Raw genomic sequence first — 57,671 nt, forward strand, 5'->3', positions numbered from 1 at the left:
AACAAATCGGTGAGTCACGCTACTCTATATGTTTTCGAAGAGACTTTCTCTTCTTCTTTAATCCCTAACATCCTAATTTAGTTTATAATCTGAGATGATTCTCAATGTGAGTCACATTGTTGGAGTTCCTACAGGGGAGTTGAGATCGCCCCCACCCAGATTCGGGTGGAGGAGGCGGGCTTGTGGGAGAAGTCATTCCCCCTATATACTAAAATCCTTAAAACTGCAATCCCAATTTTCACCCAACACTCATGTTGGAATTCCAACAAATGACTCCAAAGTCTAAATGTGTTTTTCATAAGAAATAACTTAAACTTAACATAATCCTAAATGAATTTCCTTAAATTCTTAAGATCTTTTGCAGGAAATTTTTTGAATAAAAAGTATGTTATTCGTCTTTAGTAATATTAGAAGGTATTTACATACTTTTTGTTGGATGCAAACGGATACCTGGAAACTTGCAATAGGCGGACTAACGGTAATATTTCCGTTAATCTATTTTCTACCTAGCTCATCTTCTGGAATGATGGAAGCGGACAGAAGCCTTCCGGAATTTTGGTTAAATGAAGGAGATGGTAAAACTACAGATTTACGCAAGACTCTAAGCGGGAAAGAAAATCTGGTCTATTTCGGATATCTAAGTTGCAAGACTGTTTGTCATGGCAGTTTGAAAAAATTGAAAAATCTCATTTCGGCAAAAAGTAATCTAAGACTAGTATTCGTAAGTTTAGATCCAGAATTTGATACTGAAGAACGTTTTGAAAAATATTTTTCCGATCTAAAAGCAGAGACTAAATTTATTCGATTAGAATCAAGGGGTAGGGCTTTCTTACTTGCCAGGCTTTTCGGGAGCATGGTGTTTTCTTCAGATACAAATGGAGATATAGAACATCCTGATTCCGTCTTTTGGGTCAATTCTCAAGGAAGGATCAAAGGATTAATTTCCGAATTTGATAAACATTGGGATCAGAATCCAAATGAACTTATAAAATTCATAAGCAACGAAAAAGAACAAAAGTCCCAAATTAATTAAGCGATTCATAATAAACGAAAATACAAACCGGGGATCGTTTGAAAGATCTAATCCCCAAAAACCCGAAAATTGAACCTATAAATAAAATCCCTCCGGGAAAAAATATGAATCAGCTCCATTACAAACAAAATATACAAGATTTAGCCAGGCTGAAATTCAAGGAAGAGACGACAAAAGTAGATCGTTTCTTCTACATCCTTCTCTTAGCCCATATTCCTTTTGCATTCTTATTATCTTTAGAATATGGAACCTGGAAGTTCGTGCTAAAGTCTTCCATGGTAATCGTAATACTTTCCACCATCGGTTTTTCCTTCTTAAGGGGGTCATATTTATTAAGGATCTTAAACGCCGTACTCATTATGGCTTGGTCTGGGATACTGATCCAGTCCCAGTTTGGAAGGATAGAGATGCATTTTCATGTCTTCGTTGCGTTGGCTTTTCTTCTCTATTATAGAGACTGGAAAACACTTCTACCCGGAGCATTATATATCGCGGTCCACCATGGCTTATTGTCCTTATGCCAGAGCATAGGATACAAAATTTCCGAAACTCCTATAATAATATTCAACTATGGTAATGGCTGGGATATCGTGCTATTACATGCAATTTTCGTAATTTTCGAGACAGGAATACTAATATACTTTTCTATAACCTTCAGAGAGGAATTTTTAAACCAGGCAATGAACCTGGCGGAATTGGAAGAAGTCCGAAAATTTAATGTTTCCATCCAGGGAGAAGTCAGAGAAAAATCCGAATCTGTAAACAGTATTTTAGAAAGTTTAGTCCAGAGCTCATCAACAGTAGCGGATAAAACGACTGACCAAGCAAATAATCTAGAAGAAATCAATGTCAGTATGAATCAGATCTCTGATGCAGTCTCCGATGTATCTGATTCTGCCAAAAAACAGCTAGAAGCAACAAGCACTCTGGAAAATTCTTTCCAAAATTTAGAGGTCAGTTTCCAGGAAATGGAAGCCGGGCTTGTTTCCACAAAGGCTTTATTCGAGACAGCATGGAAACACGCGAGAGAATCGGAAGAAAGTCTAATGGCGATCGAAAAATCCATCAAAAGAATTGAATCTAGCTCTTCCAGTACTACTGCGAAATTAGGGACGATTACTGATATTGCTGATAAAGTAAATCTTCTCGCCTTAAACGCATCCATAGAGGCAGCAAGAGCAGGAGAACATGGAAGAGGTTTTGCGGTGGTCGCAGATGAGATCTCAAAATTAGCGGACCAAACGGCTAGCACTATTAAAGAAATCTCCAGACTGATCCGCGATGGTAAAGACGAGATGACCAAAAACACGGATATAGTTCAGACAGGTACAAAAACCATCTCCTTGATCTTGGACGATGTGGATTCTATCAAAGAAAGCCTAGATTCTTTCTTTTTACTTTTGGGAAAACAAACGAATATCAGGGTTACAGTGGCCGGTGCTCTGTTCAATGCGGGAAAAATTTCCCAAAACGTTCACCAAGCTACGGAAGCGGAAAAGAAAAGTCTGGAAGAGATTCGAAACTTTCTTGATCGGATTCAAAATTCGAACGCGGTCATTGCAACGAAAGCTGTTGAGGCTGCGGACCAGGCAAGAAAATGCGAAGAATTAAGCGGTTCTTTACAAAAACAGGTCCACGAATTTAAGGCATAATAAACTTCAATACCTAAACTGGAAATTTATCCAAAAGTACGGAAAGAATTTTCCAATCCGCAAAATTTTTCGTTTGAAATATTTTCTTTCCAAAAGGAAAGTTCCTATTTGTTTTCGGACCTTACCATGAAAAAGTTTCTGTTTATCTCCGCTTCCGCATTAGCCGTTGCGGTATTTTTAGCAATTCCAGGCACAATTAGCTCCCAAAGCGGCGATATCGAAGCAGCAATCCAAGCTGCTTGCAACCGTTTGGTCGAAGGCGGACTGTACAAAAGCTGCAAACCGGCGCCAGGATTCTCACTCGGACAAGGTTACTACAGCCAATCCGCTCAAATCAAATGCCAATGTGAGAACAAATCAGACAACGGAAAAACGATCGTTACCATTTCGCTCTGGCAAGGATATTGATCCTTCCAAATTGGATCCCGGCTTGGTTTTCCAGAGTTTGAAATTTTGATTCTGGAAAAGTCAGGCTTATGTCCAATAGCTCTAAAGAAAGAGTTACTTATTTCGGACATTTTTTCTGCTCCTTTCTTTTTGCGACGATATTCGAAATCACATCTTTGATCACATCCTTATAGTAGTATTGTCCTTCATTTTGGTCTTCTCCCGCCCAAAAAAAGAAAACCAAAGGCAGCCAAAGCCAAGATTTGACCTCATGTAGATACGTTTTCTTTAATAACAATTTCTGGTCTTCAAAAACGGAAACATCGAAACTTTCAAACGCAGTCAGTCTACTAGGTAAAATGCTCAATGTCATTGTAGAAAGAAGTCTTCCTGCATATCCAATCCCTGAATAACTGATCTTATTATTGATCTGAATAAATATTCCTTTTTGAACCTCCGTCCCTTGTTTATCGTTTGAGGCAAGAATCCCTGATTCATTAAAAACCTCCTTTGCCATTACGTCCAGAACTGGGTGAGATTGGCCGTTGTATTTATCTTCCGTAACCTTGATATTCGTCCGTTTACCGTCAGGAGATTGTTCGGTATTGATATCAGGAGGAAGCCCGTTAATCAGAGTTTTAAAGGAAACAACGCTAAGACAGGAAGAAGGTTCCAAACTATTTCTGGAGAGAGCCGGATCTAGCGTATGATAATAAAGACAATTGAAACTTATACTTGTTAGTAACCCAGTAAGGAAAATAGAAATGATAGGAGTTTTCATAATCTGCCATTGTGAATAGACTTAAGTCGACTTGGTCAAGAATAGTAAATAAATTATAATCAAAATTTGTTTGCCTGAGAGTGCAGAATCTAAGGATCCCTGTTTTTTTAGTTACTGATACCCGATCTAATGCGACATAATACCTATTATCGGAAGTTGGAGATTGTGGGCCAGAAAAGAAATGCTGCAATATTTACGAACTTTCGCCCATGCACGGCATGCAACCAATCCTCTTAACAATCCCCCAAATCCGTCGAAGTGCCTACAAAATCTCAAAAATCACTCAGATCATCATGCAAGATCAGGTCGTCCAGATACACATTTGCATAATCAGTTCGAATCCCAGAAGTTCCCCAACTGAAAGTTCCATCTGTGATAGACAATTGCAGAACATTATCCACGTAAAAATCGATATGGTTTCCGATCGCAACTAGGGTTAGTTTGTACCATTGTTTTGTTTGGAAAGACTTTGGATTTCCTGCCAGATCCTTTAAAGTTCCCGTTGCCAAGGTTGTATAAGTCCCACAGAGTTTTTTCTTAAAATATACAGTTCCGTCGCTTCGGAGAGATGCCACATAGAGATCATTTTCGGTTCTGTATCTTGTAAATAGATGAATTCCTTGCCAACTGTCAGTAGCATCCTGCCAGGAATCTATATAAAACCTAGCCTCTAATGCTTGGTCCGTCCACTTCACCCGAGAGCCATTATTCAAACCCTGGATCAGCATCCTGAAATTATAATCTTCCGTTTTTGCCCTCTTATAAACCCCGCCGGAAAGATGTTTGGATACCAAGGTCCCGGAAGTAACTTCAATATGAGATTGCAACGCTTTGTTAGAACTTGCTTCTATTATGGCCCCGTCTGCATAAGTTTCGAAACCTTCGAACGAGACTCCTGCTGGCGTTTGCCAAGGATAGACTTCGCTGGATCCGCTGGGATAATAACCTGTTCCGGGAAAAAATTCGTAAGTTCCAGGAGGATTACAGGAACTCGCCTCCAGTTGGTTGATTGTATGGAAAGAAGGATCTAAAACTTGTTCCAGAATGAGATTCGTTCCAAAGTCAAAAACGCCTAAATACAGGAAACTAACAAAGCCTAACATTCTAAAGGTGGAAGTCATCTTGTCACCCATCCATTTATTTTCGATCCGAGATCAAATCCCTTCTACTTTCAAAAGTCAAGCCGTTAATTAGTATTACCGCGAATTGCTATCTTCGCTTAATCCTTCCATTAAATATTCTCTGATTTAAAATGGAATCCAGAGAAAAGCGGCCTGCTCCGGATAAATATAGAAATAAACATCCGAGTGCCTGTGAATACTCGGATCGGATCTCATGCAGAACTGCCCAGATTCCGAGAACCGGTGGCGCTTGAGGCGGCGGTAACGGAGAAGTTCCGAATAAAAGAGGCAATTTAGTAAGATACATCGCAACTATCATCTCAGTAATAAATACAATACTTAAAGGTTTTGTTAAAATTCCCAGTATCAGCATTGTTCCTCCGATAATTTCTAAACCACCTATAAATGATGCAGTCAGGTCTGGATACGAAAATCCTAACTTCGTAAATCTCCCGATTCCTTGATTTAAATAGAGGAATTTAATGACCCCTTCCCAGATAAAAACACCTCCTACAAGAATCCGGATAATAATATGATTCCTATCATCCTTATCTTCCATGCGAAAGAAATGATTCATTAAATTGCTCAGATACATAGTTTTTCCTTTGGTTTTTGCATTGGTTGAATTACATACCTTTGCTCTATAAACTGTTTTACACTTAGATGATGAAAAGATATGAAAAGTAGAAAGAATACAATAAAGCCTGAATGAACGATAAAATTAGGAGTTTAAACTCCTCTGTGAAAACCTAACACAAAATTTTCTTTCCCCTTTTCATTCAAGTTACCCCTCTTTTCCTCCACTTTAGTCTAATAGATTGTTATACTCACATTTTCTTGCTTATTGAATGAACCATAACCGATTACAAGAGGTAATATATTCATTAGACCGTATTACAAATTGTGAATAGACCGGTTTCTATTTCCAAAATCCTGCTGAGACTTCAGTCGGTCTTACATTTTTTATTTAGTATGTAATCAATTAATTACTTAAAATATTGAATTCAAAACTTCCAGATAGAAATTTGGTCCTATGCGACCCTCCGTTTCTATTATACTTCCTACATACAACGAAAGCAAAAACCTACCTATTGCTGCGGATAGGATTACCAGATCTTTATCCGATTACCGTCATGAGATCATTGTGGTTGATGACGATAGCCCGGACCATACCTGGGAAGTCGCTGAACATCTTCAGGAAAAGATCCCACAACTTAAAGTGATCCGGAGATTGAGCGGAAAAGGATTATCTTCCGCAGTTCTTACGGGCATGGGCGCAGCAGAAGGAGAAGTTTTCGTGGTAATGGATTCGGACCTGCAACACGACGAGAAAATTCTTCCAGAGATGATCCGTTCATTTTATGAAAGAGATGTCGATCTATGTCTAGGGACAAGATATGCCAAAGGTGGATCTACCGGAAAATGGTCCTTGGCAAGAATTGGGATCAGCAGATTTGCGAATTTTTTAGCAAAAGGTCTTTTGGGTCTACCTGTCTCAGATCCTATGAGCGGATATTTCGGGATCAAACGTTCCGTGTATTCGGATACTAAAAATTCTATCAACCCGAGAGGCTTTAAGATCCTTTTGGAATTTTTAGGCAGAAGTAAAGAAAATCTAAAAATAGAAGAGATCCCTTATACATTCCAGACCAGAATGTATGGAGAAACAAAACTCAATAATTCAGTGATCAAAAGTTTCTTTTTGGCCATCCTGGACATTCGTTTCGGAAAATGGGTCTCACCAACCTTCCTACTCTATTCTCTCGTAGGAGCAAGCGGAGTTCTTGTGAATCTAGTAGGATTTCTGATCGCAGAATTATGCAAATTCCCGGATGTGCAAACCGGCATCTCATTCTTGGATCCTTTTTCACTTTCTGTATTTTTCGGGATAGAACTTTCAATCCTATCGAACTTCTTCTTGAATAACTACTTTACATTTTATGAAAGAAGGTATTCTGGGAAAAATTTGGGATTTGGATTTTTTCTATTCCATTCCGTGAGTCTGATAGGCATTTTGGTTCAGATGTCCGCATTCCACTTTATCTACTATTCCATTTTCAAACAATGGAACGGAACATCTGAACTTACTTTAAAATTCGGTGCGGATATTCTTTCCATACTGACTGCGATGGTCTCGAATTATTTCCTGAATTCCAATCTGACCTGGTCCAAAAAGCCGGAACTAAAGATCTAAAGTTTTAATTGATTTCTTCTCATAGAATTCTTAAATACTAAAGAAGAAGGCTCGGCCTTCTCAATCTTAAGTGATCGGAGAAGAATATGCCCAAGGTGCTCGTTCCTTTTGCAGACGGAATGGAAGAGATGGAAGCAGTCATCGTAGTAGACGTGCTTCGAAGGGCCGGGATAGAAGTAGTTTCTGCCGGAATCTCCACAAATACGATCATCGCTTCCAGAGGAGTAAAATTGGTCTCCGATTCTCTTTTGTCGGAAATAGATCCATCTAGTTTCGATATGATCGTTTTGCCTGGAGGAAACCAAGGCACAAAAAATCTGAACGCGAGTCCCTTGGTCTCGGAAATATTAAAGAATTTCAAAAAGGAAGATCGATGGATCGGCGCAATCTGTGCGGCACCGAACGTTCTACTGACTCATTCCATTCTTCAAAACCAAAAATTCACTGCATTTCCGGGAAGTGTACCCGTAGACGAAAAATACACAGGAAGCAGATTGGAACTCTCAGATAAAATTTTGACTAGCATCGGTCCCGGTTCCGCATTCGAATTCTCATTGAAAATTGTAGAACTTCTCTCCGGAATTGAAAAACGAAAAGAAGTAGAAAAGAACTTACATCTTCCTTCTTAAAATGCAAATATCTCCTGAGATAAAAGATAGGTTCAAGAACTCTAAAAATATCCTCGCACTCACTGGTGCTGGAATTTCCGCAGAAAGTGGAGTTCCTACATTTAGGGGAAAAGAAGGTCTTTGGAAACAATACAGAGCCGAGGAACTCGCAACTCCGCAGGCATTCTCCAGAGATCCTAAACTAGTTTGGGAATGGTATCTCTGGAGAATGGAATTGATCTCCACTAAATCTCCGAATCCCGCTCATTTCGCACTAGCAGAACTGGAAAGGAAAAGATCCGATTTTCATCTCATCACACAGAACGTGGACGGTCTTCATAAAAGATCCGGTTCCGAAAAGATCATTGAGATCCACGGAAATATTTTTAGGAATAGATGTACCAATTGTAATCGAAAGTACGACTCAGATGTTTCTAAACTCAAAAATTCTACTGGATGTCCGAACTGTAAAAGTATAGTTAGACCAGATGTTTTATGGTTTGGGGAAAGTTACGATACGGATCTATTAAATCGTGCCGTATCACTCGCAGAAAGATCGGAACTTCTTTTTGTAATCGGATCTTCCGGCGCTGTGGGAATTCCAGTCGAACTTGCCAGGATAGCCAAAGAAAATGGAGCATTCGTGATAGAGATCAATATTGATCCAAGCGGTTATAGCAAATATGCGGATCTATTCTTACAAGAAAAAGCTGGAGAAATTATCCCTGAACTTATTTCTTACTTTGTTTGATCTTTTGGAAATGTCTCTTCTAACTTTTTAAAGATATAGTCTCCAAAGACCGGAAAACAATTCGGGGACATATGACCAGGATCCGCAAATTCTTCGCAATTATAATCAGGATCCTCGTTCATATTCCAGAACGCAGTCCCTGTTTCTTCGTTAAACCGCTCCACAATAGGTTTCCAAACTTCCATTGGTGTTTTGAGGCCTTCTGAGGTTTCAACCTTTCTTGTCATATAGAGATTAAAATAAGGACGAGCCACTTTTACCCAAATTGTGGCATAAGGAACTTTATATTCTTTCAATATATGGATAGAATCCTTTTGCATTTCGAACATACTACTATGAAATGTATAAGGCTTCAAATAAGAGGAAAAATCCGTCTCGGAAGCCTGGATAAGTTGCTCATCCGTATGTTTCTGTTTAACAAGTTCTCTCGGAGTGCTTCCCCGGTCTTCCTTTAGCATAGTTAGTACTTTTTGGACTGCTGCCTCATATACCTTTGCTAAAGCGGAAGAATTTTGCATTCTTTCCGAAATCCTCCAGAACTTAGGCCTGTCTCTGTAGGTATGAAAGAGATGTTTGGAGATAAACACAGATAATTCTTCTCTGGAATACCTAGTCCAATGCCTGAATATAAACTCGGGAGAAAGCCCATAAATCAAAACCTCGTCCAAGGCCAAAACCGGAGTTTTATTATAAATTTCTAATGATTGGTCTAAAAGAACAAAGTCCGGTCTTGTTCCGTCTGATTTAAATCTTTCTACCCAATATAGAAAATAATCAGGAGAACCCCCAGGTACTGAAAAATTATAAAGCACCCAGTCAGGATGTCTTTTTTCAAGTTCTCTGGTCGGAAGTAAGAGAGCTCTAGAATTTCCAAAAAAAACCAATGTCTTTTTTCGAGAAGATGGGTCCTTCTTCAGATATTCTTTTAGATCCGAATACAGATCCTCTTTGCTGATAAAATTCAAATGGGACAACGTATTCGAATAATAATACTGGAAGAACTCTAGAGTGAACAAACGATCTAGCCCCAAAGAGATCAACAGAACAAGAAGAGGAAGAAGTAAGAATGTATTCTTTTTCATAATTATTTCCGGTCTAGAACTGGCAATAGATACAAGCTCCGGAATCCTCCGATAATAAAGCGATTGCAAATACTGTCACCACTCCGCAGGCAACAAGTAGCCAGTCTTTTCCTCTTCCCCATTGCAGTAATAGGTCCTTTCTGGATTGGATCCAATGAAATACAATAAATCCCAAATAAGAATATCCGATCTTTTCAATATTCTTCATAGATTCCAATAAAAAGGGAGAAGGTCCGGTAACCAAGGAAATTGAATTTTCTATCCAACCAAACCCTAAGGATTGTAAAGACGAAGATAGATAATTTTGTGTGTTAGTCACAAGTCCCACAACATGTTGAAGCATTTTAGTTGCAGAGTTTGCTCTGAACAGGATCGCACTGAAAGAGAATAAACAGAATACGAACTGTATCCTTAGGAAATTGAGAATTTTACTTTTGGAATCTTCGTCATTCCAGCCGAACTTGCCGACTAAAAATCTTTCAAATGCAAGTATGACTCCCCAATAGAATCCCCAGGCAATAAACGTATAATCCGCCCCATGCCAGACCCCACCCACTGTCATAGTGATGATCAAATTCAGGTATGTGCGCCATTCTCCTTTTTTACTTCCACCCAAAGGAAAATAGATATAATCTCTGAGCCAGAAAGAAAGACTCATATGCCATCTCTGCCATAACTCTCTCCCGGAAGGAGAGAACAACGGTGCATTGAAATTCTCAGGAAGTTCAAATCCGAAATAGAGACCAACCGCTCTTGCCATATCCGTGAGTCCAGAAAAATCGCAGTATACCTGGATAGCATATCCAAATGCGGCCAAGACCAGAGAAAGATTATCATACTGTCCCGGATTGGAAAAAACAGGAGCGATCACTCCTGCCACAGGATCCGCAATTAGTATTTTTTTGATCAAACCAGAGATCATAAGATAAGAAGCACGAACGATCTTATCCTTGTCAGGGTTCAGATGCCCTATGTTTATAAAATAATCTTTTGTCCTTAAGATTGGCCCTACGATCAGAACAGGGAAGAATATTACAAAACTAAGATACTGTTTCAGCCCTATAATATCATCTTCCGGCTTACGATACGCGTCCACGGCAGCGGCAATCATCTGGAAACTGTAAAAACTCACGGCTAACGGAAGGGAGATCTGCAATATTCTAGGAACTTCGTCAAAGAATGGATACTTAGTAAGATCGAAAAGTATCCTATTTATAAAATAGAAATACTTGAAAAATCCTAGATTGATCGCATTCAAAAGAACGGCAAAGATCATCCAAGCTTTCGCGTTTACGGAAGTCCTTATCTTAAAATAAGCGAAGTAATTGAATAGAACGATAATTAGGAAATGGAGAAAGAAATAGAATCCGCTTAAGATAGTAGAAGAAGCTACTATATAAAAGACACCGCTGGAAATGAGTAAAAAATCGGATCTTTTCTTTTCCGGAAGAAGCCAATAGATAGAATAAACGATAGAGAAAAAAACGAAAAATAAGATCGAATTGTAGAGCACTCTTTTACTTTCCCTTCTTGAATAGTTCCTTCCAGTAGAGAATCTCTCCCGGAGAAAGTTTTGCGCCTGAGTCCTTCTCTTCCCGAGCTGGCTTTTCCGCCAAGGCGCTTTCTATTTTTTTTACGAACTCTTCGGATAGTATAGGTTTTGTTCCCAGTCTTTTTGCAAAAGCCAAAATTTCCTGATCGGAAGTCACCACGAATAGATCGGCAGGCCTCGGAGCATATTTGATATATTCCTTGATCAAATCGTCCGCCTTTCTGTCCTGGCTGAAATAAACGTGTATTTTTCCGTACGAATCTTCTTTGGTCTCGTTCCCTTTTTCTTTTTTTCCATCGAAGAATACATGAACCTTAGGACTTTTCAGTTTAGAAGAATAAGATTCCAAAATTCTCAAGAGACCTACTCTGGCATCCCTCAGTCGATTGGAATACATATACTCTTCCAATTCAGGAATTTTGTAAATCAGATTGAAACCGTCTACGACTAAATGCATCCCTTTAAAACTAGTGACCAGAATGTATGTTTTGGAAAAACTTGTAAACACCGAACCGAATCGGACAATGGCACATGGTGGAAGCAAATTCCCAACCGGCAAAATCCTCTAAAATCCGAAACTTCATACGAACTGTAAAATATTGGAGAAGTGTTTTACCAGGTACTGCAAGAGATTATTTTCTTTTGGGCTTGGCCGCAATCGACGTATTCTTTTTATTATTCGTAAACTCCTATAAAGAATTCATCCATAAAGATATCCCAGCCTATGTTCTCGCATTCGATCTATTCGTCATATTTTTATGGGGCATAGAAGTTTGGATCAAGGTCCGACAAAAAAAGGACATCAAAAAATATCTGAGGACCAATTGGTACGAACTTATTGGCATAATTCCTCTTTATTTCCTCCGACCATTTCTACTGTTAAGAGGAGTAAAACTCGCAATTGCATTTTATAGGTTCGGGACATCGGGCCAGAACGTAAGCGAGGTTCTGACAAGAGAGATCACATTCAGATTTAGAGATGTGATCGTGGACACAATAGCGGATGCGGTATTTCTCCACTCTTTGGAAAGAGTGGAAGAAGTGATGCTAAGACTAGATTATAGCCAGCTTGCAAAAGAAGCCATCTCCAAACATAATGACCAACTCAACTCCAAGGTAAACGAATCCTTACAGTCCAAGTTCTTATTGGAAGAATTATCCAAGATTCCTTTCATGTCTCAGGTCTCTCATAAATTGGGAGAAGACATAGGAAGAATGATCGCAGAAGTTCTGGAAACTGAAGTGATCGGCGATATCATGAAAGATATCACTGCAAATATCTTAAAAGAGATGGCCGAACACGTAAAAAAACTTCCGTTAGAGAGAATCACGGAACCGAAAGAGGAAATACCTTCTCCGCCTTCGATCCCGGAAACTTAATTAGTTCAGGCAGCACCGCTAGGAATTCTTAAGATCAATACTTGGGTGGTGGACTTGGCAAGAAGTTTACCTTCTTCATCAAAAGCTTCTCCCTCTAGATAGATGTGTTGGTTCCCTCTTGCCACTACCTTAGCTTGCACTGTGATCCTTTGATTTTCTTTTACCATTCGAATATAACTAACGCTTAATTCCAGAGTGGTGGTAGGTTTACCCGCGGCCAAATAACATAATGGACCGAAAGTATTGTCGAATGCAGCCGCTAAAAATCCACCTTGAAAAACTCCCATCGGATTGGAGAACCTAGGCTCCACATAAAAACTGCAGACCATCTCCTTCTTACGTACATAGGAAACGAATTCCCCAGAAAGTTCCTTGAAAGCGGGAGGAGGAACCTTTAGACCTGGGGCGGCCTTTGAAAACTTCTCCCATTCTTTTTGCATATCTTCTAAATCTTTTTGATTCGCCAAGGTTGATCTCCTAGTCTATATTCCGATCTTGTAAAGAAATTGGATTCGGGCAAATTAAAATTGCCATGATTTGGTAACACAACCATTATGTAGGAAAATGAACCCATTCTTTTCCTTAGAAACGAAACTGAAAAACGGCATCCGGACCGCATGGCAGGAACTAGGGATCAAAAAGGAGATCGCTCTAGCGATCGCCGGTGGAGGGATCAAAGCGTTTTACGGACTAGGTTTTGCATATACACTCAGAACCTGGGGAATAAGAATTAAAGAAGTTTCGGGTGTAAGTGCGGGAGCCGCCATGGCAATCAGCACCCTATCCGAAACGGAAGAAGAGAGTTCGAATTATTTCCAAGAACTGACCAAACGAAATCCAAAGAACTTTTACTGGAATAGACTTCTTAGGATCAGTGCTCCATTCCCTCATCATGGAATAGCAAGAAGAACTGTAGAATACTGCCTTCGATTTTCCAAACTCATTTCTAAATCCGCAAAGATCAAGATCCATACAGTAGAGATCCCGAACGAAAGTTTGGACAAAAATAAAAAGGGCCAACCGATCCAAAGGATCCTTTTTGCTAAGGCAGCTTCTATCATCCGCGCATATTTTAAGGATGAGACATTAAGAAGAAAGGGAGAACAACCTTTCGAAGTATTAAAAAAAATGAAAGATTGGGGCTGGAGAGAAAAAGTTTTTACTGAGAAGGACCTAACCGATCCGGAATCAGTCACCCAGATCGTAATGAACTCTTGCTCTGCCTTCCCGGTTTTGCCACTCCAAAGTTATAATGGGAATTATTATCTGGATGGCGGCCTAACTAATAACCTTCTGCTTGAAGACTTCTCCTCCGACCTTCCTAAGATAGGAGTATTCTACGAACCCACAACACTAGTGGGAAAGTCGGCCTCGGTTCTATCGGATACTCTTCTTGTTTCCCCTGAGGGACCATTTATTGAACAGGGATTTGATTATACTAGTCCAAGCCTAGTGAGATATGCATTCGAGACTGGACGCAAGGATGCGGAAGAACAGAAAGAAAGGATCTTAGGCCATCTGGACCCGAACTGGAAAAAACACTTGCATTCTTTTTTCGAACAAATAAAATAATTAACTTGCTCCCTAAAAAAGACAAAGGGCCCCCTCCCTTTCCTTTTTCCAGGAGCTTTAGAACTAGCGAAAACGGTAAATAGAAAACACTCTTCAGGACCTAGGAAATGCCCAAAATCGTAAACCACGAAAAATACAAAGCTGAGATTCTCTCCAAATGTGTGGATATTTTGGCCAGACGAGGGTATTCGGCAGTTTCCATGAGAGAAATCGCCACGGAATTGGATGTTTCCACCGGAACTCTCTACCACTACTTCTCCACTAAAGAAGATATATTTAAAGAACTCGTAAAGTTCGTATTAAATAAGGACATCGAAGAATTACAGGTCTATTCCAAAGGAGAGGACAACCAAACCATCGAAAAAAGGGTAGAAGCACTTTTCACAATGGTAAAGGACAGAGAAACCTATTTCCAAAATCTTCTCTATATCATCTGCGACGTTTCTAGATTAAAAAATCATGAAGAAGAAAAACAACTTATCGCAGAGGCGATGAAAGAGTACGTAACCATCATCACCAAACATCTGGGAATCACGAATCCAAACCTGAACAGACTTCTGATCAGCATTATTTTAGGAACCGTGGGTCAAAGGATCGTAGACCAAGAATCCATCAAACTGGATGAGGTTGCGGAAGTGGTGAAAGACTTTATGGGAGTCGTTCTCGCGAACACTTTTACATTCTAAAATTTTAAGACACAAAGTCTGTTGGAATTCCAACAAGAACTTTGTCAGAAAAATTACTTCCAGAAATTCAAATTATATGATATAGGAGACGGGCGCTCTCCCACGAGCCACTCCCCTCCACCCAAAACTCGGGCGGGGGCAGCGCTTTCAAAGATGTAGGAACTCCAACATTTTGAGAGTATTTTATCTCAAAACTTCTTCTTTTTTACCTGAATAAATATCTCGAATGAGTCCAGAATATTTATCAGTTACGATATGACGTTTCACAGATAGTTTTGCCGTTAGTTCATCTCCAGTTTCGAAAGGTTTAGGCAATAATCTAAAGTCCACTACCCTTTCAAAGGATTTGAATCCGTTTGTAGAAGAGATTGAATTTTTGATCACTCCTTGGATCTTGACTGCACATTTTGCCTCTTCTTCTGCGGAGCTAAAACCCACTCCCGGTTTGTAATTAGGGAAAAATTCTGGATTTGGCACGATCAAAGCGGAAAGATATTTTTGGTCCTGACCGATCACCATACATTGTAGTATGAATTCGGATTGGCTCAGAATATTTTCTATCGGAACAGGTTCCACATTCTCTCCACCTAATAGAACAATGGTTTCTTTTGTTCTACCTACAATTTTCAAACAATTATTGTAAGTCATCAATCCGAGATCTCCAGTGTTGAACCATCCTCCATTCATAACCTTACGAGTATTTTCCTCGTCATGATAATATCCGGACATGACCTGATCCCCTTTTACATGGATCTCACCCTTGATGGAATATCCTTTAGGTCCGCCCTCTTCCGTTGTCCAAAGGATTTTGGAAGTATTTGGATCCACGACTCGGAGAGAAGTTCCCTCATACAAAGGACCAACCGTTCCCATCACTGCCTCATCTAAAATACGAACAGAGATTACAGGAGAAGTTTCAGTCAGACCATATCCTTCCAAGACCTGGATACCTATCGCATTAAAAAATTTGTCCACATGGATCGGAAGAGCTCCCCCTCCGGAAACAGTTCCCTTTAATTTTCCACCGGTAGCTTGACGGATCTTTTTCAGAACGATCAGGTCCAATAGCGTAGCTGGAAGAATATTCAGAATATATTGTAGAAGCTTGAATATCCCCACAAAGAATGAAACGAAGGAACTCCTTCCGGTTAAATCCAATTCTCTAAAGCCCAACCAACGTTTTGCAGACTGAATATTCGAAGAGAAGAATAACGCCGCATGGAATAAACTTTGTTTTACGCTAGAAGACTTTGCCACTGTCGCATAAATCCCCTGGTATACACTTTCCCAAAGTCTAGGAGCCGAAGCCATGAATGTAGGTTTCACTTTTTTTAGATCCTCCTTGAGCGTTCTCACAGAAGAATAATACGTACCCGCTCCGAAATGGATACATACCATCTCGAACATTCTTTCAAAACTATGCCATACAGGAAGAATGGAAAGAATCCTTTCTCCCGCACCAAGTTTGATCGGGATCCGATTGATCTGAGACATGATATTTTTATGGGTTAAAGGAACTCCTTTTGGACGCCCGGTTGTCCCAGCAGTATATATCAATGTAAAGAGGTCTTCTTCTTGAATTTGAGAGATTCTCTTCTCCATTTCACGGTTGCCTTTTTCTCTCAGTTCCTTTCCTCTTTGCACGAGATCCCAGAACCTAAGCTCTTTTCCAGTCCCCTTAGCGTTCTTATCTATTAGAATAATTGTATGTACATTCTGGATAGCGCTTTGGTTTTGGTAGAGTTTCTTTAGAACGGAATCATTTTCGGCAAACACGATCGTGGAGCCGCTATGAGGAAGAATATGGTTTAGATCTGAATCGGTTACATCGGTACCTCTAGGAACATCCGCCCCACCCGCCATTATAATCGCATAATCCGCGATAATCCATTCTAAGCGGTTGTCTGCAAGAACGGCTGCATGTCCCTTATAAGGGAATTCCAATTCTATAAGTGCGGTCCCGAGTTGTAATCCTAACTCGTACAATTCGGAGAATCCTACTGAGTCGAATTCTCCCGAAGAATTTTTAGTCAGAAACGCAGGTCTTTCCCCATATTTATTTTTGGACGATTGATATAAATCGGCAAGAGTTTTCATGCCACCTCCTAGGATGGAGGAGAGTATAGAGCCGAATTGGAACTTTGTCGTCCTGGCGTATAACTCAGGACGTGCGGATTTTAAAATTTTAGAGAAGCTTTATATTGGATCGCTGTTTTTCTGAATTCGCTAGGTGTAGAATCCGCAAACTTCTTAAAAGCTTCGTTAAATGCTGATTTTGAGTTGAATCCAACCGATTCGGAAATTGCTAGAATGGAACGGTCCGGATCTTCTAAGAGTAGAACCTTGGCTTCTTCTACTCTCCAAGAATTGATATAATCCGAAAATTTCATGGATAGACGTTGGTTTAGAAATTCTGAAAGTTGGTGGTTGGTCAGATCCAACTCTTCTGCGAGTTGAGAAAGTGTTAGATCCTCATCCGCATAAACCTTCTCCCTTCTCATCAATGCTTCCAAACGATCTTTGATCTTGGATTCATCCATTCCTTTCAGTCTAGATTTTTTATATCGGACTTCCCTTAAACTTTTTCCTACAAAGCCAAGCCAATTTGGTTCTCTTTGGGAAAGTAAAAATCCGATCACCAATAAAACCGGAAGACTAAATATGCTCTCTTTTACGAATTCTATCCTTCTTAAAATGGAACCAGTGAGTCCCCAGAAGATTACAAAACAAATGAGACAGACGAAGAGTAAAAACATCCTTCTGGCTCTTTCTTCGTTCTCGTCTTGTTCAGAACGGAATAAATAACTTCTGTACATCCAAAGTAACGGTAGAAAGTAAGATAAGATCGAAATTTTAGGAGTGATCTGTAAAAACACAAGAATACTGGAATAAGTTTTGGCTTGAGCGATCTCTTGTAATGTACGGAGCCTAAATTCTTCTCCACCTAACCAAAAAGGTAAAAGTAAAATTATGCAGATGAAATTGGGAAGGAAATGAAAAACTAACTCTCTTTTCGAAACTTCTAGTCCCAGTAATGTGATCTGAAAATGTATGTAAAGAACCGGGGCAATTCCCAACGCAAAAGGAATATGGATCCCGTACAAGACAGGATACGTGCGTACCAAGCCGGAAAGAAAAGTTGCACCTCCCACAAGCCAAAGAGAAGAAAAAAACATAATGAGAGCGGCTCTTGTTCTTTCTCCAAGAGAAGCCGGAGAAACTAAGATCCCTAAAGACCAGATACAGCCGAAGGCCGCTCCAAAAACTAAATAACCAGTTTCTAAATCCATTTAACTTATTTAGAAATACCAGATCGAAACTAGATTAAAAGTCAAAAATGATAACGAGAAAGTATCTCCGAGCTTTCTGCTTTCTTACGAGCAGGGTTCCAACCCAATGTTTTTCCTAATTCTTCTACAATTCTGTGCAAGGATTCGGAAGAAGGCGCACCAGGCACTCCCACCCCCGATCTACGGAAGAAAAAGTCCGTCCCTTTTTCTATTTTTTCCTCGGAAGCGATATAACGGATCTCAGCCGTGCTGAATTTTTCTCCATTATTCAAGGCAACGGATTCGTCGTTTGCCTTTTGGTATTTGAGGACTTCGTATGCTAAACTTCCGTATCGTGCCCCCAAAGTTTCGAGATACTCTCCTGAAAGTTTGGAATATTTTTTACTGAGCCCTTTGACTAAAGAAGAATGGTCCGAAAACTCTCCCGAAGAAAGTGGGATCTGGTCCGTTTCGCAAGGTAAAAAATTTCCAGGCAAATACTCGCAGAGTTTGTCTGTGATCTTCTCCGCTAAATGTCTACTTGTTGTGTATTTTCCACCCAGGGCGGTAAAAAATCCAGGGAGTCCTTTTTCTTTATGATCTAGAATTTCAGTTTTACGGGACGCATTATAAGTATCCGATTTTTCTCCCGGATCTTCGACCAATGGCCTCATTCCACCATAATAAAAATCTACATCCGATTCAGTTAGATCGGAATATCCGAATGTATAATTAATTTCTTCTAATAGACCTTGGATGTCCGATTTGGTAACCTTAAATTTATCGGGAGAATCCGAGAATACTGTATCAGTCGTCCCGATGATCGTTTTACCTCTCCAAGGAAGAACAAACATATGAGTCTTGTCCCTTTTCTTTAAGACGATTGCTTTGGAAACAGTCAAAGCTCTGGTCACAATATGGATCCCTTTGGATCGGACTAGGACCTTATCCATTCCGACTCCAGCCAAAGATTCTACAAAATCCGCCCAGGGACCTGCCGCATTCACTACTGTTTTTGCAAATACGGGATAGGTTTTGCCGCTTCTTTTGTCCTTTAAGATTGCCTGATATACCTCTCCCTGCTGAGAGATCGCAACTACTTCGGTGTAATTGAGAGCGGTCCCCCCTTTTTTTTCAGCGGAGAAGATGAACTCGCATGTATGTCTTTCCGGATTCGTGTTCTGGTAATCGTAATATAAAAATCCTCCTTTCAGTCCTTGTCGAGGAAGGCTCGGTGCTTCCATCACAACCTCTTCCCGCGATAAAAATCTGAATGTTGGGATCCAAGAATCTGAACTAATCTCTCTATTTCTATCGTATGAAAAATAATCATACATCTGAAGACCGATATTCGTGATCCACTTTTCAGAATTAGAATATACTGGAATAATAAAGCCTAACGTTTTGAGTGCATGAGGACTGATCTTTGCAAGAATTCTTCTTTCTCTTAAGGATTCTCTCACTAGTCCGAACTCTGCATTCTTTAAATATCTTAAACCTCCATGGATCAACTTGGAGGTGGCCTGAGTAGTTCCAGAGGCAAAATCATTTTTCTCTACAAGAAGAGCCTTTAACCCGCGTAAGGTGGAATCCCACAAAGTAGTGGCTCCTGTAATGCCACCACCTATCACTAAGGTATCGAAAACTTGAGAAGAAATCGGAAATGCAGGAGTTTTAGCGTGTTTAGTTTTTGCCATAGATTCACAGTTTGGATTTGAGAACTCGGTCGGTCAAGACTTTAGAAATTACACAAGTTCTTTACTCCAAATGAGTAGATGATAATTTTAGTTTAGACCCGGTTCTTATTTCCCACTTATTTAAGGGACTTGAACCGAACGGAGTTCGATTCAATAGATGTCATATACTTCCTCCCGGGCAGGTAGTTTTCAAAACAAATGGAAAGCAATTCTAGGTTTTTTTAAAAAGGACCCGGATAGAGAATTATATAAGAAAGAATATACTGAAGATCTAAAAAGGCAAACTCGCACGATCCAATATCCTGGTGCAGTGCTTGCAATGTTTGTTTGGTTGGGTTTCGCATTCGGAACGGACCAAAAACTACATCCTGAATTTCCAGAATTATTCTATTTCCGGATTGGTTTCTCATTAGTAGGCGTCCTTAGTTTAATTTTCCTTCTCTTGGACACGTTGTTCAAGATTCCTACTCGTAAATATAGTTTGGAAATGGCGTATGTATACATCGCCTATCTATTACTTTGTACATCCTTTTTTACCGGCAGAATAGCGGATGATCCGAATTACGTATCCGGTCTCCAAATCGCTCTGATCACTATCGCGTTTGTCCCTCTCCCTAAGAGATCGTATTATATATTCTTAATATTTTCGATTTTATCCTTTTTGAGTTCTATCCTGATATACTCTCCAAATTTGAGCACTCCGCAAGCTGCTTATTCCATGCAGAACTTGGGGATCGCATACATTCTCACACTAGTATTTTCCATAATTCTGGAAAGATATCGATTCGTAAGTTTTGTAAGCAGATTTAAGATCCAGGAAAGTAATAGGGAAATTTCCGAAAAAATGCAACTGATCCAAGCTTTGAAAGAAAAGCAGGACGGGGATTATTTTTTAACTGCGCTACTTCTTTCGCCTCTGATCAAACTGGACAATTCCGAAAATTCGGGAGTCAAAGTGGAATTCCTACTAGATCAGTACAAAAAGTTCTCCTTTAAAGAGAAGGACTATGAACTGGGTGGAGACTTCTTAAGCGCTTATATAATAAAGATCCAGGATAGAGAATACACAGCGTTCATCAATGGGGATGCAATGGGAAAATCTATCCAGGGTGCCGGTGGAGCCTTGGTATTAGGTTCCGTATTCAATTCTATCATTAGCCGCACTAGACTCTCTCCGGAGATACAATCCAAATCTCCGGAACGTTGGTTGAAAGAAGCATTTATAGATCTACAGAACGTATTCGAGACATTCGACGGATTTATGCTGATCTCTGCTGTTTTAGGGATCGTAGAACATACTACCGGGGTTATGTATTATATCAATGCCGAACATCCTTGGCCAGTTCTATATAGAGATGGGAAAGCAATGTTCTTAGGATCGGAATCCAATATTCGTAAATTAGGGATTTCTGAAATATTCGGCTCCAAGATCCAGGTCCAAACATTCCGTATGCTTCCTGGAGACACGATCTTCAGCGGATCAGACGGAAGAGATGATCTAGTCTTAGAAGAGGATTTTTCCGGTAAAAGGATCATGAACGAGGATGAGACAATCTTCTTAGCGTCGGTGGAAGAAAGTGGAGGAGAATTAAAAACGATCCGCAGATCCCTGATCAGCAGAGGAAAACTTTCCGACGATTTAAGTATATTATCTATTTCTTATAATCCTTCTAGAAATCCGTATATGGAAGACAAAAAATCCATTATGGAAGCAGAGTCGGCTTTCCAAAAAGGAAACACAAAAGACGCGATAAACATCTTAGAAGAAGGCCTAAAAAGATCAGGTAAAGTAGGAGAAAGTTATTTTCCTCAGGTAGCCAAACTTCTTTCCAAATGGTACGATAAAATATCCGAATTCAAAAAAGCGGCAGAATGGGCGGAGAAGTCCTTATCCTGGGACCCTTCGGAAACGGACCTGCTATTCTATTCTTCTATCCTTTGGAAAAAGGCTTTTACCCAGAAAAAAGATACTGAATACTTAAAATCTGCTGCAGAGTTAGGAGAGAAGTTAAGAGTTCGTTCTCCTAATCACTTCAAAAACTTGATCAATCTGTCGGATATTTATAGATTACTTGGAAATTCATTCAGGGCTAAAAAGTTATTGGATGAGGCCTCCCTTCTTTCACCAGATGATCCAAAGATCGCGGAATTAAAAAAACGTCTATAGGACTTCTATAGAATTCGGATATAAGAGTTCCTAAAGATCTCCATTAGATCAGCATCGAGTATCCTTTTTACCTTGCCCTCTGGAAAGATTCGTATTTATTGGAAACGTTTTAAATTAATCGGAGATAAGACCCCATGTTCTACCACGAGCTCAATCCCAAAATCGACTATTCCAGATCCAATCTTAGATGGAATGCCTGGGGTGCAAACGATCAGGATTTCGGTAGAAAGGCGCAGATGCCTGAAATACTCAAACTTCTCCAAAGAGAATTTAAGTTAGATTCTATTCGTGAAACTCCTGCAGTTTCCTTGGAAAATATCAAACTTCCTAACGGCAAATTAAGTCCGAGCGATATCAAAAACTTAAGCTCTATCGTAGGTAAAACTAATCTCAAAACAGATAGATATGAAAGAATTTTCCATTCCGCGGGTCGAAGTTACTACGATGTTCTTAGACTCCACTTCAATACTCTCAAGTCTTTCGTAGATGGAGTTGTATATCCGAAAAAGGATTCTGAGATTATTAAAATTTTAGAATATTGTTCTAAAAACAAGATCACGATCATTCCTTTCGGCGGAGGATCTTCCGTAGTAGGCGGTGTGGAAGTGCTAAAAGGAAAAGGTCAGAAAGCCGTTCTTTCCTTAGACATGACAGAGATGAAAGAATTGGTATCTTTCGATCCGATCAGCATGACCGCAACTTTCCAAGCAGGGATCTACGGACCACAATTAGAATATGGCCTCAATTTAAAGGGATACACTTTGGGACACTTCCCTCAGTCTTTCGAATATTCCACATTAGGCGGATGGGTCGCTGCAAGAAGCGCAGGACAACAATCCAATCGATACGGAAAAATAGAAGAGATATTGACCTCTGTAAAACTCATTAGTCCGAACGGAACTGTGGAAACATTAAGATCGCCTGCATCTTCTATAGGACCTGACTGGAACCAGATCATTGCAGGTAGCGAAGGTCTTTTAGGAATTATTTCAGAAGTCACAGTTAAGATCCACAGAATCCCTGAGACTAGAAAATATTTCGGTCTTGTATTTCCTGATCTACTTTCCTCGATCAATTTTATCAGAAAAGCAAACCATGAAGAGATCAAAACTTCTATGATGAGACTTTCCGACGCGAATGAGACCAGGCTTTATGAATATCTAGGAGAATTAGGAAAGAAGAATACCCCCATCCGCAAATTCAAAAAATTCCTTCAAAATTCTTATCTGAACGCAGTGGGAATTGGAGAGAATAAATGTGTGGTTTTAGTGGGCCTGGACGGATCTAGACAAGAAGTAGATCATTCTTTCGAAGGTCTCAAAAAACTTTGGAAAAAAGGCGGAGCAATCTTTGCCGGAGAAAAACTGGGACAGAATTGGATCCATAGCAGATACAATATGCCTTTCCTCCGAAATCATGTAATGCAGTACGGAATGGGAGTGGATACAATGGAAACTTCCAGCACCTACGATAAACTGGAAGACCTACATAAGGCCGGAATTGAGTCCTTACAAAATTCGATCCCTGGTTCGATCGCTATGTGCCATTTATCTCATAGTTATCATGAGGGAGCTTGTTTGTATTATACGATCTTATTCCCTATGGATCCGAAAAAACCGGAAGAGCAATGGTTCAAAATGAAAAGATCCGTTTCTGATACATTCACTTCTTTTAAAGCTCCGATCAGTCATCACCATGGAGTCGGTATCGATCACAAAAAATGGTATGAATCCAGTTTAGGTAAACCTGGAATAGAAGCTTTAAACGGACTAAAGAAAGTTCTGGACCAAAAAGAAATTTTGAACCCAGGAAAATTATTTCACTCTTAAAAGCAGTGTATCTGTAAGCCTGGGAGAGATCCCAGGCTACATTAACTCTCAGGTAAAGACTGGGCGTCTTCTTTCCTGGATAGACTTCATTCCTTCCTGTCCATTAGAACTAGCAATCGCTTGTGCAAGAAGTTCCACATCTCTCTTTTCCAAAGTATCTGCAAGCAGACGTTGGGAATCCCTGAGGGCGATCTTCACTCCCACTACAGATTCCATTGCCATGTCTTGGAATTGAGAACACCATTTTCTGGCTTTAGGGATCACTTCTTCCGGAGTAGCTGATTCTTCCACAATTCCTAGTTGTACCGCCTCGTCCGCTTTAACACCTCGTCCGCTATACAATAAGTCTCTTGCAGTTTTCATTCCGACTAGGTCTTTTAGAACTGTACCCGCAGTGGAGGGAAAATTAATACCGATCAATGATTCAGGAAAACCTAATCTTCCTTTTTTCTCTACAAGGATCCTATAATCGGAGAATATAGCGATAACCGCTCCTACTCCCATAGAGTGACCGTTCATCGCGCAGACCACAGGTTTAGGAGAGAATAAAACTCTTCCGCAGGCACCTAACGCTTCTCTAAGAACTTCTTTAATTTCTTCCAGGTTTTTTCCTACGAAGATCTCTGGATCGAATCCGTTGGAAAAAAACTTATCGTTCCTTCCGGATAGAAGGATGGATTTTATTGATCTATCGTTCTCCGCTTGTTCTAAAACATCTCTAAATTTACGGAAAAATTCCCTTCCCAAAGAATTGGTCTCGTTTGTTTTGATATACAGTTCTAAAATATGGCCGTTTTTTTCTACGTCTAACATATTCGATTTCCTTAATGTTAAAATCCGAACACTAATTGGTTCAATTTATCAGTGCGGGATACTTTTTTCATTTTAATCTCTATACGATTCTGATCGGTACCATCCGTTCTGGATACGATACGAGTGATCGTAGTCTTAGGGGGAAAATCCACTTCTCCCTGAACGCTTGTGACAGCTCTTACATTCTTACCGCTGGAATCCCATTCCACGGAACGTATCCCGTTTTCTGCGGTGTAGTAAGTCCATTCTTCTCCCGGTTTTCTGACGAGAACAATTCCATCGTTCGGCTGAACGAGCGTCCATTGTGGCTTAAACAATTCTGCATTTCGATTGGAAAGAAGATAGTAAATGACAGGAAAAGGAACTACCGTTTGTTTCCCTGTATTAGGATCGGATAAAATAATATCGTCCATGGTCTGTTCATGGATCTTGTCCACAGAAACAGTTTTGATCCGGATCGTTTGGCCATCGCTAAACACTTTAGAAACGCTGATCCCAAAAAGTTTATCGGTAAGTTCGATCTGCATCTTACCGCTAGGCTTATCATAGAAGATCCTTCCGGCTAAAGAGAATACGTCCTTTTTAGGGAAAAAATTCTGGATACGTATATCAAATTCTCCCGTATAAGAAGTATTCGATTCTTCTAATTTACGAAGTACGTCTAAGTATTTGGAACCTTCCTTGGATTTGGCGCTCCAAAATTTAATCTTTCCTTTTTGGCGAAAAGTAATCTCTTCTATATCCGTGGTCACACAGGATTGGAAGAATAGAGTAAAACAAAATAATGATCCGAATATATACATCGGATTTAGATGGTTTGTTTTCAAAACAGTCCCTCCCGGTCCCTAAGATTTATTTGAGACCGGATTCGTTCTTAACCTTTCCAATTTTTCCCGAATTCGAAGTTTGTCTTCCTTCTTTTGAAATAGAGTTTCCGATTTTTCCCAGAATCTTCTGGCATCTGCAAATTCTCTTCTTTCGTTATGAACATCTCCTAAATGTTCACAGATCGTAGGATCGTATTCGTTTTTATCCTGTAAAATTTGGAAGGCAAGATTCAAATGTAAAAGAGCCTCATCCACTCTTCCCTTTTTATAATAGATCCAACCTAAACTATCCTGGTAAGCTTCGTTGTCAGGAGCGAGCTCCACTGCTTTTCGGATCAGGTCAAGCGCCTCATCCAATCGAATTCCTTTTTCGGAATAATGATAACCTAAATAGTTATAAGCGATCGGATTTTCAGGATCTAGTTCCATGGACTTGCGAAGATCCGCTTCCATCTCAGGAAGCCTTCCTAGTTTTTCTAAAGTAGAAGCCCTGTAAAAATGATAAACGGAAGACTTAGGCTCCAATCGGATTGCTTGTTCGAATGCTCCCCTGCTTTGTTCCAGTTTTTCGGATTGGAATAGAACGATCCCTAAAAGATAATACGCGTAATGATTGTTCGGGTCGTTTTTCAGAATATTCTGAATGATCTCCTCCGATTCTTGTATCTTTCCGGGAGGATTTCCTCTCAACAAGAATGCCAGATGTAATTCATACTTTTTAGAATCTTCCGTAGAAGAAGCGTATAGGATTGCTTTACGGACAGAAATGATGGATCTAAATACGGAACCGGACTGTTCGTACACTCCTGCTAAAAAATCGTATTGTTCAGCAAGGATCTTTGTATCCAGTTTCTCTTCTTCACCGATCTTAATGGATTCGAGAAGTAATGTCTCTGCAAGTGTGGTCAATTGGGATTGGAGTGCAATGGAGGCGACTTCTATCAATTCTCGAATATATTCTTTCTTATCAATGTTTGGATCTCTTTTTTGGATTTCCAGAACCCCGAGTCGAATGGACAACCTTTTAGGAAATCTTTCCTTTAAAGGGAAAAGTATCCTTCTTGCTTCTGAATATTTGGAATTCAGAACAGAATAGAGCCCGAATAGTACCCCGTCCTTATTCAGCTTACCTTTCTTTTTCAGATCCTCGAAATATCCTGCTGCCATGGATCTACTTTCTATAAAGTACATCTCACCTAACATCAGCTCCACGGACGAATTTCCTTGGATCTCTTGTAGGATCCTTTGCAGTTGTTTTTTTGCCTGGGAAAACTTGCCGAGTTGGTCTAAAATTTTTGCGAGTAAAAATCGGATCTCCCAGTTTTCAGGTCTCATCTCCAAGTAACCGGAAATATAAAAGAGTGCCTTTGTATTCTGGCCCAAACCAAAGTAGGTTTTTCCTAACGATAAATATACGAATTCAGGATATTTAGGATTGGAATCTTTTTGTTTAATCAGATCCCTAAGAGAGCTTAAATATAATACAGATTTCGCATCATTCTTCAAAGCGAGCTCTGCAGAACTTAACAAATAATAAAAATCCGGATCTTCCGAGAACTTACTCAAATGAATTTCTAAATAAGTCGCGGCCTTTTCATATTCTCCACTGTTTAAAAGGATCGTTCCTTTTAAAATATAGGTTTCTCTAAAATTCGGATCCGATTTTTCCGCTAGGTCCAATTCGGAAATTGCGTCCTTCCATTGGCCTAAATAATAATGTGCCAAGGCTTTATTCCAACGAAACACCGCAGAAACTGGAACTCCTACAGATTCAGAGCAGCGGATATAATCTTGGAAATTTCGGACTGCCTCGATGATCTCTTCTGTTCTTTCTCTTCCCTCCGAATTTCTGGCCTTATTCAAACTCTCTAAACCGAGAGAATAATAATAGGCCGGCCATACGGCTCTCGCCTTTCCGGAAGAATCGGTGTCTCTACATACAAAAACGGAGTCTGTATTTCGGGGAGAAGCAAATAGGGTACCTACATCCAGAAGGGATACCAGAAGGATCGGAATAATGCTTGCGTGTTTCATAATCCCCGGACTTGTATAGGGTTTGGAATCGAAAAAAGCGAAATCTTCACTCTCTCTACTCTCAAGCGAGGGACTCTATTCGTCTAACGAATTTTCCGGAACTTAAGGAAAGAAATTGTTCAGCATTCTAAAAGAAAAGAAAAAGTTATTCTTAACACTTTTGTTGATTTGGACCCTGGCAGCGATCTACATCTATCCCAGGAGATTCCAGATTTTACGTTCCTTCGCACTTTGGTTGGAACCTCCCGTCTTAAATCCTTCCCTTTCCGCAAAATTGCAGTCAAAGGGAGACGATCTATTATCTGAAAAAGTAGAATACAGACAGGTCGAACATTATCTCAGAACGGACCAATTGTCCAGGGCCTGCGTCCGAGCCTATAGAATCGGGAAAGAAGGGACCGGTGATATATTCAGGATCCCAAGCTGGATGGAAGCAAAACACCAAGGCTGGACCATCGAAAGACTTTCCAATCCAAGCGAGACCAAATTTTCCACCGGAGAAAAACCAGTGGATCCGTTCGAATACTGGGAAGAATTCTACCAAATCCCACTGGAAGCATTAGATTATTATAAAAGGGCACTAAACTATAATCCGTTCGATGGATACAATTCTCCGCCTAGCCAGGCAGCACTTGGAAAAGACAAACCTGAAATTGCAGGCAAAAGTCTTTTAGAGAAGATCCGAATTTCTTCTTTCGCCTCATGCCGTCCGGAAGAGGCGATACTTGCACATTTCCAAGCAATCCAAAGGATAGAAGAACTAGTATTCGAAAAATTGAAAGAAGCGAAACCGGTTTCTATTCCTTGGTGGAAGAAGATCCTGAATTTTTTCAGCTTCAGCTGCAATAAGGAAGCAGAAGAGAATGTAACGGAAGACCTCCCGAAAGATATCCGCATCTGGAAAAAGATCACAGAGTCCCAATCTTCTCCAATCGTATTCTCCGAAGATTATCCGGATACAACTACATTGACCGCGAATAAGTATAAAACTCTTCTATTAAAAACATTGGAGTTACTCAGACTTAGAACGGATGAATCTCACCCGTCTCTTTCTCCGGACGAATCTGTTTCCTTATTCACAAGAGTTTTATATTTCTCCTGTTCTAAAAGAAGTATTCCTGCGGAAGCGAAATATTGGGGAGCAAGTGCAATTGCTGCCATTCCTTGCGAGGCAACGGACACAGAAGGTTCCAAAGTATTTTACTCCAACTTGAATCGAAACGCTCAGTTGTTCTATAAATTGGGAGACAGAGATTCCAATTATAGAAAGAAAGCAAAAGATATGTTTGAATCGGTTTACCAGTCTTCTGCAACGGATTTGGGAGTCAGATTCCAGGCAAAACTTATGAAAGTCAGATGCTTGTTACATGAATCAAATTTTGATCAGGCTCTTAAAGAATTGGATGCCTTGGATACTGAAGTTTATACCGTAGATCCGAATTATAGAAACGATAAATCCGGCTACGACGACCTGATCGAAGATAAAAAGAAACTATTGCAGTATACGCTTCGTCGAAAAGGAAGATACGAAGAAGCAGACGATATTTTCGATGAAAAGAATTAAATACTTCGATTATAATGCAACCCATCCTCCTATTCCAGGTTTATTAAGTAAGATCTTAGAAGAATACGAGGAAGACTTTTTCAATCCTTCGGGACCGACTCGATTTTCCTTGGCAAGACAGGGTAAAATTGAAGACGCTAGAAAGGTATTGGCAAAACTCACAGGAAAAGATCCGAAAGGATTCGTATTCGTATCCTCGGGAACGGAAGCGGATTATTCTTTAATTTATTACGCAAAACAGTTTGTCAATACCACTGCATATCTTTCACCTTTCGAACATGCAGCCATGTATTCTTCTTTTAGAAGTTTAGGAATTCCTTATAAAATATTAGGAGCCGATAAATCAGGGCTCGTTTCTCCAACAGAATTAGAATCATATCTGAAGAATGACCCGGGACCAGTTTTTGTCCTTCACGCAGGCAACGAAACAGGTGCGATCCAACCGATCGAAGAACTAGCAGAAGTATCTGCAAAATACGGGATGCCTTTTTATTCGGATCTGATCCAATCCTTCTCTAAAATTCCCATACCTTTTTCCGTTCTTAACGGATTTACGTTCTCCGGCCATAAAATTGGCGGAGGTTTAGGATCTTCCGTTTTATGGTTCGATCCAAAACATCTACCGGAAGGTGGAGTCTTTCAAGGTGGAAATCAGGAGAATGGGCATAGAGCAGGCACTGAAAATTCTCCTTCCATCTTGGCGTTAGCAGAAGCTGCAAAAATACAATTTGCTGAAATGGAAAATAAGAACAAAAGATTGGAACATTATAGAAATGCAATAGAGTCTAAACTCAAAAGTTTAGGAGCAGAAATTGTAGCTGAGAATTCTCCAAGGCTTCTTTCCACAACATTTGCCTTACTTCCTTTGGACGATCTGGACTTTTTTATGATGGGAATGGAAGAGAAAGGATTCGCAGTTTCTACAGGATCTTCCTGTAAATCAAGGGCCAGAGAAGCAGCTCCTTCTTTATTGGCAATGGGTTATTCTCAGGAAGAAGCTCTCAGAGCAATCAGGATCTCCACCGGTTTATATACAACGGAAGAAGAAGTTGATTCTCTTCTAATTGCTTTGGAAGAAACTATTCTTTCTATTAGATAAAATCACTTCCGAATACTGGATGCCATTTCTTCTGCGTATCGATCCGTCATTCCTGCTACATAGTCGCACACGCATCTTTCTAGGCCTTCTTTTTCGATCCTTCTCTTGTACGTTTCTGGGATGGAATCAGGTTGTTTTCTAAAATGAAAGAATAATGTTTCTATAATATCTCTTCCTTGATCGCTTGTAACCACCACGGAAGGATGTCTGTATAAAGTTTTGTATAGAAAAGATTTTAATTCCCGGACCTTCTCCCCATAAGAAGGTTCATAAGTGGCAATCCTTTTACCTTCTTGGTAGGCATTATTCAGATCGGAGCGATCCCGGATTTTCCAGTCTGAGATCCTGGATTCAATGGTGGAGATCATGCTAGAGACCATACTATTTGTCAGTTCTCGGATCACAGTTCTAACGAATACTTTTCCGTCCAGTTTAGGAAACTTCTTCTTTACGATTTCAGAAGTTTCTGCCCAGAGAGAGAGTGAGTTTAGATCTTCCGATTTTAGATAACCCATTTCCAAGCCATCATCTATATCATGGCTAGTGTATGCGATCTCGTCAGCCACATCCGCACATTGAGCTTCTAAACTTGGGCCTTCGTCTTTTCTTTCAGTCCCTAGAGTGGAACCTCCGTATTCAGCTCCATGTTTCATCATACCTTTTAAGGTTTCTTTGGAAAGGTTCAGCCCTGGAAATTCCGGATAACGTGTTTCTAATATAGTAACGATCCGAACAGATTGTTTATTATGTTCGAATCCACCGAATTCTCCCATTAGATCGGAAAGCATATCCTGGCCTGCATGTCCGAAGGGAGTATGTCCCAGATCATGTGCGAGAGCGATTGTTTCTGCAAGTAAGGAGTTGAGTCCTAATGCCGAAGCGATCGTTCTAGATATTCCGGCAACTTCCAAAGTATGAGTGAGACGATTTCTATAATTCTCACCTACCGAATAAACAAAAACCTGGGTCTTATATTGTAATCTTTTGAATGCGCTGGAATGAACTACCCTATCTCTATCTCTTTGGAAAGGGATTCGGTATGGGTGTTCTTCTTCCTTATATTCTCTTCCGCCGGTATCGCCCTGTAAAACTGCATAGCCTGCTAGTAGAGAATTTTCGGCTTGGATGATTTGGTTTCGGTCTTTTTGCACTTGGAACCAATTTGGAACCTAAAAAGACCGAAAGCAAGTCAAACAAATCTAGTTTTTCGGTTCCAATTTGCCTTGGATTAGTTTCACTGGTGGAATTCTACTCGGAATAGATAGAAGCATTCATGGATCTAGTTAATATCCCGGATTTAGTAAATTTTTTTTCACGCTTTGGTAATGAGTTCGCATACTTAGCAGTTTTCTCCACCCTGATTCTCTGTGGCTTCGGTCTTCCGGTTCCTGAGGATATTTCCCTCGTTTCTGGAGGAGTTTTGGCCGGTTTAGGATACGCAAACGAACATGTAATGTTCGGTGTAGGAATGGCAGGAGTTCTTGTAGGGGACGGTTCCGTATTTTTACTCGGAAGGATTTTCGGAGAGAAAGTATTACGAATTCCTTTTATCGCCAAATTTTTGACCCCGGAAAGATTTTCCAAAGTACAAGAGAAGTTTTCCCAATACGGGAACTGGGTGGTATTCATGGCAAGGTTCATGCCCGGTCTCAGAATGCCTATTTATCTAACGGCTGGTACTTCTGACAGGATCTCTTTCTTTAGATTTTTGTTTTTGGATATGTTCGCTGCAGCGATTTCCGTTCCGATCTGGGTCTATCTTGGACACTATGGCGCAAAAAACTTGGACCAGCTCAGCAACTTAGTCCACCAAGGGCAAATTACAGTCTTTGCATTATTAGGGATCCTTGTATTAGTCCTAGTTCTATATTTCACTATCAAAAAGAAACGTTCCGGGAAATAATACTTTTACTCGACATAATTTAATCAATCTATACTGTTTGGTTAGATATGGATGTTCTTACCCAACCTGTGTTGGTACTGAACGCAACCTATGTCCCGGTTGCGATCCGAACCGTCAAAGACGCCGTTATTCTTCTCGTCCTTAAAAAAGCAGAACTCATCAAAGACGAAAAAAGCCTATTCATTCGCTCGGAAAAGCTTAAGTTTACCACTCCTAGAATCATTCTACTCATAGACTATTACAAGGTCCCTAAACGTAAGCATAAACTCTCTCGTGAAAATATATTCCTCAGAGATAATCATGAATGCGTGTATTGTAGACGTAAACTTCCTTCTTCCAGACTTACCTTGGATCATGTGATCCCAAAAAGCCGATGGGAAGAGATCCCAAGGGAAAAAAAACCGAAGGACTATCATACCTGGGAAAACCTGGTCACTGCCTGCAGGGACTGTAATACCCAAAAAGGAAACAAACTTCTACAAGAACTCAAGTGGGAGATCCCGGAAAATCGGTCGACAAACAAGAGACGTTTTCCACAGTTTTCAGTATCCACCCAATTGGTCGAAAAATTCGGCTGGGCGGATTATATACATATCTAAATGAATCTTTTTTTATCCGGAAGAATATCGAAATTCTTTCCTACCTTACTTCTAATTCTTTCCTTATTCTCTTGTTATAATTATTCAACGAATCGGATCGTAACCACACCACCTACTTTGGTAGGGATCACTTTAATCGGCACCGGAGTATACGAACTCAGGCTGAGAGCCGGAAATCCGGAAGCATTTTTTAACGGTTATACTTTGTACACTGGAAGTACTGCGGACGCATCTAGGAATCCTTCCGATTTTTCTTCCGGAAAAGGATGTGAACTTCCTTTGAACATGCTTCCGAACCAACCAAAAGAATATTCTATAGAAGTAAATCCAACTGCAGGTCCTCTCGCAGTTCCAGGCGCTGGAGAAAATACAAACCGTGTCTGTAAGATTGTGGCTACATTGAACTCAGGAGATTACGTGACTCTTAGATCTTCTGTAATTTCTTTGGATCTGAACAGTGGCACCAAGGATATCTATGTATTCTCCATGCCTTCGAATACATTACAAGTTCCTTAATCTTTAAACCAAACGCTTATTTTTTTAAGTGTAGTTTCCGTATCTTCTTTCCAGATACTTTTGGGAAATTTTCCCAAGAACTCTTCTAATTCTTCCTTAGCTGCTTTCAGTTCTTCTCTTAAACGTAAAAGCGCTGGATTGTCTTCTTTTTTCAGGTATACAGGATTTCCGTCTGTGAACTGAAAATATTTTTCGATAGCATTGGCCGCTTTCTGTTTGGCTAGTTTATAGAATTGGAATCCTTCCGGATCTTCTTTAGAATTTTCTAAACTTACGAAAGTTTCGTTTTCGAGAGAAGAAAGTAGAACATCCCTTAGCTGTACAAGCTCTTTAAACAAAAGATCTGTTTCGTATTCTCCGGAATCCGGATGATATTTACGAGAGAGTTCCCGGAATCTGCTCCGGACTAGATTTGCGTCGAATTTTTTAGGCAGTCCGTAAAAGTCCAGGGCACGGCTCAGCAGGTCCCCGTCTTCCAACCCAATTTCCTATGAGCTAGGAACTTTTTGAGTTGGATCTTGGATTGTACCAAGTTCAACTCTTTGCGGTATTCCTGCAGAATGATCTCCATCTTCTCCCCTACTCGGGAATTCAAATCCCTGGACTCTTCCAATTTTTGGAAGATTGTATCGGAGAGTCGAATAATTTCCAGGGTTTGAGGAGAAGATTCTTCTAATTGTTCGATCTTGCGGTCCAGTCGTTTCATCTTTTCGATCAGATCTGAATTTTGGAGTTCGAGTTTGGCAGTACCTTCTCCGTCCCCGAAACCCAAAATTTGCAATTGGCGTTTTTGGAGTTCAATCAGTTTGTCCAAAAATTGGACCTTCTCCTCATAGAGTGAGGAAAGTTTTTCTTCCATGGAATTTAGACTTTTAGAAATCCTCGCTGGCATTCTGGACTTAACCTTGGAGGGAGAGTCCTGTTCTAGGTGAACCTGCAGTAGGCAATGGGACTACGGAAGAAGTTTTTTCCTTCTTCTCAATTTCTTCCCAAGCAAGTTTTAGATCTTCCAGATATTTGATGATCTCGGAAAGTATCTCGCTATCCTTCTTCATATTGGCTTCTAATAAGCGCTTTTTAATATAAACATAAATACCAAGCAGGTTATTTGCGACCTCTCCCCCGTTTTCCATGTTCAAGGCAAGCATCAACTCAGTCACTATCTCTTGGGCTTTCAGGATATGATTGTTCACCACGTCGTACTTGCGGGGTGTATTATTCTCGATGGCAACGTTCAGGAAGCGGATTGCCCCTTCATATAACATCACGATTAGCCGGCCCTGACTCACAGTAGAAATTTCATTAGATTTATACTGTTCGACGGAGGCCGTCGATTTTCTAGCAAGTGACATGTGTCTCTCCTGAAATACTTTTCGACAAAATTCCGGACCGCCTTAACGTGGACTGGTAATTCTTAGCGTATTGGATGCGAAAATTCTTGGCAAGTCTGATTCCCAAACCCAGAAAAAAGCTTGTCTTTTTGGCCTCTGGGCGGGGGAGCAACCTGGAAACTGTCCTTCAGGTGATCAAAAAGGGAAAAATCCCGGGAAATCCTGCATTTTTAGTCACTGACAACCCAGAAGCGCCTTCTATCCAGATTGCGGCCCGTTATAATGTCCCATCCAAAATCCTAGACTGGAAGTCTTATTCCAAAAAAGAAGAATATCATAGAGATCTGTTGAAGTTCCTACAAGAGATCTCTCCGGATCTGATCGTGGCATGCGGGTACATGAGAATTCTCAAGCCGGAGATCATCCAAGCCTTTCCAAATCGGATCATCAATATACATCCTTCTCTACTTCCTTCCTTTGCGGGCCTACATGCTCAGAAGCAGGCATTCGAGTATGGAGTGAAAATCGCGGGCTGCACGGCTCATTTTGTGGATGAGGGTGTGGATTCCGGTCCAATCATTTTGCAGGGAGTTGTTAAAATCGAAGAAGGAATGACCGAAAGAGAATTGACTCTTGCGATTCTCAAAGAGGAACATAAAATCCTGCCCCTCGCGGTTAAATACTTCTGCGAAGATCGGCTCTCCATTAAAGACAGGAAGGTCTCAATCCTCTAGCATGATCAAAATCACTCGTGCCCTCATTTCAGTTAGCGATAAAACAGGACTTATCGGATTCGCTAAGTATCTAGAATCCAAAGGAGTGGAAATCATTTCCACTGGCGGAACCCTCAAAACACTCACCGAAAACGGAATCAAAGCTATCGCTATAGACGATTATACCGGATTTCCGGAAATTTTGGACGGAAGAGTAAAAACTCTCCATCCTAAAGTTCACGGAGGACTCTTGGGTGTGATCTCCAAACCGGAACACAAACAAAAGATGGAAGAATTAAAAATTCCTAAGATCGATCTAGTGGTTGTGAACTTATATCCATTCGTACAGACCGTTTCCAAACCCGGGGTTCATCTGGACGAAGCGATAGAAAATATCGATATTGGCGGACCTTCTATGATCCGCTCCGCAAGTAAGAACTATAGACATACAGTTGTAGTTACAGATCCGAACGATTATAAAACTGTAGAAGAATCCATGAAGGTCAACGACGGCTCTGTGGACGCGGACACTTCTTTCCTCCTTATGAGAAAAGCTTTTTCTCATACTGCAATGTACGATACTGCGATCTCTTCTTGGTTCAATAAACTCGCGGGGGAAAAGTTCCCAGATATTCTGAATCTCTCCTTTACCAAAAAACAAAAACTTAGATACGGAGAAAACCCTCACCAGGGGGCCGCTTTCTACGAACCTTTGTTTACCAAGAGCGAATTCTCTCCTCTTCAAGGAAAAGAATTATCTTTTAATAATATGTTGGATTTTGATGCGGCATTCCATATCTCCGCACTTCTTCCTGATAATACTGTTTGTATCATCAAACATTTGAATCCTTGTGGGATCGCATACGCTGATGATACATTAGAAGCATTCCGTCTGGCAAAAAGAACCGATCCTATTTCCGCGTTCGGCGGGATTATCGGGATCAAAGGAACTGTTACTGGGGAACTAGCTGTCCTCATTGGAGAAACATTTGTAGAAGGTGTGATCGCTCAGAAGTTCGAACCTGCCGCTCTGGAATATTTCTCTAAAAAGCCGAACGTTCGTCTGATAGAGATCCAAAATTTCCAAGAAGCCTTGGATGAGATGGATCTAAGACCAATCCATCACGGAATTCTTCTGCAAGATAGAGACTATGCAACCATCACCGAAAAAGATCTAAAGATCGTTTCTAAAAAACAACCTACCGAGGAAGATATCCGAGGTCTGATGTTTGCCTGGTCTACCGTAAAATTTATCAAGTCTAACGCGATCGTTTACACAGAAGAGAACGCTACACTTGGAATTGGTGCTGGACAAATGTCCAGAGTGGATTCGGTCCAACTGGGTGCGACCAAGGCATTAAACGTAGGTCTTTCCGTTGTCGGTTCTTATGTGGCGAGTGATGCATTCTTCCCTTTCAGAGACGGGATAGATGCAATCGCTAAAGTAGGAGCTAAGGCAATCATCCAACCCGGAGGTTCTATCCGGGACGAAGAAGTGATCAAGGCAGCTGACGAGCATGGATTGATCATGGTGTTTACCGGCATGAGGCATTTTAGGCATTAAAATGGAATTCTTTCTCTACCTAATCTATTTAGTTATTACGTTAGTAGTCGTTTCCCTAGGAGACTATTATTTCGGGCTCCTGTATTTGAGCGGAAAGGATACTTTCGAAAAACAGGAACTTACGGATTGGGCGAGAATTATTCCTTCTAAGATCGTTTCCGTTTTTGAATCTGCGGGAAGTCTACAATACGGACTTCTCGCATTCGGACTTTCCGCATTTTTCGCGTATGTCTGGACTTTAACCGGGGGACTTATCGGTTCTCCTCATTATACGGATTCTTTCGGAAATTATTTCTTTCTATCCTTTATTATGCCGGTGCTTGTGCTCGCATTTTACTCTTTCATTTCTTCCGAAGTTTTAAGAGCGGCCAGGATATCTCGGAACAGCGGCTCCTTTTTAGCAAGACTACTCAACCAGGAGATTCCCCTACTTTCCGGGATCTTTATTTCGGTGATTTCCTCAAATCTGGCTGTTTACGGCCTTTACCATGAAATTTCCTTTTTATTCGTTCTTCCGAATGTATTGATCCTAATGGTCCTTCTTATCTTAAGATGGAATGGAAAGGTAAAATTCGGGGGAATTCGTATGGACAGAGAGGAAGAAGAGGTGGAGGATTTAGGGGAAGATTCCTAATTCTTGTTCGGTTTTCTGCCGATAGTGTAAAGAGTATGAAAGGGCAATCCATCTTCCTGTTCTTATTCTCCCTACTCCTTCCTTGGAGTTCCGTATTTTCTCAGTTTCCGGGAGATAATTCCAGAAATAACGGCTCCAAACCTACCTTAGACGGATTTGCCGAAGTCTCTTGGGAAGCATCTTATGGGCAAGTCCGAGACAAGTTTTTATCCTTAGCAGCCAATCCGGGGAGCGATGAAAAGATAGAAGTAGTCCATGAAGATAAGGAGAAGTCCCTACTTGTAAGAAGAAATGGGATCTTCTATTTATATCGTTTTTATTCCACTCCTAAATTGGTTCTGGATTCCCGTCCTAAAGATAAGAACCAACCTCGTCCGGAAAAAGAAACTTCTCCGGATGAAGACGAACATCTGGAACCTGGCAAATTATTCTCCGTTGGAGTTTCCTTTCGTTATCTTCCGGGAAAAGAAGTACAGTCCAAACTGGAAAACAAGTACGGGAAACCCAAAAAAGAGACCCTGGATGATAAGAAGATCGGGGGAGCTGTTATCTGGGAACTAACCGACGAAAGACAGGCACCTCCCGCAGGTGGATTCATTGTCCAATGGAAGGAAGCCTATAAAAAACAACCTTTTACCAGAAGAGTGGATTATTTCAGCTCCAAGGTAAAGGCACAGATCGAAAAAGAATACAAAGAGTTCTTCTCCGCAGAAGAAATCAAAACTTTAAGAGATCTAATCCCGTAAGAAATCCTTGACCGAAGGCCCCTAAGGCCATCATTATCCAGAGAGATTCAAAATCTTTCGGAGCAATACGTGGAATTATATTTAGATACAGCCAATGTGGACGAGATCAAGGAGATCGCGTCCTATGGTCTTTTGGACGGAGTTACTACAAACCCTTCCTTGATCGCTAAATCAGGTCGCAATTTTAAAGAAGTGATCAAAGAGATCTGCGCGATCGTTCCTGGTCCAGTGAGTGCAGAAGTAATCGCAATCAAACACGAAGACATGTTGAAAGAAGCGGACGAATTAGTAAAGATCGCTCCGAACGTTGTCATCAAGGTTCCCTTAATTCCGGAAGGATTAAAAACTGTAGTGAAGCTTACCGAGAAAGGAATTCCTACAAACGTTACCCTTTGTTTTTCAGCACCTCAGGCGCTTCTTGCTGCGAAAGCAGGGGCTACATATATTTCTCCTTTTATAGGTCGTGTGGACGATACTTCTTGGGACGGAATGGAACTGATCTCGGAGATCAGAGAGATCTATGATAACTATGGTTACGAGACTAAGATCTTAGCTGCTTCTATCAGAGGACCGATGCATTTGAAAGAGTCCGCTCTTCGTGGAGCTGACTGTGCGACTATGCCGATTTCCGCTTACCAACAGTTATTCAAACATCCACTGACCGATATCGGTTTGGAAAAATTCTTAGAAGACGCTAAAAAACTGAAGTGGTGATCCTTCTTTAGTATTTAGCAAAAGAAAAGGCCGCAATCGCGGCCTTTTTTATTTTCACATAATGGCGCCAAGGCCAGGAGAATTTCTAAGGTAACTTTCTTTTACCGGAATAATCATCCATCAATATTTCAGATTGTTCTAATATACAAAGTACACTTTGATGAGAACCGTCGTAATATAGATCGCAGGAACTTAGAGTATTCATATCTGCAGCAGTTGCACCGTATTTAGACGCCAACTCTTGCATTCTGGGCCACCAGGATTTTTCCAAACCTAATTCGTAATATCCGGCTCTGTATCCGGGATACACTTTGGGCCAGATGAGATAGGTTTTTACACCGTTTTGTTTTCCAAGTTTTAGGAATTCTTCTACGAAAAAATATTCTATTTCACCGGGAGTGAAACCAGATAGATAAATACTTTTTAATCTAAGAGCGTCTTTTTCCAATTTTTTAGGATTATTACTGGCACTCGCATAAGCAAGTTGCTCTCCGTTTCCCAATTCCAAAATCAGATTTTCATGATTTTGGTCAGCTCTATACTGTTTAAGTTTTCCGCCGGTCAACCTCGACCAGAATAATTTGAAACCAGGCTTGACCTTTCTAATAGAAAAGAACTTTTCTTTTAGAATTTCCAATTGGTCAGAAGTAGAAAACTGGTCCCAATACGTTTTTCTAAATTCTTCGTCCGCACCTAATCTTAAAAAAGGTTCGTACAATAACCCCTTGGAATCGTCAAATCCTTCAGGGCTGACTACATAAAATGCGATCTTAGGTTTAATTCCGGATTCTAAAATTTTACGAAACCAATAGAAACCGTAAGCAGGAACCGCCTGTGGACCTGAAAAATTATACACTGTCCAATCATTCTGGATAGATGAAGGAAGAGTTTTTACTGAATACGGATATGCCCGTGAATCTCCAAACGCAAGAGCTAAGTTCTTTTTAGAAACCGATTGGTCCTTTTGGAGTTTCTCAAATAGATGTTTTCTTTGAGTATAATAGACCGGATTTCCTTCTTGGTAAAAAGAAGTTTGAAAGAAGTCCAAAAGGAAAATTTTATCCGCAAAGAATAAAACGATCAGGAAGAATACAGGAAGATAGATATATTTCTTTTTCATACTATTTCTCAGAATTGTCCGTAAAAGAAATCCGCGTTCCCGCTAGGTAGAGCAAGTAAAACCAAGATCCATACTACAGGAAGAAGCACAGTCTTCCATTTAAGACCGACCTTAAATTTTTCGGGCCATTCTTCTGCAGAATGGAATAGGATAGCGACCAAAAGTGCAAAAATACAAGGTTCCATATTCGGAAAGGCTACTCCATTCGACCAAAGGAATATTCTTTGCACCGCTGCCACAGCAGATCCAAAATCAGGCGTGAAGAATAAAACCCAAGAGATACTGTAAATATTCAGAACGAATAAATACGTAATTGTTCTTTTTACGTAAGGGATCTCCGGTAGGATCTTGATCTTCCAATCATTCAATACTCTTTCTATAGAAAGATACAAACCGGTCAGAACTCCCCAAAGAAGATAATTCAAATTGGCTCCATGCCAAAGCCCGCCCAGACCAAAAGCCACTAGATAATTGAAACAAGTGCGCAATGTTCCGCTTCGGGAACCGCCGAGAGGAATGTACAAATAATCTCGGATCCAAAAGGAGAAGGTCAAATGCCATCTTCTCCAAAAATCCCCAAAACCATCAAAGAAGAATGGAGCTCTGAAGTTTTGAGGAAGAGTAAATCCTAAAAGTTTTCCCATTCCTCTTGCAATATCAGTCAGTCCAGAAAAATCCAAATACAGATAGATCGCAAAGAAATATACTGTGCTTAATAGGGCTGCTCCCGAAAAAGCGGAGGTCTCTGCAAATACTTGGAAGATAGATCCGGACATCAAAACAGAAACCACGGATTTTTTAAAAAGACCGATTACGACTAGCCATAGCCCGTCCACCATATCTTCTTTTTCCATTTTAGGAGAATCGAACTGCGCCGCTACATCATTAAATCTTAATATAGGACCCGCTATCATGACTGGAAAAAGGAAAATATAAGAAGCTAATTTAAAAAATCCGATCTCTTCAGTGATTGTACCTTTTTTCTTATCTACTAAAAGGGAAATGAATTGGAATGTATAATAACTGATCGTTAAAGGAAGAATTACTTCGAATCCTGCCCAGTCTAGGGATTTGGAAAGTATCCCGTCCAAACTGACCTTGTTTTGGAAATCAGGAATTCCTAAGAATATTCCGACCAGATCCGCGAAAAAATAGAAATATTTAAAAAAAGCTAAATTAAGTACATTGAATCCTATGGAAACGGGTAAGAACCATTTTTTCGCCAGGAAAAACCGCAAGAACACCCAGTTGATACTCACAACAAGGATTAAATGGAATAAAAACTTCCAAGAGGAGAATGCGTAAAATAACGCTGAACTTAAGATAAGAAAATATTTCTTTAAAGCGTCCGGAAGATTCCAATACACCAGAAATACTAGGCAGAAAAAAAATAAAAATTCTAAACTGGTAAAAGTCATGGTCTCCAAACTTTAGGATCCAACAAGACAAACTTGCCTTCTCCGATTTTCAATTTTTCCAATGAAAGTTTTCCGATCCGTATTCTCTGCAGATCGATCACTCTCCCACCGAGTATCGAGAACATCCTACGGATCTGTCTTTTTCTTCCTTGTTTTAAGATCACTCTGAACTTGGAAGATCCTTCTCCTTTTGTTAAGGATATTACCTTCTCCGCTTTTAAAAATTCTCCCTCGTCCATAAACCCCTTAGTGAATCTGTCCTTCACTTCCTTGGGATCCAATTCTTCTTCTAAGACTACTTCGTATTCCTTTTCGGAGCCTTCGGACGGATGTGTGATCTCTTGGACCAAATTTCCTTGGTCGGATAAAAGAAGAAGTCCCCTGGAATCCAGGTCCAATCTTCCTGCTATAAAAAGTTTTCCGTATTTTTTAGGGAGTAATTCAAAAACAGTATTGGAATGAAAACGATCGCTATGGGAGCAAAGATATCCTTTAGGTTTGTTTAATGCTAAGAAAACTGTTTCTGTAGGAGGGACTAATTTTTTATTTCCAACCTGAACAATATCAGAACCTACCCTGATCTTGGTGCTTAGATTTTTTTCGACGGCTCCATTGACTTTCACTTTTCCGGAAAGGATCAATTCTTCCACCTTTCTACGGGAACCTAGGCCGCAGTCTGCAAGGAATCGGTTGATCCTGATTTCTTTGGAGGATTCTTCCCCCGTTTTCTCTTTTGCGACTTTTTCGCTCAAACTTGCCCCCGGTCTCGACCGATCCCTCCAGATTCGGACACCCACCTATTTCCGGCTACCCAAAACACTTGACTGTTTTTGGACTCAGACGGAGGCTTTAAGGGTGAATCCTCTCAAAAAGAAGCCCAGGTCCAATGCTTACCAACCCGCTCCCGAAAAACCGGACTGGTTAAAGGTCAGGCTTCCTTTCCGTGAAAAGGAAAATCCGGTCGATTTCGTCCGCAGTTCTGTAGAGGGGGGAAAACTCAATACTGTCTGCGAAAGCGCTTCTTGTCCCAACCTGAATCATTGTTGGTCCAGAAAAACTGCCACCTATATGCTTGCAGGAGATATTTGTACGAGACGTTGTTCCTACTGCGATGTCGCCTTCGGAAAACCCCTCGCATTAGATCCGGAAGAACCTTTAAGAGTGGCAGAATCTGCAAAGGCCTTAGGTCTTAAACATGTAGTCATCACATCAGTAAATAGAGACGATTTATCGGATGGAGGCGCAGCTCATTACAAAAAAACGGTAGAGCTGATCCGAGAAAGACTCCCTGAATGCAAAATTGAAATTTTAGTACCGGATTTTAAGATGAGGGAAGAAAATTTAGAGATCGTTTATTCTTCCAAGCCGGACATATTCAATCATAACCTAGAGACTGTAGAAAGATTATTTCCTACAGTAGCTCCTGCTAAAAAGTACGAGCGATCTCTGGATGTTCTGGGGCATGCTTCCCAAAGAGGGCTTTTAACTAAAAGTGGATTGATACTTGGCCTGGGAGAAACCTTGGAAGAAGTCCATCAAACTCTAAAGGATCTCAGAGCCGTAGGAGTGCAAATGGTCACCCTAGGACAATATCTCCAACCAACTCCAACACATCTTCCTGTTAGCGAGTACATTCGTCCGGAAGTGTTCAAGGATCTAAAAGAATTCGGAAAAGCTTTAGGATTCAGAACAGTATTCTCAGGGCCATTGGTCAGAAGTTCTTATCACGCGGACGAGCAAGTGCCGTGGTTCGAAAACTAAAAAGATCCAAAGACAAATTTCCGGATATTCCGGATACATCGGAGATGAAAAAGATCATCTTCCATTCGATATTATCTTATCTTTCCAAACAAGACGGTCATATTTCCAAAATGGAGATCAAAGACGTTCTATTCGATTCTATTAGTTTGATCCCCGGCTTCCGAGTAGAATGGGGAGAGATCCAAAAATTCGGTAGAAGTCGACTATTAGTGAATTATAAAGATAAGGTTCTAGTTTTAGATCTAGAAGAAATTTCGAATATGATCCTAAAACTCTGGGATCACTACTTGGATACTCATCCGCACCACAAAGTAAAATAACCCCCGGCCTCTAAATAGAAAAACCCGAGCTACCTTACGGCAACCCGGGGTTTTTCCACCTATTTAAGCCTGTGGATTAGTTTTCGGACTTAGTTTGGAAGTCGTAGATAACTTCTTTTACATCGTCCTGGTTGATCTTCTTAATACCGTCTTCGGTATGGACGATCATGGTGCTACCTTGCTGGTCTACGATCGCTCCGATGATGGTAGTTTTTCCATCAGCCAGTACGATTTTCTCCAGTTTTTCGTAGTAGTTAACCAGATCCTTATTAGTTTTCAGGTTTTTAGGAGCGGAAACAAGAACGTTCTTGAATCTTTTCAGCTCATCAGACTGACGCTTAGCTAATTCTTCTTCGATTTTCTTTCTCTCAGCTTCATTAGCAGCATTAGTAGCTTCGTCTACTTTTCCGGACTTAGGATCGATATTCAGTTTTACTAATTTATCGGTAGTGTCTTTGTCCAGAGTAACGATAGTTCTGATCTCTTCTTCTTCGGTTTTAGAAACTCCAGAGCCGGTCAGTTTGGTAACCGCTTTTGGAATATCTCTTTCCAAAGTTGCGTCTAGCTTAGTAAGTTCTTTCTCACCGAATTTCTTATCGGGAGCTTTTACTATGGAAGACTCGTCTTTTTCTAAGATAACTTCAGATTTATCCAAAGATTCTTTGATCTTTTTCAACTCTGCATTCGCAGAGATCTCTTCTGCACTTGCACCTTCCAGAGCACGAACTCTTGGAGATACAGCAACGGATCCTTCTAATACTTTTACGACGGATCTGTCGTTTTTAGTACGATCCACAACGAAAGAAGTTCCTCTAACTCCCGCGATTGCGGTTGGAGTTACTACAGAGAACTGATCGTCTTTGCTTGCTTTATTTACTTTAGCGAAAACTTTTCCAGAAACTAAAGACAATCTAGTGTCAGTGTTTCCTTGGGTATTCAAAGCGAGAGCTGAGAATTCCATGCTGGACTTTTCAGCTAAACGAACGGCGGAACCGTCTGAGAATTGGATATCTACTTTCGCTTTTGCCTTGGTTTCAATCTTGTCCCCTTCTTTCAGGACAGTTCCAAGACTAGCTTTGTCTTCAGTTAAATCAGCGTGTTGGATTTTTGCTTCCCCTACGCTAAATACTACGATTGCCGATGGTTGGCTCTGTTTTGCGTTCGCGGAATCCGCGTTCTCCGCAGGCTTTTTACAAGCTCCGGATGTCAACAGACCGACCATTAGGACGGCTGATGCAACGGAAATGACTTTATTCATACCCCTATCCTTCTTTGATCGAGATTAATCTGAACCGCGGTGGAGGCAGTCCGATCTATATTGGGTTAACATCTATGGATCTGGGATTTTCAATTTATTTCAATTTTTTTTTCCAATTTGGAAGATATTTCCTGAACTAAAATCGCTAAAATACAGCTCACCTGTGGAATCCTGGCCAAATGTGCTGATTAGGAAGTGAGTATCCCCTAATACAGTTAGTTTCCTTTTACCTTCCACTTCTGTGGAGAAACCAAGGATCTTTCCCGAAACAAAGTCGGCAAAAATATACCATCCATAGTATTTGGAAAGATTTTTCCCTCTGTACACGTATCCGCCAGTGATAGAGCGGTCCAGATCATGATCATATTCCAAGATTGGATCGGTTAACCCAGGTTTTTCACAGTCCTTTTTGGGTAAAAAGCAGTGAAATCCTTCTTTTATATTCCAGCCGTAATTCTTGCCTTTTAGAACCAGATCTACTTCTTCCCAATCATCCTGTCCAACATCTGCTAAATACAGATCTCCGGTCTTAGTATCGAATGAAAACTTCCACGGATTTCTAAATCCATAGGCCCAGATCTCAGGCAAGAAGCCTGGCGAATTTTTGAAAGGATTGTCTTCCGGTATCTTATAAGGAGGAGCGTTTGCATCCAGGTTAGGTGTTATCCGGATCAAAGTTCCTAGATAAGTAGATGTATTTTGCCCATGTTTGTAAGGATCTCCTGCGGCGCCCCCATCCCCAAAACCAATATATAATTTTCCATCAGGACCGAAACTAAGCTGACCCGCATTATGATTGGAATAAGGCTGATCCACTCTGAGTAAGATCCTTTTACGATCCTGCCAACGTAGAATTTTAGAATCATCCCAATGAAATTCTAAAATAAATGTCTGGTCCTTCCCCGCTTCTTTTGAAACTGCATTGATATAGAAGAGCCTATTTTCCGAAAACTTAGGGTGAAATGCGAAACCCAGTAAACCTTCTTCCGATCTGGTCTCTACACTTCCTGTAAAATCGGCAATGAGTTTGGATTGTTTGTTTGTAAAATTCCAAAGGAGTATTTTCCCCTTCTTCTCTAAGACTAACATCTCTCCAGGCAAGCTAGGATGAAATTGTATATCAGTGATTTCTTTAAAGCCGGATGCAATTTGGGTCCAACCAAATACGTATTCTGTGCCAGTCTCCTTTTTAGGTTTTTGTTTTTTGGTTTTGGCAAGAAGATGGGTGTCCTCTCCCGTAAAAAGGGAGAGTCCCAGAAATAGAGAGAATACTAATAAGATCCTATTGCAAAATCGTCTCATTCTGGCAGAAAAAATACAGTTTGAAAGCTCTCAGTCAAGGATGAAAAAGCTAAAAACTAGATGCCAAAACTTACGCACCAACCAGTCTGGAGCTAAGATGAGCACGAGCACCCTCCGCCCCGAATCTTCCATAGCCTTATTGGAGGAAATGGAAAGAAAATACAAACAGATCCCATTCGAAGCAATTCTGAAACAGGACATTCTGAGGCAAGGGATCCATTTTCTTCCGGAATCTTTTCAAGTAGGGGAAGACTATAAGACCAAGGATTATTTCATCTTCTCCTTCGACCATATTCCACTTGCGGATATGAAAGAAGGCACCGACTCCAAGGCTCCCGAAGAGATCAAGATCACTGGTGGTTATTTCAATTTATTGCCTACGATTGTTTCCACTCGTAATAATCCAAACTCTCCTTATAAAGTAAAACGTATCCCTGCCGGAGAGAAAGACGAGGGCAGACCTGGTCTTTATTTAAACGAAACATTTTTAGGAAAACTAGAATATCCACCTAAGCCCGCTTGGTACAGACACAAGACCAAGTCCGGAAAAATCCCTGGAGAGATCGCACCAGTCATCGAATGGGGGTATCTGATCTATCTCACAGTTTTTCGTAACTGCCAGTATTTCGGTAAGGACGAAGAATGTGCCTACTGCGATATCAATCACAATTATAGACAACAGAAGAATGCAGGCAGACCTTACACAGGCGTAAAAGATATAGAAGATATTTTAGAAGTTCTGTCTTGGATAGATGCAGAAGACGAGATCGCAAAAGTGTACACGATCACAGGCGGGTCCGTAATCACTTCTCTCAAAAAGAAAAATGAAATCGATTTTTATCTAGAATACGCACAAGCAATCGAGCAAAAGTTCCCAGGAAGATGGATGGGCAAGATTGTTTCCCAAGCATGGGAGAATGAGGACTGCAAAAAATTCAAAGACGCAGGGATCCAAGTCTATCATCCCAACTACGAAGTATGGGAACCTGAACTATTCAGAAAAATTTGTCCAGGAAAAGAAGCTTATATCGGTAGAGATACTTGGATCAGAAGGATCGTTGATTCTGCAGAAATTTTTGGGCCTTCTTATGTGATCCCAAACTTTGTAGGTGGAGTGGAGCTTTCTCAGCCTTGGGGATTTCCTACAGTTGCAGAAGCGATCAAATCCACAGGAGAAGGGTTAGACTTCTTTATGTCCAAAGGGATCATGCCTAGATTCACTGCTTGGTGTCCGGAACCTTATACAACTTTAGGGACCCAAGCGGGTCCTCCATTGGAATATTTCTGCGAGTTACTCACAGTCTGGAAGGCTACATTCGAAAAATATAATTTACCAGTTCCTCCAGGTTATGGAGAACCTGGACCAGGAAAGGCGGTATTCTCCGTTTCCGCCTTTATGGATGTGATCAGCTATCCAGGAAGGGCTTAGTCCCCTCCTCCTACGCTTGTAGAACGTTGCACCCTTCTCCAGGTATTTGCCCAAGAAGCAAAAGAGTTTTGGTTCCTAGTTTGTAGATATAGCCTGCCCTTACCGGAAAATTTGGCGACTAATCCCTCTCCGGATAAGAAGAGAGATTTTAATCCTCCTACCTTATCGATATGATAATCTAAGCTGGGTTCAAATGCTACGATATGACCTGTGTCTACAATGTACATCCCGTCCACATCTACAGTGTGAATTGCACCGAAACTAGAGAAGAATAGGTCTCCTGTCCCGGAAACTTTTAGGAAGAATAAACCTTCTCCGGCAAAAAATCCTTTGAAGCCTCCCCATTTGCTGTCTATCACAAGCTCTGTGCCGCCGGCAACATAGGCTCCTCTACTCAAGATCAGTTCTTCGTTTTTGAGAGCTCTATGTTCCAAGTCTCCTTGTGTAGCAGAGGTTAAAAATAACTCTCCGTTTCCACTTTCCACTGTGAATGTGTTTTGGAAGAAGGACTCGCCGCTAAACAAAGCTCTTTTTGCGGAAGCAAAGATCCCGCCTTGAGCCTTGGTCTCCATTTTGACTTGAGAGGACATAGCAACCATTGCTCCGGACTCCGCACGTATGGATTCCCCGGAATTCAAATTAAGCTTTAGGATAGGAAAATCAGGTTTTGCTAATATTTCAAATTTCATATATTATTCCTTTCTAGGTGGTAATTCTGATCTAAACCAAGCGCCTAAGGTAGGCACATTTCTAGATTGAAGCCAGAGCCTTCCTCTTCCTTTGAATCTGGCGACTAAACCTTCTCCGCCCAAGAAGAAGGACTTCCAACCTCCGAACTTAGTGATCTCGTATTGCAGACCTTCTTCGAATGCTACGATATGGCCTGTATCTACTATGAATTCACCTTCTACATCCAATACTTCTATCCCGCCATAACTGGAGATAAGGACCGGTCCGCTTCCGCTCAGTTTTAAGAAGAATAAAGATTCTCCGCTGAAAAAACCTTTTAGGCCTTGGAACTTAGTATCTATATCTATCTCTGGTTTTGCCGCGAGAAAAGAACTGGATTGGATAAAAATTGTTCCATTCAATTCTAGTTTTTCTATATCACCGGGAAGTGTTGGCGCTAGTAAAACTTCTCCCGATTGAGAAGCGGAGAATGTGTTCATCCAGAAAGATTCTCCTCCAAGAAAAGCGGCCTTTAAGGATTTGAAAATCCCCCCAGCCTGAGCTTTGCTTGTTTGCATTTGGATATGAGAGCTCATACTCATAAGAGCTCCCGCTTCCGCCTTGATGGATTCTCCGGAACTTAAATTTACTTTCGCTACGGAATAAGATGGTTTGTATAAAACTTGGATATTCATTTTAATTCCTAATGTTTGTTAAACTGGAAGAAGTTTGGTAAGCCAGCTGATAAATCCGGAAGGCACCCTTGATTGTATCCATAGAGTTCCATTGCCAGTGAAATTTGCGACCAAACCTTCGCCACCTAGTAAGGTGGATTTCCAATTTCCCCCCGCCTTTCCTACTTTGAATTGGAGAGAATTTTCGAAGGCGACTATATGACCTGTGTCTACAGTATAATTTCCTTCTACTCTGATTGGAACGATAGCTCCATATGAACTTAAGAATACTTTTCCGGTCCCTGAAATCTCCAACAAGAACAGACCTTCTCCTCCAAATAAGGAACGAAGACCGCCGAATTTAGAAACGACTTGGATTCCTGGATCGGAAGCCAGATAAGATCCAGATTGAACAAAAATACTTTTTCCATTCAGATCCAGATCTATGATATCGCCCGGAAGATCCGGAGCGAGTCCGATCTCTCCTCCTGTTTCAGGAGCGGTGTAAGTATTGAAGAAAAATGATTCTCCGCCGAAAATTTTTCTAGAAAGAGCGGAAAGAAAGCCGCTTCCCATCTTGGTTTCCACGCCGATCCGGGAACTCATGTACACCATGGCTCCGGCTTCCGATTTAATCGATTGACCGGGACCTAATCTAAGTTTCAATAAGGAGAAGGAAGGTTTATGAGAGATCTGGAATTGCATACGCGGGAAAGTTTGGAAAATATTTTCCAAAACGTCAATCGATTCCCGAACCCGAATATTTCTTTCTAGACTTCTTCTTTTTTAAATTTAATCCGAATGAAACAAGTTTTAATCACTGGCGCCAACCGAGGTATCGGTCTGGAACTCGCAAATTTATACGCCGAAAAGGGTCATACTGTTTATGCAGCTTGTAGAAAAAGTTCGGAGCCTCTCCGAAGACTGGGTGTGAAAATTTTTGAAGGTCTGGACCTGACCCAAAGCCAAACTTTCGAAACTCTTTCCGGTTTCTTGACTGGGGTCAAACTGGACATACTGATCAATAACGCCGGTATCCTGATCCCGGATAATTTGGAAAGCGTGGACTTCACAGAACTCGAAACCCAGATCCTAGTAAATGCGATCGGGCCAATCCGACTAAGTCGGCTACTTCTTCCTAAACTTGGCCCAGACTCCAAACTGGTCTTTATAACTAGCAGAATGGGCTCTATCGCGGATAATACTTCCGGAGCCTATTACGGATATAGAATGTCCAAATCTGCCTTAAATGCTGGTGCAGTTAGTCTCGCTCGTGACCTCGCCCCTAAAAAGATCTCTGTAGGAATTCTTCACCCTGGAATGGTAGCTACCGAAATGACAGGTAGACAAGGAATTCCCCCCAGAACTGCAGCCGAGGGACTCTTCCAACAGATCGAAAAACTCTCTCCGGAAAGGTCCGGAAGATTCTTTCATCAAAACGGGGAAGAGCTACCATGGTAAATGGATTCTGTCTCCCTAAAACAACACTGTTGTAAAAAAGAGACAGAAGTACAGAAATTTCTTTCAAATTATGTCTAGTTATCTCCGTACCGGGCTGTACTGCCTGTCTAAAATCATCTTTTTGCACCGCACCTGGCATGGATATTGCTCTATAGTCCTAAAGGGTTAATTTTTATCGGACTTCAAGACCGTCCAATAAAGTAAGAGCCTTGGTGTAATGCGAATGGATTCCAGAACCGAAAGTTTCTGGGGCAGGAAATGATGAATTTCACAGAACATAGAAAAACTCTTAAAGAAACAGTTAGAATTAAGGGGATCGGATTACATTCCGGTAAGGAAGTAAATCTGGTCGGGCACCCTGCTCCAGCTGGAACAGGTATAGTTTTTGAATATAGAAAGGGAGAAGATAAAGCATCCATCCCTGTAGAACTAAGTAATGTGGTAGATACGAGTAACGCTACTACACTTGGAGACGGACTCCACAGGGTCCAAACCGTTGAGCACCTGATGGCAGCGGTATTCTCCGTAGGAATTACGGACATGATCTTAGAAATCGACTCCGTAGAAGTTCCGATCATGGACGGATCTTCCCTTCCTTTCCTAGAAGCATTCGAAAGCACAGGTTATACCGAATTCGAAGAAAGAATAGACCCTATCTATGTAAAGAACCCGATGTGGGTAGTAGATGGGGATAAATACCTGGTTATCCTTCCCAGCGAAACCTGGAAAGTAACCTACACAATTGACTTCCCTCATCCCCTCTTAAAAGGCCAGAACATCACAATCGATCTGGACAGAGACATTCTCAAAAACGAAATCTTACCAGCCAGAACCTTCGGATTCCTAAAAGACGTAGAAGCTCTCCAAGCGAGAGGTCTCGCGATGGGAGGTTCATTAGACAACGCGATCGTTCTTACCCAGGACGGGTATTTGAATGAATCCCTTCGTTACGAAAACGAATGTGTACGACATAAAATTTTGGACCTGGTGGGGGACCTTTCCATTGCGGGAAGACCTATCATCGGCCATTATCTAGCTTCCAAGGCGGGACATGCACTGGACGTTTCCATGGCTAAGTTAGTCATGAGTTCAGTAACAGGAAACGAATTGGGCAAATACAAAAGTCGCCGGATCCCTCTCTTCAACAGAAAAGCGGCGATGGTCTAATTTACTCGATTTCCCGCCTTTGATTCGGGCGGGATATTCCGAATTTATAAAAGACTTGTCGATTCACTAAACTACTGTATTTCTACCTGCGGATATTCATTCAATGAATGGTGGCGGGAAAAGAAATACATACATGGGGATAGTCGCTTTTCCCGGCAGATTTTACGGTCGTTGCGTAAAAGTCGGTACAAAGAGAAGACATCTCGCCCACGGCGCCTATATCCACGAGAGCCAAAAATCGGAAGAACTCAAAAAACTCTCTAACGCTCTCGATTCTTCCAAAATAGAATTAAAATCAATCATCTCCAGCCTCAAAACAAGAGAACAAGATAGAGAGTTAAAAGAAATTTTAGAAACCCAGGTCACAATCACGGAAGATCCAGGGTTACAAGATTCATTTAGAAATCGAATTAAAGAATATAATGAAAACGCGTTTTTAGCGGTCCAAAATACGATCAACGAACTCACAGACAAGTTCACTCGTATGGACAATCCGTTTTTCAGAGAAAGATCGGATCATTTTCAGGACATATCCAATCGGATCTTAGAAAACCTTTTGGATAAAAAAGAAGAAGTCTCCTTTTTGGCTGACCAATCGGAAGACGTGATCTTGGTCGCAAGACAATTGACTCCATCTCAGATGATACTTATGGACAAGAGTAGGATCAGAGGGATTGCAACGGACCTGGGGGGAAAAACAGGTCATATGGCAATCCTTGCCAGAAACTATGGGATCCCCACCATTGTTGGCTTAAAAGAATTTTATCGAAACATTAACGATTTTGAATATGTTTTTTTGGACGCGGACACCGGCCAGATCGTAAGAAACCCAACAATCGAAGAAGTAAAATATTATGGAGCTTCCTCTCCTTTAAGTTTTGAGACAAAGGTAATTAAACCTAAAAAAGCCGTAACAAAAGACGGAGTCAAGATCCGACTCAAATGTAATTTAGAATCGGATACCGACTGTGAACTTGCTAAAAAAGCGGATGTAGACGGTGTGGGACTTTTCCGTTCAGAGTCGTTATTCTTAAAATACCAGGACAAAAACGTTTCCGGAGAAGAACAATTCTTAGCCTATAAAAGGATCGCAGAAGGAATGGATCCGAATCCAGTTTACATCCGGACTTTCGATATAGGCGCGGATAAATTTTCCACGGGAGAATTTGAGGAAAATCCATTTTTAGGAAATAGAGGAATTCGATACAGTCTCCAAAATCCTGATTGGTTCAAGGAACAATTGAATGCGATCCTAAGAGCCTCCGCTTACGGAAATTTAAGTATTCTTCTTCCTATGGTAACCAATCTAGGAGAGATCAAAAAAACGAAAGAAATCTTAGAAGAATGTAAAAGAGAACTTACCGCAAGCAAGGAAAAGTTCAATAAGAAGATCAAACTTGGGGTAATGGTAGAAACTCCTTCCGCTGTATCCTCTATGGATGTTCTGGCAAGAGAAGTGGATTTTTTCTCCGTCGGAACAAACGATCTATTGCAGTATTTGATGGCAGTGGATCGGAATAATGTGAATGTCTCTTCTTTGTATAACCCATTCCATATTTCATTCTTAAGAACCCTGATCCAGATCGTAGAAACTGCTTGGAAATATGAAAGACCGTTGAGTATTTGTGGTGAGATCGCTTCGGATACAAATTTTACGATCTTACTTTTGGGAATGGGCTTTAGAGAACTTTCCATATCAATTCCGTTTGTGGGACCGATCCGGAAAATTTTAGGATCTGTAAGTCTGAAACAGGCAAATTTTCTTCTGAAAAAAATTTTAGAACTTTCTGAAATTGAAGACTACGAAGCGATCGAGGCTTTTTTGTTTAGCAAACACTTGGAGTAAAAACCTGCACGTAGGAACTCCGACATCGCAGCTTTACTTTATTATTTCAGAATATTCCAAACTCAAAAATAAAAACGGGTCTTGGTCGATCTTTTTTTCCTGTAAGAATAAAGGACCCAAAGATTCTTTCGGTTTTAGAAAATTCAGATAAGATTGTTTTTCAGTTCTGAGGAAAAAATTCCCTTCCGATTTCCTCTCTGTATGAAACTGGGAGATCATTTTGATCACAGCAGGAAGATTTCTATCTTCGGAATGGATATTTGAAAATAAGATCAGATAATTCTTTTCCTTCCAAGTTCCTTTAAAAACAAATCCTTCCGAAGAGAAAAATTCTCTAAATGGGATTTCTTCCGAGACGTCTTCCAATCTGGAATATTGAAAAACTTCTTCCGTACCGAATACTTTCGGTAAAAAAGAATCGATTTTAAGTCCGGGAGCGTCTTCCCAGCCTGCACTTAGGCAGATCCCTTTTTTGAAACTTGGGTTTAAGTTTTTGATTTCCAATTCTGAGTGAAACTTTTTCCAAACAAGTTCAGCTCTTGCGAAAATGAACCCTAAATTTAAGGCAGAAAACTCTCTTACTCTGGAAAAGTCCCAGACCTCTCTTTCTCTTAACGTGGAAAAGTAAAGATTATCCAAAGCATATAGGTCCGAATGACCATAGGGTTCAAAAATACTGGGTTTGGAGAGGATCGTTTTCGCCATACAGAATACATATCGGCGGCTTGTAAAATTCCCCGGAGGGTAAAAAAAAGCCCCGGTGGTATCCGAGGCTTCTTCTTTCCTTTTTTGAGGGTGTGCTAACCCTTACTTAAAGGATTATTTATCTGTGTAGACCTTCTTGATCTTATCCGCGTATTTTTCAGCGATCACGTGGCGTTTCATCTTCAGCATATTGTTCAACTCGTCTCCCACCTCGAAAGGTTTGGAAACAATGAAGAATGGAGTCACTTGCTCGAAAGACTTAAATCCGTTCTTAGAGTTGTTCAGCGCTTTGATCTCTTTTCTATATAGATCCACAACTTTGGCGTTCTCGATCAAAGCTTCTTTGTTGGAAGTGTCTACTCCATTCTCTTTTGCCCATTCTTCTAATTTTTCGAAGTCAGGAACAATGATGGCTCCCAGATTTTTCTGGTCTTGGCCTATGATCATACACTGGCTAATATAAACGGATTCTTGGAGTTTGTTCTCGATCGGGACCGGCTCAACATTCTCTCCGCCTAATAGAACAACGGTGTCTTTTGCTCTTCCGGTAAGTGTTAAGGTATGTTTGAAGTTGATCATCCCCATATCACCCGTATTCATCCATCCGTCTACAAGAGCCTTGGAGGTAGCTTCTTCATTTTTGAAGTAACCTTTCATGACCTGAGGACCTTTTACGAATACAACACCTTTGCGTCCTAGTCTTCCCTTGATCACTTTTCCGTTCTCGTCGATCTCTGTCAGAATTTCGTTATTATCATTTCTGATCTGAAGATGGGTTTTAGGAACGATGGAACCTACAGAACCGATAATGAGTTTTTGGAAAGTTCTCACGGAAAGTACAGGAGAAGTTTCAGTCATACCGTAACCTTCCAAAACGTTGATCCCAATATTATTGAAGAATTCGTCTACGTGACGAGGAAGTGCTCCTCCTCCGGAGATCGAAGCCTTAAGTCTGCCACCAGTAGCGGTCCTAATCTTGGAAAGAACAATCTTGTCCAAAGTCGCGCTATTGAAGAATACTCCAAGTCCTGCAAGAATGTACAGAGGAAGGCTCAAATAAGAGAACTCAGTAGAAGCAAGCAGATAAGCCGCTACAGAAGAGACCACAGTCAGAGTGAATGGTCCGGTCAGTAGCAATTGACCTAACATTAAGATCCCGTAGAATAAGGAAACGATCGGGTTTCTTCCGTGATAATCCACTTCTTTGCCTGTGATAAAACGAATTGCTGCGTTTTTCTTATCAGAGAAGAAGTAAGCCAGTTTGAATAATCCGCGACGGATCGCAGGAGTTTGGCTTGGATCATTGATCCTTGTATAAATACCGTTGTAGATATTTTCCCAAAGACGAGGAGCGGAACCCATAAATGTAGGTTTCACAGTTGCCAAGTCTTGGCGAAGATCCCTAACGTTTGTATAATATGTTGCTGCACCGATGCTGATACAAACATATTCCACAACTCTTTCGAATACGTGCCATACTGGAAGAATAGAAAGTAGTCTTGCTTCTGCATTGATCTTTAACATAGGAGTTACGTTCAATACTTGGTGCATCATATTAGAATGTCTTAATTGAACGCCTTTTGGAAGACCTGTGGTTCCGGAGGTATAGATCAAAGTGAAAAGATCCTCAGGTTTGATAGCGGCTACTCTATCTTCTACCTTACGAGAACCGGAAGCTCTTAAACTTTTTCCCTTTTCGATCAGGTCATGCATTTTCAGAACACCCGGAGCCTCGGATTCTTTGTCCATTATGATAATCGTTTTTACTTTTCCGAGCTGGGATTTGTTTCTGTTGAATTTCTCCAACATTTTATCGTTTTCTATAAATACTACTTCTGACTCGGAGTGACTAACGATATAAACGATCTCTGAGTCGGTGATATCGGTTCCTCTTGGAACGTCAGCAGCCCCGGTCATGATGATACCGTAATCTGCGATGATCCATTCTACACGGTTATCCGCAAGTAAGGCGACGTGATCTCTGGATTGAATGCCTAGTTCGATCAAAGCTTCGGCAAGATTTACACCTGCATCGTATAACTCTGAATAGGTGATCGGCAAATAATTCTTTTGCGCATCTTTGTACAAGAAAGCCGGTTTATTTTTAAATTTTTCTGCCGACTCACGAAATAATTGGGCGAGATTCTCAGCCATGAATGGAAATTCTCCTGAAATGAAATGGAAAGATGGATGATGTCCGGCAGCACCTACCGGGAATCTAATTCCAGATTCAAACTAAATGCTGAAAGATAAATCCTTTTTTTTAAAACAAGTCCGAGTTTGGCTTTTTATTATACGATCGTTATGGATAAAACTCAATTTTAAGGAGATTCAAGCCAGTTTTTTAGCCTTCCGGTCAATATCGGTAGATCTTTCTCTGAAATTCCGTATTGGGAATGAAGTTTCTTTCCGGATTTGCTAAACACGAATAATGCAGGTTGTCCTTCTATCTTAAGAGGGGTCACTAATTTCCATTCGGGGTCCAAAAGGCTAGGGTACAACATTCCAAAATCGGAAGCTGCTTTCTTGATCTCTTCCAAACTTAGATCGTCTTCGGTGTTTACGCCCAACACAACCGCAGGGGAATCTTTCAATCTTTCTCTCAGTTTTTCGACTACAGGGACTGCTTTTTTACATGGTTCGCACCAGCTTGCCCAGAAGTCTAAGACCACTAACTTGCCTTTGTCCTCCGAAAATTTGTGGGAATTCCCATCCCAATCCTGGAGGGTCACCTGGTAGAGTAAAGGTTGTTCGTCCGATCTACAATCGTTTATGAATAAAATGGAAAAGAGAAGAAGAAAGAAAGGCCAGGCTTTTCTAAAAACCATACTTCCAGATTACAAATAAGAATATAAGCTACAAGTCATTTCCTACCAATTCTACCTTGCTTTAAAGAGTGGAGATCAAAAACTTGTACAAGGTTTTTAGCCTTGGAAGAAACCAGGATCTATAATTACTATTTCCAATTTTCGGAATTTCAATCCTATTTGGAAGGGAGAAGGTTTCAAGGAACAGGCATCCATTTTGATTCCGGAGCTCCCGAAGGATTTGCAAAGCCGCCAATTCTCTCCGCATTTTTAGATCCGAAAAAGGGACTTATTCTACAATTAAGATCTAGCAAAACTTTAGAAAAAATCTGCACCGATTGGACGGACAATTCCTGGTCAAGGAAAGAAGATCTGTTCATTTGGAATGTGAGCCCGACTGAGCAAATTTATTTCCAAGCCTTGGATAGTAATCGGATCCATATCCATTGGAAATCTTCTTCCGATATTATCTTTTCTGGAACGATAGAACTAGGTAAAAAATCTTTGGTCCAAATAATCTTAAACTTATTTACTAGAAACTAGATCCCTAAAAATTTTTTTCACAAGTGCAGCAGACTTCTTTCTTTCGAATCTTTTCAGATCCGCTTTTGGGAATTTAAACTTCTTTTTTTGAAAATCCAAAATCGCTTTTTTCCATTCTTCCTCCGATTCAGGAGAAATATACACGCAGGAATTTTTTCCTATTTCTCTAAACACTTCTAGATCAGAAACGATACAAGGTAAAGAATAAGCAAGCGCTTCTAAAAGTGGAATCCCAAATCCTTCGTAAATAGAAGGAAAAACAAATAGGCTCGCCTGAGAATACAAATACTTAAGCTCTTCTTCATTTACGAAATCGAACCAATATAATTCTCCCGACTCGGAAGATTGTTTGAATTTTTCCAGAAACTCGGGA

The 57,671-nt window shown here is 40.7% G+C and carries 57 protein-coding genes (1 of these 57 running past the window's edge); 28 read left to right on the plus strand and 29 right to left on the minus strand.

The window, feature by feature from the left end; translation table 11 throughout:
- Positions 1–385: 385 nt before the first annotated feature.
- From LPTSP_RS03615 to LPTSP_RS03625, 3 genes are all read left to right on the plus strand, one after another.
- Complete coding sequence (locus LPTSP_RS03615) at positions 386–1,033, plus strand: SCO family protein (protein WP_245915454.1); 648 nt, start codon at positions 386–388, stop codon at positions 1,031–1,033.
- Between the two features lie 104 nt (positions 1,034–1,137).
- Positions 1,138–2,685, plus strand: a complete 1,548-nt coding sequence (locus tag LPTSP_RS03620; RefSeq protein ID WP_108927804.1) for a methyl-accepting chemotaxis protein — start codon at positions 1,138–1,140, stop codon at positions 2,683–2,685.
- 126 nt (positions 2,686–2,811) lie between these two features.
- Positions 2,812–3,093, plus strand: coding sequence for a hypothetical protein (locus LPTSP_RS03625; protein WP_008592446.1), 282 nt, complete (start codon positions 2,812–2,814; stop codon positions 3,091–3,093).
- 97 nt (positions 3,094–3,190) lie between these two features.
- On the opposite strand, the gene LPTSP_RS03630 is transcribed toward LPTSP_RS03625, so the two are convergent.
- From LPTSP_RS03630 to LPTSP_RS03640, 3 genes are all read right to left on the minus strand, one after another.
- On the minus strand, positions 3,191–3,853 hold the full coding sequence (locus LPTSP_RS03630; protein ID WP_108927483.1) for a hypothetical protein: 663 nt from the start codon (positions 3,851–3,853) through the stop codon (positions 3,191–3,193).
- Positions 3,854–4,125: 272 nt separating this feature from the next.
- Positions 4,126–4,974 carry a pectate lyase gene (locus LPTSP_RS03635; protein ID WP_108927805.1) on the minus strand — a complete coding sequence of 283 codons (849 nt, stop codon included), beginning with the start codon at positions 4,972–4,974 and terminating at the stop codon, positions 4,126–4,128.
- An 88-nt stretch (positions 4,975–5,062) separates the two neighbouring features.
- Entirely contained in the window at positions 5,063–5,569 is a 507-nt protein-coding gene (locus tag LPTSP_RS03640) for a DoxX family protein (protein ID WP_108927484.1), read from the minus strand.
- Between the two features lie 438 nt (positions 5,570–6,007).
- On the opposite strand from LPTSP_RS03640, the gene LPTSP_RS03645 reads away from it, so the two are divergent.
- The 3 genes from LPTSP_RS03645 (at position 6,008) to LPTSP_RS03655 (ending at position 8,527) form a co-directional block, all read left to right on the plus strand.
- Positions 6,008–7,168 (plus strand): glycosyltransferase, encoded by a 1,161-nt coding sequence (locus LPTSP_RS03645; protein WP_108927485.1) that lies wholly within the window; start codon positions 6,008–6,010, stop codon positions 7,166–7,168.
- An 86-nt stretch (positions 7,169–7,254) separates the two neighbouring features.
- The gene (locus LPTSP_RS03650; protein WP_108927486.1) at positions 7,255–7,797 is read left to right on the plus strand and encodes a DJ-1 family glyoxalase III; all 543 of its coding nucleotides are present in this window, start codon (positions 7,255–7,257) and stop codon (positions 7,795–7,797) included.
- A 1-nt stretch (position 7,798) separates the two neighbouring features.
- Positions 7,799–8,527, plus strand: a complete 729-nt coding sequence (locus LPTSP_RS03655; RefSeq protein WP_108927487.1) for an SIR2 family NAD-dependent protein deacylase — start codon at positions 7,799–7,801, stop codon at positions 8,525–8,527.
- Here LPTSP_RS03655 and LPTSP_RS03660 read toward each other — a convergent pair.
- Genes LPTSP_RS03660 through LPTSP_RS03670 form a run of 3 tightly spaced genes read right to left on the minus strand, consistent with a single transcriptional unit; the run spans position 8,515 to position 11,618 of the window.
- Complete coding sequence (locus LPTSP_RS03660) at positions 8,515–9,609, minus strand: DUF1574 domain-containing protein (protein ID WP_108927488.1); 1,095 nt, start codon at positions 9,607–9,609, stop codon at positions 8,515–8,517. The genes LPTSP_RS03655 and LPTSP_RS03660 overlap by 13 nt on opposite strands.
- Before the next feature lie 13 nt (positions 9,610–9,622).
- On the minus strand, positions 9,623–11,122 hold the full coding sequence (locus LPTSP_RS03665; protein WP_108927489.1) for an MBOAT family O-acyltransferase: 1,500 nt from the start codon (positions 11,120–11,122) through the stop codon (positions 9,623–9,625).
- A 4-nt stretch (positions 11,123–11,126) separates the two neighbouring features.
- Complete coding sequence (locus LPTSP_RS03670; RefSeq protein ID WP_174704428.1) at positions 11,127–11,618, minus strand: NYN domain-containing protein; 492 nt, start codon at positions 11,616–11,618, stop codon at positions 11,127–11,129.
- Between the two features lie 74 nt (positions 11,619–11,692).
- On the opposite strand from LPTSP_RS03670, the gene LPTSP_RS03675 reads away from it, so the two are divergent.
- Positions 11,693–12,541: a hypothetical protein gene (locus tag LPTSP_RS03675; protein WP_108927491.1), complete on the plus strand. Its 849-nt coding sequence runs from the start codon at positions 11,693–11,695 to the stop codon at positions 12,539–12,541.
- A 5-nt stretch (positions 12,542–12,546) separates the two neighbouring features.
- On the opposite strand, the gene LPTSP_RS03680 is transcribed toward LPTSP_RS03675, so the two are convergent.
- Positions 12,547–13,008 (minus strand): PaaI family thioesterase, encoded by a 462-nt coding sequence (locus tag LPTSP_RS03680; RefSeq protein ID WP_108927492.1) that lies wholly within the window; start codon positions 13,006–13,008, stop codon positions 12,547–12,549.
- A 97-nt stretch (positions 13,009–13,105) separates the two neighbouring features.
- Here LPTSP_RS03680 and LPTSP_RS03685 point away from each other — a divergent pair, with 97 nt between their 5' ends.
- Together LPTSP_RS03685 and LPTSP_RS03690 are read left to right on the plus strand one after the other, a co-directional pair.
- Positions 13,106–14,113 carry a patatin-like phospholipase family protein gene (locus LPTSP_RS03685; protein ID WP_108927493.1) on the plus strand — a complete coding sequence of 336 codons (1,008 nt, stop codon included), beginning with the start codon at positions 13,106–13,108 and terminating at the stop codon, positions 14,111–14,113.
- A gap of 107 nt (positions 14,114–14,220) precedes the next feature.
- A complete protein-coding gene (locus tag LPTSP_RS03690; protein ID WP_020771550.1) occupies positions 14,221–14,799 on the plus strand; it encodes a TetR/AcrR family transcriptional regulator in 579 nt (192 codons plus the stop codon).
- A gap of 183 nt (positions 14,800–14,982) precedes the next feature.
- Here LPTSP_RS03690 and LPTSP_RS03695 read toward each other — a convergent pair whose 3' ends face one another.
- The 3 genes from LPTSP_RS03695 to LPTSP_RS03705 all read right to left on the minus strand — a co-directional run bounded on the left by LPTSP_RS03695 (position 14,983) and on the right by LPTSP_RS03705 (position 19,765).
- Complete coding sequence (locus LPTSP_RS03695) at positions 14,983–16,896, minus strand: AMP-dependent synthetase/ligase (protein WP_108927494.1); 1,914 nt, start codon at positions 16,894–16,896, stop codon at positions 14,983–14,985.
- Positions 16,897–16,976: 80 nt separating this feature from the next.
- Complete coding sequence (locus LPTSP_RS03700) at positions 16,977–18,089, minus strand: helix-turn-helix domain-containing protein (protein WP_108927495.1); 1,113 nt, start codon at positions 18,087–18,089, stop codon at positions 16,977–16,979.
- 41 nt (positions 18,090–18,130) lie between these two features.
- Positions 18,131–19,765, minus strand: a complete 1,635-nt coding sequence (locus tag LPTSP_RS03705) for a glycerol-3-phosphate dehydrogenase/oxidase (protein ID WP_108927496.1) — start codon at positions 19,763–19,765, stop codon at positions 18,131–18,133.
- A gap of 157 nt (positions 19,766–19,922) precedes the next feature.
- On the opposite strand from LPTSP_RS03705, the gene LPTSP_RS03710 reads away from it, so the two are divergent.
- Positions 19,923–21,932, plus strand: coding sequence for a SpoIIE family protein phosphatase (locus LPTSP_RS03710; RefSeq protein WP_108927497.1), 2,010 nt, complete (start codon positions 19,923–19,925; stop codon positions 21,930–21,932).
- Positions 21,933–22,066: 134 nt separating this feature from the next.
- Positions 22,067–23,761, plus strand: coding sequence for an FAD-binding oxidoreductase (locus LPTSP_RS03715; RefSeq protein WP_108927498.1), 1,695 nt, complete (start codon positions 22,067–22,069; stop codon positions 23,759–23,761).
- A gap of 48 nt (positions 23,762–23,809) precedes the next feature.
- Here LPTSP_RS03715 and LPTSP_RS03720 read toward each other — a convergent pair whose 3' ends face one another.
- The 3 genes from LPTSP_RS03720 to LPTSP_RS03730 are packed head-to-tail and all read right to left on the minus strand — an operon-like array spanning position 23,810 to position 27,435.
- Positions 23,810–24,574: an enoyl-CoA hydratase/isomerase family protein gene (locus LPTSP_RS03720; RefSeq protein WP_108927499.1), complete on the minus strand. Its 765-nt coding sequence runs from the start codon at positions 24,572–24,574 to the stop codon at positions 23,810–23,812.
- Between the two features lie 17 nt (positions 24,575–24,591).
- Entirely contained in the window at positions 24,592–25,377 is a 786-nt protein-coding gene (locus LPTSP_RS03725; protein ID WP_439956990.1) for a hypothetical protein, read from the minus strand.
- 42 nt (positions 25,378–25,419) lie between these two features.
- Positions 25,420–27,435, minus strand: a complete 2,016-nt coding sequence (locus LPTSP_RS03730) for a tetratricopeptide repeat protein (protein ID WP_108927501.1) — start codon at positions 27,433–27,435, stop codon at positions 25,420–25,422.
- A 115-nt stretch (positions 27,436–27,550) separates the two neighbouring features.
- Between LPTSP_RS03730 and LPTSP_RS03735 the strand changes: the two genes are divergently transcribed.
- Together LPTSP_RS03735 and LPTSP_RS03740 are read left to right on the plus strand one after the other, a co-directional pair.
- Complete coding sequence (locus LPTSP_RS03735) at positions 27,551–28,999, plus strand: hypothetical protein (protein WP_108927502.1); 1,449 nt, start codon at positions 27,551–27,553, stop codon at positions 28,997–28,999.
- A complete protein-coding gene (locus LPTSP_RS03740) occupies positions 28,986–30,098 on the plus strand; it encodes a cysteine desulfurase family protein (protein WP_108927503.1) in 1,113 nt (370 codons plus the stop codon). Before LPTSP_RS03735 ends, LPTSP_RS03740 begins: the two co-directional genes overlap by 14 nt.
- A gap of 2 nt (positions 30,099–30,100) precedes the next feature.
- On the opposite strand, the gene LPTSP_RS03745 is transcribed toward LPTSP_RS03740, so the two are convergent.
- Positions 30,101–31,249, minus strand: a complete 1,149-nt coding sequence (locus LPTSP_RS03745; protein ID WP_108927504.1) for a deoxyguanosinetriphosphate triphosphohydrolase — start codon at positions 31,247–31,249, stop codon at positions 30,101–30,103.
- Positions 31,250–31,371: 122 nt separating this feature from the next.
- On the opposite strand from LPTSP_RS03745, the gene LPTSP_RS03750 reads away from it, so the two are divergent.
- From LPTSP_RS03750 to LPTSP_RS03760, 3 genes are read left to right on the plus strand one after another with little or no spacing between them, the layout of a single operon-like run.
- On the plus strand, positions 31,372–32,001 hold the full coding sequence (locus tag LPTSP_RS03750; RefSeq protein WP_108927505.1) for a DedA family protein: 630 nt from the start codon (positions 31,372–31,374) through the stop codon (positions 31,999–32,001).
- Positions 32,002–32,048: 47 nt separating this feature from the next.
- The gene (locus LPTSP_RS03755) at positions 32,049–32,600 is read left to right on the plus strand and encodes an HNH endonuclease (RefSeq protein ID WP_108927506.1); all 552 of its coding nucleotides are present in this window, start codon (positions 32,049–32,051) and stop codon (positions 32,598–32,600) included.
- Complete coding sequence (locus LPTSP_RS03760; protein WP_108927507.1) at positions 32,601–33,116, plus strand: LIC11661 family lipoprotein; 516 nt, start codon at positions 32,601–32,603, stop codon at positions 33,114–33,116. It begins immediately after the preceding gene.
- On the opposite strand, the gene LPTSP_RS03765 is transcribed toward LPTSP_RS03760, so the two are convergent.
- The 3 genes from LPTSP_RS03765 to fliS are packed head-to-tail and all read right to left on the minus strand — an operon-like array spanning position 33,113 to position 34,468.
- Positions 33,113–33,595 carry a molecular chaperone DnaJ gene (locus LPTSP_RS03765; RefSeq protein WP_108927508.1) on the minus strand — a complete coding sequence of 161 codons (483 nt, stop codon included), beginning with the start codon at positions 33,593–33,595 and terminating at the stop codon, positions 33,113–33,115. The two genes, LPTSP_RS03760 and LPTSP_RS03765, sit on opposite strands and share 4 nt — an antisense overlap.
- Positions 33,574–34,008 (minus strand): hypothetical protein, encoded by a 435-nt coding sequence (locus LPTSP_RS03770; protein ID WP_108927509.1) that lies wholly within the window; start codon positions 34,006–34,008, stop codon positions 33,574–33,576. Before LPTSP_RS03770 ends, LPTSP_RS03765 begins: the two co-directional genes overlap by 22 nt.
- Before the next feature lie 7 nt (positions 34,009–34,015).
- Positions 34,016–34,468, minus strand: coding sequence for a flagellar export chaperone FliS (gene fliS / locus LPTSP_RS03775; protein WP_108927510.1), 453 nt, complete (start codon positions 34,466–34,468; stop codon positions 34,016–34,018).
- 86 nt (positions 34,469–34,554) lie between these two features.
- On the opposite strand from fliS, the gene purN reads away from it, so the two are divergent.
- From purN to fsa, 5 genes are all read left to right on the plus strand, one after another.
- The gene (gene purN, locus LPTSP_RS03780; protein WP_108927511.1) at positions 34,555–35,181 is read left to right on the plus strand and encodes a phosphoribosylglycinamide formyltransferase; all 627 of its coding nucleotides are present in this window, start codon (positions 34,555–34,557) and stop codon (positions 35,179–35,181) included.
- A gap of 1 nt (position 35,182) precedes the next feature.
- On the plus strand, positions 35,183–36,724 hold the full coding sequence (gene purH / locus LPTSP_RS03785; RefSeq protein ID WP_108927512.1) for a bifunctional phosphoribosylaminoimidazolecarboxamide formyltransferase/IMP cyclohydrolase: 1,542 nt from the start codon (positions 35,183–35,185) through the stop codon (positions 36,722–36,724).
- A 1-nt stretch (position 36,725) separates the two neighbouring features.
- Positions 36,726–37,358, plus strand: a complete 633-nt coding sequence (locus tag LPTSP_RS03790) for a hypothetical protein (RefSeq protein ID WP_108927513.1) — start codon at positions 36,726–36,728, stop codon at positions 37,356–37,358.
- A gap of 35 nt (positions 37,359–37,393) precedes the next feature.
- Complete coding sequence (locus tag LPTSP_RS03795; RefSeq protein WP_086446383.1) at positions 37,394–38,104, plus strand: hypothetical protein; 711 nt, start codon at positions 37,394–37,396, stop codon at positions 38,102–38,104.
- A 69-nt stretch (positions 38,105–38,173) separates the two neighbouring features.
- Entirely contained in the window at positions 38,174–38,818 is a 645-nt protein-coding gene (fsa, locus tag LPTSP_RS03800; RefSeq protein ID WP_100769337.1) for a fructose-6-phosphate aldolase, read from the plus strand.
- 85 nt (positions 38,819–38,903) lie between these two features.
- Here fsa and LPTSP_RS03805 read toward each other — a convergent pair whose 3' ends face one another.
- Genes LPTSP_RS03805 through LPTSP_RS03815 form a run of 3 tightly spaced genes read right to left on the minus strand, consistent with a single transcriptional unit; the run spans position 38,904 to position 42,108 of the window.
- The gene (locus LPTSP_RS03805; protein WP_108927514.1) at positions 38,904–39,938 is read right to left on the minus strand and encodes a DUF1574 domain-containing protein; all 1,035 of its coding nucleotides are present in this window, start codon (positions 39,936–39,938) and stop codon (positions 38,904–38,906) included.
- 8 nt (positions 39,939–39,946) lie between these two features.
- On the minus strand, positions 39,947–41,356 hold the full coding sequence (locus LPTSP_RS03810) for an MBOAT family O-acyltransferase (protein ID WP_108927515.1): 1,410 nt from the start codon (positions 41,354–41,356) through the stop codon (positions 39,947–39,949).
- Positions 41,353–42,108, minus strand: coding sequence for a pseudouridine synthase (locus LPTSP_RS03815; RefSeq protein WP_108927516.1), 756 nt, complete (start codon positions 42,106–42,108; stop codon positions 41,353–41,355). The genes LPTSP_RS03810 and LPTSP_RS03815 overlap by 4 nt, the downstream gene beginning before the upstream one ends.
- Positions 42,109–42,211: 103 nt before the next feature.
- Here LPTSP_RS03815 and lipA point away from each other — a divergent pair, with 103 nt between their 5' ends.
- On the plus strand, positions 42,212–43,117 hold the full coding sequence (lipA, locus tag LPTSP_RS03820) for a lipoyl synthase (protein WP_108927517.1): 906 nt from the start codon (positions 42,212–42,214) through the stop codon (positions 43,115–43,117).
- A 44-nt stretch (positions 43,118–43,161) separates the two neighbouring features.
- Complete coding sequence (locus LPTSP_RS03825) at positions 43,162–43,437, plus strand: hypothetical protein (RefSeq protein ID WP_439956983.1); 276 nt, start codon at positions 43,162–43,164, stop codon at positions 43,435–43,437.
- A gap of 76 nt (positions 43,438–43,513) precedes the next feature.
- Here LPTSP_RS03825 and LPTSP_RS03830 read toward each other — a convergent pair whose 3' ends face one another.
- Together LPTSP_RS03830 and LPTSP_RS03835 are read right to left on the minus strand one after the other, a co-directional pair.
- The gene (locus LPTSP_RS03830) at positions 43,514–44,695 is read right to left on the minus strand and encodes a lipoprotein LipL45 (protein WP_108927519.1); all 1,182 of its coding nucleotides are present in this window, start codon (positions 44,693–44,695) and stop codon (positions 43,514–43,516) included.
- A gap of 99 nt (positions 44,696–44,794) precedes the next feature.
- Positions 44,795–45,997 carry a PQQ-dependent sugar dehydrogenase gene (locus tag LPTSP_RS03835; RefSeq protein ID WP_108927520.1) on the minus strand — a complete coding sequence of 401 codons (1,203 nt, stop codon included), beginning with the start codon at positions 45,995–45,997 and terminating at the stop codon, positions 44,795–44,797.
- A 97-nt stretch (positions 45,998–46,094) separates the two neighbouring features.
- Between LPTSP_RS03835 and LPTSP_RS03840 the strand changes: the two genes are divergently transcribed.
- Positions 46,095–47,426 (plus strand): radical SAM protein, encoded by a 1,332-nt coding sequence (locus LPTSP_RS03840; RefSeq protein ID WP_108927806.1) that lies wholly within the window; start codon positions 46,095–46,097, stop codon positions 47,424–47,426.
- Here the strand turns inward: LPTSP_RS03840 and LPTSP_RS03845 are convergent.
- Genes LPTSP_RS03845 through LPTSP_RS03855 form a run of 3 tightly spaced genes read right to left on the minus strand, consistent with a single transcriptional unit; the run spans position 47,423 to position 49,474 of the window.
- Entirely contained in the window at positions 47,423–48,115 is a 693-nt protein-coding gene (locus LPTSP_RS03845; RefSeq protein WP_108927521.1) for a TIGR00266 family protein, read from the minus strand. The genes LPTSP_RS03840 and LPTSP_RS03845 overlap by 4 nt on opposite strands.
- A gap of 3 nt (positions 48,116–48,118) precedes the next feature.
- On the minus strand, positions 48,119–48,790 hold the full coding sequence (locus LPTSP_RS03850) for a TIGR00266 family protein (RefSeq protein WP_108927522.1): 672 nt from the start codon (positions 48,788–48,790) through the stop codon (positions 48,119–48,121).
- Between the two features lie 18 nt (positions 48,791–48,808).
- Positions 48,809–49,474, minus strand: a complete 666-nt coding sequence (locus LPTSP_RS03855) for a TIGR00266 family protein (RefSeq protein WP_108927523.1) — start codon at positions 49,472–49,474, stop codon at positions 48,809–48,811.
- Positions 49,475–49,564: 90 nt separating this feature from the next.
- Between LPTSP_RS03855 and LPTSP_RS03860 the strand changes: the two genes are divergently transcribed.
- The 3 genes from LPTSP_RS03860 to ptsP all read left to right on the plus strand — a co-directional run bounded on the left by LPTSP_RS03860 (position 49,565) and on the right by ptsP (position 53,243).
- Positions 49,565–50,230: an SDR family oxidoreductase gene (locus LPTSP_RS03860; RefSeq protein ID WP_174704429.1), complete on the plus strand. Its 666-nt coding sequence runs from the start codon at positions 49,565–49,567 to the stop codon at positions 50,228–50,230.
- Positions 50,231–50,491: 261 nt separating this feature from the next.
- The gene (gene lpxC, locus LPTSP_RS03865; RefSeq protein WP_108927525.1) at positions 50,492–51,397 is read left to right on the plus strand and encodes a UDP-3-O-acyl-N-acetylglucosamine deacetylase; all 906 of its coding nucleotides are present in this window, start codon (positions 50,492–50,494) and stop codon (positions 51,395–51,397) included.
- Positions 51,398–51,500: 103 nt separating this feature from the next.
- On the plus strand, positions 51,501–53,243 hold the full coding sequence (gene ptsP / locus LPTSP_RS03870) for a phosphoenolpyruvate--protein phosphotransferase (RefSeq protein ID WP_108927526.1): 1,743 nt from the start codon (positions 51,501–51,503) through the stop codon (positions 53,241–53,243).
- A 33-nt stretch (positions 53,244–53,276) separates the two neighbouring features.
- On the opposite strand, the gene LPTSP_RS03875 is transcribed toward ptsP, so the two are convergent.
- The 3 genes from LPTSP_RS03875 to LPTSP_RS03885 form a co-directional block, all read right to left on the minus strand.
- Positions 53,277–53,948: an LIC11631 family protein gene (locus tag LPTSP_RS03875; RefSeq protein ID WP_108927527.1), complete on the minus strand. Its 672-nt coding sequence runs from the start codon at positions 53,946–53,948 to the stop codon at positions 53,277–53,279.
- A gap of 114 nt (positions 53,949–54,062) precedes the next feature.
- Positions 54,063–56,102 (minus strand): AMP-dependent synthetase/ligase, encoded by a 2,040-nt coding sequence (locus LPTSP_RS03880; protein ID WP_108927528.1) that lies wholly within the window; start codon positions 56,100–56,102, stop codon positions 54,063–54,065.
- Between the two features lie 167 nt (positions 56,103–56,269).
- Positions 56,270–56,776, minus strand: coding sequence for a TlpA family protein disulfide reductase (locus tag LPTSP_RS03885; protein WP_108927529.1), 507 nt, complete (start codon positions 56,774–56,776; stop codon positions 56,270–56,272).
- Between the two features lie 102 nt (positions 56,777–56,878).
- Here LPTSP_RS03885 and LPTSP_RS03890 point away from each other — a divergent pair, with 102 nt between their 5' ends.
- Positions 56,879–57,298 carry a hypothetical protein gene (locus LPTSP_RS03890; RefSeq protein ID WP_108927530.1) on the plus strand — a complete coding sequence of 140 codons (420 nt, stop codon included), beginning with the start codon at positions 56,879–56,881 and terminating at the stop codon, positions 57,296–57,298.
- Here LPTSP_RS03890 and LPTSP_RS03895 read toward each other — a convergent pair.
- Positions 57,281–57,671: the final stretch of a glycosyltransferase family 4 protein gene (locus LPTSP_RS03895; RefSeq protein WP_108927531.1), read on the minus strand. It continues 740 nt past the right edge of the window; 391 of the gene's 1,131 nt are visible here — the last part of the coding sequence; its start codon lies off the right edge, out of view; the stop codon is at positions 57,281–57,283. The two genes, LPTSP_RS03890 and LPTSP_RS03895, sit on opposite strands and share 18 nt — an antisense overlap.

The organism is Leptospira johnsonii, from assembly GCF_003112675.1.
In the GTDB taxonomy this organism is placed as follows: Bacteria; Spirochaetota; Leptospiria; order Leptospirales; family Leptospiraceae; genus Leptospira_B; species Leptospira_B johnsonii.

Coding starts and splice junctions, on each gene's coding strand:
- LPTSP_RS03615 (WP_245915454.1), top strand. CDS start 386: ATGTTATTCGTCTTTAGTAATATTAGAAGGTATTTACATACTTTTTGT.
- LPTSP_RS03620 (WP_108927804.1), top strand. CDS start 1,138: ATGAATCAGCTCCATTACAAACAAAATATACAAGATTTAGCCAGGCTG.
- LPTSP_RS03625 (WP_008592446.1), top strand. CDS start 2,812: ATGAAAAAGTTTCTGTTTATCTCCGCTTCCGCATTAGCCGTTGCGGTA.
- LPTSP_RS03630 (WP_108927483.1), bottom strand. CDS start 3,853: ATGAAAACTCCTATCATTTCTATTTTCCTTACTGGGTTACTAACAAGT.
- LPTSP_RS03635 (WP_108927805.1), bottom strand. CDS start 4,974: ATGACTTCCACCTTTAGAATGTTAGGCTTTGTTAGTTTCCTGTATTTA.
- LPTSP_RS03640 (WP_108927484.1), bottom strand. CDS start 5,569: ATGTATCTGAGCAATTTAATGAATCATTTCTTTCGCATGGAAGATAAG.
- LPTSP_RS03645 (WP_108927485.1), top strand. CDS start 6,008: ATGCGACCCTCCGTTTCTATTATACTTCCTACATACAACGAAAGCAAA.
- LPTSP_RS03650 (WP_108927486.1), top strand. CDS start 7,255: ATGCCCAAGGTGCTCGTTCCTTTTGCAGACGGAATGGAAGAGATGGAA.
- LPTSP_RS03655 (WP_108927487.1), top strand. CDS start 7,799: ATGCAAATATCTCCTGAGATAAAAGATAGGTTCAAGAACTCTAAAAAT.
- LPTSP_RS03660 (WP_108927488.1), bottom strand. CDS start 9,609: ATGAAAAAGAATACATTCTTACTTCTTCCTCTTCTTGTTCTGTTGATC.
- LPTSP_RS03670 (WP_174704428.1), bottom strand. CDS start 11,618: ATGCATTTAGTCGTAGACGGTTTCAATCTGATTTACAAAATTCCTGAA.
- LPTSP_RS03675 (WP_108927491.1), top strand. CDS start 11,693: ATGGTGGAAGCAAATTCCCAACCGGCAAAATCCTCTAAAATCCGAAAC.
- LPTSP_RS03685 (WP_108927493.1), top strand. CDS start 13,106: ATGAACCCATTCTTTTCCTTAGAAACGAAACTGAAAAACGGCATCCGG.
- LPTSP_RS03690 (WP_020771550.1), top strand. CDS start 14,221: ATGCCCAAAATCGTAAACCACGAAAAATACAAAGCTGAGATTCTCTCC.
- LPTSP_RS03695 (WP_108927494.1), bottom strand. CDS start 16,896: ATGAAAACTCTTGCCGATTTATATCAATCGTCCAAAAATAAATATGGG.
- LPTSP_RS03700 (WP_108927495.1), bottom strand. CDS start 18,089: ATGGATTTAGAAACTGGTTATTTAGTTTTTGGAGCGGCCTTCGGCTGT.
- LPTSP_RS03705 (WP_108927496.1), bottom strand. CDS start 19,765: ATGGCAAAAACTAAACACGCTAAAACTCCTGCATTTCCGATTTCTTCT.
- LPTSP_RS03710 (WP_108927497.1), top strand. CDS start 19,923: ATGTCATATACTTCCTCCCGGGCAGGTAGTTTTCAAAACAAATGGAAA.
- LPTSP_RS03715 (WP_108927498.1), top strand. CDS start 22,067: ATGTTCTACCACGAGCTCAATCCCAAAATCGACTATTCCAGATCCAAT.
- LPTSP_RS03720 (WP_108927499.1), bottom strand. CDS start 24,574: ATGTTAGACGTAGAAAAAAACGGCCATATTTTAGAACTGTATATCAAA.
- LPTSP_RS03725 (WP_439956990.1), bottom strand. CDS start 25,377: ATGTATATATTCGGATCATTATTTTGTTTTACTCTATTCTTCCAATCC.
- LPTSP_RS03730 (WP_108927501.1), bottom strand. CDS start 27,435: ATGAAACACGCAAGCATTATTCCGATCCTTCTGGTATCCCTTCTGGAT.
- LPTSP_RS03740 (WP_108927503.1), top strand. CDS start 28,986: ATGAAAAGAATTAAATACTTCGATTATAATGCAACCCATCCTCCTATT.
- LPTSP_RS03750 (WP_108927505.1), top strand. CDS start 31,372: ATGGATCTAGTTAATATCCCGGATTTAGTAAATTTTTTTTCACGCTTT.
- LPTSP_RS03755 (WP_108927506.1), top strand. CDS start 32,049: ATGGATGTTCTTACCCAACCTGTGTTGGTACTGAACGCAACCTATGTC.
- LPTSP_RS03760 (WP_108927507.1), top strand. CDS start 32,601: ATGAATCTTTTTTTATCCGGAAGAATATCGAAATTCTTTCCTACCTTA.
- LPTSP_RS03770 (WP_108927509.1), bottom strand. CDS start 34,008: ATGCCAGCGAGGATTTCTAAAAGTCTAAATTCCATGGAAGAAAAACTT.
- fliS (WP_108927510.1), bottom strand. CDS start 34,468: ATGTCACTTGCTAGAAAATCGACGGCCTCCGTCGAACAGTATAAATCT.
- purH (WP_108927512.1), top strand. CDS start 35,183: ATGATCAAAATCACTCGTGCCCTCATTTCAGTTAGCGATAAAACAGGA.
- LPTSP_RS03790 (WP_108927513.1), top strand. CDS start 36,726: ATGGAATTCTTTCTCTACCTAATCTATTTAGTTATTACGTTAGTAGTC.
- LPTSP_RS03795 (WP_086446383.1), top strand. CDS start 37,394: ATGAAAGGGCAATCCATCTTCCTGTTCTTATTCTCCCTACTCCTTCCT.
- LPTSP_RS03805 (WP_108927514.1), bottom strand. CDS start 39,938: ATGAAAAAGAAATATATCTATCTTCCTGTATTCTTCCTGATCGTTTTA.
- LPTSP_RS03810 (WP_108927515.1), bottom strand. CDS start 41,356: ATGACTTTTACCAGTTTAGAATTTTTATTTTTTTTCTGCCTAGTATTT.
- LPTSP_RS03825 (WP_439956983.1), top strand. CDS start 43,162: ATGAAAAAGATCATCTTCCATTCGATATTATCTTATCTTTCCAAACAA.
- LPTSP_RS03830 (WP_108927519.1), bottom strand. CDS start 44,695: ATGAATAAAGTCATTTCCGTTGCATCAGCCGTCCTAATGGTCGGTCTG.
- LPTSP_RS03835 (WP_108927520.1), bottom strand. CDS start 45,997: ATGAGACGATTTTGCAATAGGATCTTATTAGTATTCTCTCTATTTCTG.
- LPTSP_RS03840 (WP_108927806.1), top strand. CDS start 46,095: ATGAGCACGAGCACCCTCCGCCCCGAATCTTCCATAGCCTTATTGGAG.
- LPTSP_RS03845 (WP_108927521.1), bottom strand. CDS start 48,115: ATGAAATTTGAAATATTAGCAAAACCTGATTTTCCTATCCTAAAGCTT.
- LPTSP_RS03850 (WP_108927522.1), bottom strand. CDS start 48,790: ATGAATATCCAAGTTTTATACAAACCATCTTATTCCGTAGCGAAAGTA.
- LPTSP_RS03855 (WP_108927523.1), bottom strand. CDS start 49,474: ATGCAATTCCAGATCTCTCATAAACCTTCCTTCTCCTTATTGAAACTT.
- lpxC (WP_108927525.1), top strand. CDS start 50,492: ATGAATTTCACAGAACATAGAAAAACTCTTAAAGAAACAGTTAGAATT.
- ptsP (WP_108927526.1), top strand. CDS start 51,501: ATGAATGGTGGCGGGAAAAGAAATACATACATGGGGATAGTCGCTTTT.
- LPTSP_RS03875 (WP_108927527.1), bottom strand. CDS start 53,948: ATGGCGAAAACGATCCTCTCCAAACCCAGTATTTTTGAACCCTATGGT.
- LPTSP_RS03880 (WP_108927528.1), bottom strand. CDS start 56,102: ATGGCTGAGAATCTCGCCCAATTATTTCGTGAGTCGGCAGAAAAATTT.
- LPTSP_RS03885 (WP_108927529.1), bottom strand. CDS start 56,776: ATGGTTTTTAGAAAAGCCTGGCCTTTCTTTCTTCTTCTCTTTTCCATT.